This window comes from Paenibacillus sp. GM2FR, from assembly GCF_002803325.1.
Lineage (GTDB): Bacteria > Bacillota > Bacilli > Paenibacillales > Paenibacillaceae > Paenibacillus_AQ > Paenibacillus_AQ lautus.
Window position 1 is genome coordinate 57,672 of record NZ_MKZM01000012.1, and the last position, 57,671, is coordinate 115,342.

The following is a 57,671-nucleotide window of genomic DNA, read 5'->3' on the forward strand; positions in this document are numbered from 1 at the left end:
TATTGATTGGGGGACATGCCGACGTATTTTTTGAACACCTTGCTGAAATAAAACGGATCCTCCAGGCCGGTTAGATACCCGATCTCTCCGAAACTGAGGTGCGTGGCCTCGATTAATTCCTTCGCATGATTGATTCGTACCTGATTCACATATCGCATGATCGTATGTCCGGTAAGCTTGGCAAACACCCGATTGATGTAATCATAATTGCATTCGAAGCGCTGTTCGATATCCGAGCTGATGATTTTCTCGGCGTAATGTTCATGGATGTAGTCAAGGAGCGCATGCACCTTCATATAGGACTTGGTGTGCGGGCTGTTCTTCTCCAGCTCATCGAATAGGCTCTCGCGGGACAGTTCGATCAGCATTTCCATGAATTTGAGTGCGGTCAAACTGCGGTTAAAGTGCTTTCGTCTGTACAGCTGCAGCATTTCGCCAAGAGCATGGTACATATGATGAAGGCTTTTTTTCTGGGTTAGCGTGCAGGTCTTGGGGAAATATAGCTGTCTGTTGTCATCCTTGCCGGTCGTCTGGTTCTCGCCCATGATCCATTGTTTGGCCAGCAAGGATAAGGGGCGCTCGGGCGCATGATGAATATCGGGGTGTTCAAAATGAATATAGTAGTAGTCGCAGGGATGTTTCTGGGTTCCCTCGTGGTCCAGATGCGGTTCAAGCACCAGCAAGTCGCCTTTCTTGAGCACATGGGAAACGCCGTTCTCCCGCATATGAAGCTCGCCGCTCTTCACGAAATACAGAATATACTCGTGTGTGTTCCGCTTGAAATGAATCCAGGGGTTCTTGTAGGAGACAAATCCCATCAGTTTGATTCTTGGCACATAGTCCGCGTTCATCGATAGCACGAATTCCACCCTCTCCCCAAAAAAACGTGAAGTCGTTTTTGTACAAAAAGAGTAACTTTCACACATTCCCGTTCATTGTAACACAGCCTATACTTGGGATGAATGTATAAGAGGTCTTACGGACGTCTTTCCGCGGAGATCAGCTGCAGGCTTTTATCGATGTGGTTAACGGCAATGGTCATGCACTGGATACAACGTTACGGGGATGCAAACAAGAACCAGAGAACGACGGTTTCCAGCTGGACGGAAGAGCGTAGGATATTAATTAATATTAAAGGAGGCCATACTCTTGGCTACTATCAATGTAACGGTATGGAATGAATACCGGCACGAGAGACATAATGAACAGATCGCAAAGATTTACCCCGAAGGCATCCACCGGACGATTGCTGATTTTCTGGAGAAGGACACACAATTTGACGTACGCACGGCCGTGCTGGATGATCCGGAACACGGATTAACAGATGAAGTACTTGCTTCAACGGACGTCCTGATCTGGTGGGGGCATGTGGCTCACGGCGAAGTACGGGATGATATCGTGGAAAAAGTGCGCCAGCGCGTATTGGACGGCATGGGGATCATCGTGCTGCATTCCGGCCACGGCTCGAAGATTTTCCAGCGCCTTCTCGGCACCAACACAGGCGCACTGAAATGGCGCGATGACGGTGAGAAGGAACGGTTGTGGGTCATTGATCCCAGCCATCCGATCGTTAGCGGACTTGGAGAATATATCGAGGTTCCGCAGGAGGAAATGTACGGGGAGCGCTTTGAGATCCCGGCACCGGATGAACTGGTGTTTGTCTCCTGGTTCGAAGGCGGGGAGGTATTCCGCAGCGGCTGCTGCTACAAGCGCGGACGCGGGAAGCTGTTCTATTTTAGACCGGGTCATGAAGCATTCCCTACTTACCATCAACCTGAAATTCAACAGGTAATTACCAATGCCGTCGCCTGGGCGGCGCCGATCCAAGGCGCCAAGACCTCCTATGGCCGGGTATCTCCGCTCGAATACGTTCAGCCGGTATAGGCCGATCCCTTGCAAGCGTCCGTCGTCAACGTTGTATTGCCTGAGATGTCAGGAATACGACCGTTGATCGTGCGCTTGTTTATTTTGATCATAACGGCGGCTATCGAAATCCGCCTAAGAACAATGTATAATGTACCCAATTCGGTTACGACATAAATAAAAGTGGGTTGGATCATGGATCAGGATAAACAGCGCCTTAGCATCGAGGCAGCAAGATTGTATTATATGTCGGATTACAGCCAGCAGGATATCGCGACAAAGCTCGGCGTTTCACGTCCTACGGTCTCCAGGCTTCTTCAGCACGCCAAGGAGCAGGGCTACGTGCAGATCAGCATTGTGGACCCTCTCGAGGACCTGGACGCTTTGGGCGAAAGGGTGAAGAAGGAGTACGGATTGGAACAGGTGCTGGTGAGTTACTCTCCCATCAATGAATACCGCGAAATCCAGAAGCATATCAGCAAAAGGGCGGCCGATTACCTGCATGAAACGGTCCAGGATGCCGATATTATCGGCGTAACCTGGGGAACGACCATGCATGCCGTGGCGCTTCAGCTGCAGCAGAAGCCCGTTCGGGGCGTCGAGGTCGTGCAGTTGAAGGGCGGCGTCAGCCATTCGCATGTGAACACGTATGCCGCAGAGATCGTCAATCTTTTTGCCGAGGCATACCACACGATGGCGAGATATTTGCCGCTGCCCGTCATCTTTGACACTACCGAGCTGAAAGAAATGGTGGAGAGGGACCGGCATATCCAGCGGATTATCCAATTAGGCAAACAAGCCAACATCGCCATATTCACGGTGGGTACCGTTCATGAGGACGCGCTGCTGTTCAGGCTCGGCTATCTTAGCAAGGAAGAACAGAAACTGCTGCAGCGGATCGGCGCGGGCGATATTTGCTCCCGTTTTTTTGATGCGGAGGGCACGGTGTGCAGCGAGGATATTAACAATCGTACGGTAGGCATCGATTTGGATGATCTCAGGCACAAGGAGAAATCCATTCTCGTGGCAGGCGGGCAGCGAAAGGTAGATGCCATTCGAGCTGCGCTGATCGGCAAGTATGCAAACATCCTGGTGACGGACCAGTTTACGGCGCAAGCCTTGTTATCATGAAATGCTCAACTTGATTTGGATATTTTATAGACACCTCGTTTTAGGGAGATTAGAAGCCGTTACAGCTTCGCGCTCTCCTGGATGAGGTGTTTTTTAATGCGTTAAAAATAGCTGTCATAACAGGAAACGGGTCTTATTATCTGATTATGTTTACCCTGATCGGGTATAGAGCATAGTAAACGTAGTGAATTGTTAGATTATTCCTGAATGATCAATTGTCGTTTTAGTCAACAATGATAAATATCATTGCCATAAATCGGAATGAACATATTTTCAATATGTGTTTTACATATGTTCAAGGCTGTGATATGATGGTCCCGTCTAAAGGATTAAGCGTTATGATAGCGCTTTTACAAGATTATTAAAAAACAGTTTAAGGAGTGTTTTAACCAGATGAATATAGCAGGAATGATCGACCACACGCTCTTGAAGGCGGATGCAACCCAAGCCGAGATTACGAAAATTACAGAAGAGGCCAAAAAGTACGAGTTTGCTTCGGTTTGTGTGAACCCGACTTGGGTATCCTACTGTGCTGAGCAGCTGGCGGACACCAACGTCAAAGTATGCACGGTTATCGGTTTCCCTCTGGGAGCTGCAACATCCGCGGTAAAAGCTTATGAAGCGAAGGACGCTATTGCTAACGGGGCTACGGAGGTTGATATGGTCATCAACATTGGAGCGCTCAAAGATCGCAATGATGAGCTCGTGTTGAAAGATATCCAAGCTGTAGTGGATGCAGCTAAAGGCAAAGCCCTGGTTAAAGTCATCATTGAGACAAGCCTTCTGACGGAGGAAGAAAAGGTTCGTGCATGCAAGCTGTCCGTGCAAGCGGGAGCCGACTTCGTGAAGACGTCAACAGGGTTTTCGACTGGCGGGGCGACGCCGGAAGACGTAGCCTTGATGCGCAAAACCGTTGGCGAGAACATCGGCGTGAAGGCTTCCGGCGGCGTGCGCAGCAAGGAAGATATGGACCGCATGATCGAAGCGGGGGCAACGCGGATCGGTGCCAGCTCCGGCGTGAAAATTATGGAAGGCGGCCAATCCAGCTCTTCCTACTAAATGCTTTTGTGAATATCCGGTTTTCGATGATTCTATAGCCGTGTCATATCAAAAAAATCACCTATGGGGGAACAACGACGATGAAATATATAATCGCCATACTAGGTTTGCTGGTCGTATTCGGTCTTGCGTTCCTTATCAGCAATGATAAGCGTCACATCCGTTACCGTCCGCTGGCTGTCATGATTGTGCTGCAGCTGATCCTTGGATTTATACTGCTGAACACCAATGTCGGCGAGTATCTTGTTAAAGGGATAGCGAATACGTTTAAAGCGCTGCTTGACTACGCCGGAGCCGGGATCGAGTTTGTGTTTGGCGGCATTGCGAATGAAGGTGCGGGTCCGTTCTTCCTGAACGTCTTGCTGCCGATCGTGTTTATTTCCGCATTGATTGGTATACTTCAATATATTAAGGTACTGCCGTTTATCGTAAGATATATCGGTCTCGTCTTGAGTAAAGTCAACGGCATGGGTAAGCTGGAATCTTACAACGCGGTAGCTTCAGCGATCTTGGGGCAATCCGAAGTGTTTATTTCGGTAAAAAAACAGATCGCCTTAATTCCGAAGCACCGCATGTATACGCTCTGTGCTTCCGCGATGTCCACGGTATCGATGTCGATCGTCGGGGCTTACATGAGCATGATCGAGCCACGGTACGTGGTGACCGCGCTTGTACTGAACCTGTTTGGCGGATTTATCATTGCTTCCATCGTCAATCCTTACAAGGTGGATAAGGAAGAGGATATCCTGGAGGTGCAGGAAGAGGAGAAGCAATCCTTCTTCGAGATGCTGGGCGAGTACATCATGGACGGTTTCAAGGTAGCGATTACCGTTGCAGCAATGCTCCTTGGTTTCGTTGCTTTAATCGCGATGATCAACGGCATTTTTGATATGATTTTCGGAATCACCTTCCAGGAGCTGTTAGGATATATTTTTGCTCCATTTGCTTTTGTCATGGGCGTGCCTTGGAAAGAAGCAGTGGATGCAGGCAGCATCATGGCTACGAAGCTGGTATCGAATGAGTTCGTTGCGATGCTCGATCTGGCCAACTTCACGAATTTGTCCGAACGCACCGTGGGTATCGTATCGGTATTCCTGGTGTCCTTTGCGAACTTCTCCTCGATCGGCATCATTGCCGGCGCGGTCAAAGGCCTGAACGAGAAGCAGGGGAACGTGGTTGCGCGTTTCGGTCTCAAGCTGCTGTACGGCGCAACGCTGGTGAGCGTGCTGTCGGCCACGATTACCGGACTGTTCCTGTAAGCCAGGTTTGAAGGACTACTACAAGCGAGCCTTATGGATAGTTTGATTAAAAACTCATATATGAGGGGGAGCAATGGATATGGAACGTTTTGACCGAATTCACTTGATCGTATTGGACTCTGTAGGTATCGGTGAAGCACCGGATGCGGCTGATTTTGACGATATCGGATCCGACACGCTGGGTCATATCGCCCGCGAATGCGGCGGGCTCAGCATGCCGAATATGGCAGCGCTCGGGCTGTCCAACATTCGGGAGATCGAGGGAGTCCCGGCCTCGGATAAACCTCGGGCTTACTATACGAAGATGCAGGAAGCTTCGAATGGCAAAGACACCATGACGGGTCACTGGGAGATCATGGGCTTGTATATCGATACGCCATTCCGCGTGTTCCCGGACGGGTTCCCGGACGAGCTGATCCAGCGCATCGAAGAGAAGACCGGACGCAAGGTCATCGGCAACAAGCCCGCCAGCGGAACGGAGATTATCGAAGAGCTTGGCGAAGAGCATGTAAAAACGGGGGCTTTGATTATCTATACCTCGGCGGACTCCGTGCTTCAAATCGCTGCGCATGAGGATATCGTTCCACTGAAAGAGCTGTATGAAATCTGCGAGTTCTGCCGCGAAATTACGCTGGAAGATCCTTATATGCTCGGACGGATCATCGCGCGTCCATTCATTGGCGAGGTGGGGAGCTTCAAGCGTACGGCGAATCGGCATGACTATGCCTTGAAGCCTTTCGGACGTACCACGATGAACGAGATGAAGGATGCTGGTCTAGACGTCATTGCCCTCGGGAAAATCTCCGACATTTATGATGGCGAAGGCATTACGAAGGCAGTCAGAACCGTATCGAATATGGACGGCATGGATAAAATGGTGCAAACCCTGGGTGAATCCTTCAAGGGACTGAGCTTCCTGAACCTCGTGGATTTCGATGCGGTATACGGACACCGACGCGATCCGAAAGGATATGGCCAAGCGTTGGAGGATTACGATCAGCGCTTGCCCGAAGTGTTCGAGAAGATGACGGAAAAGGATCTGCTGATCATCACGGCCGACCACGGGAATGATCCGACCTACAAAGGAACGGACCACACGCGTGAATACGTGCCGCTGCTTGTTTATTCTCCACGTTTTGCGGAGGGTAAGGAACTGCCGCTTCGCAAGACCTTTGCCGACATCGGCGCCACGGTTGCGGACAACTTCGGCGTGAAGCTGCCGGAGCACGGAACAAGCTTTTTGAATGATTTGAAATAATCGAAAATGTGGAGGAATGGGACATGAGTACACATATTGGAGCGAAACCGGGAGACATTGCGGAGTCGATTCTGCTGCCAGGTGACCCGCTGCGCGCTAAATTTATTGCAGAGACGTATCTGGAGGATGTGACCTGCTATAACGAAGTTCGGGGCATGCTCGGATTTACGGGAACCTACAAAGGAAAACGCATCTCCGTGCAAGGTTCGGGCATGGGCGTGCCTTCTATCGGGATTTATGTCAATGAACTCATTCGGGATTATGGCGTAAAAAATTTGTTCCGTGTCGGAACGTGCGGCGCGATGCAGGAGCATGTTCGGGTGCGCGACGTCATTCTGGCCCAGGCGGCTTGCTCGGATTCCGGCATGAACCGTCACCACTTTAACGGTTATGATTTCTCCCCGATCGCCAGCTTCCCGCTGCTGCTCGGCGCGTACGAGCGCGGCAAGGAGAAAGGGCTTAAGATGCATGTCGGCAACGTGTTCACGTCCGATGTATTCTACCGTGAGGACAAGTCGGTGGTTGAGAAGCTGATGCAGCACGGCGTGCTGGGCGTAGAGATGGAGACAACGGCCCTCTACACGATTGCCGCACGCTTCGGTGTGAACGCCCTGACGATCCTGACCGTAAGTGACCACTTGCTGACAGGGGAAGAGACTTCTTCCGAGGAGCGCCAAACGACGTTTAACGAGATGATGGAAGTCGCGCTGGATACGGCGATTTCGTTGTAAGGAAACGGCCCCGAGCGAAGAAGGCGGAATTGTTTTGGAGAAGCGAAGCGGTCGCCTTTGCCCACGGATTCCAACAATATTAATGATATATAAGGAATCTGGGGGCAACAGCGATCGGAAGAACAATCCGCATTTGTAGTGATGCCCGTGGAAGGAATACAATCATCGCAAACAGTGAGGAGAATGTACGATGAGAATGGTTGATTTAATTGCGAAGAAACGAGACGGCAAGGAACTGACAACAGAAGAGATCAATTTCTTTATCGACGGATATACCAAAGGAGATATTCCCGACTATCAGGTGAGCGCCATGAACATGGCGATTTATTTCCAGGACATGACGGACCGGGAGCGGGCGGACCTGACGATGGCGATGGTAAACTCCGGAGAAACGATTGATCTGTCCGCAATTGAGGGAATCAAGGTTGATAAGCACTCCACCGGGGGCGTAGGCGACACCACGACGCTTGTGCTGGCTCCGCTTGTAGCGGCGCTGGATATTCCCGTAGCGAAGATGTCCGGACGCGGTCTGGGCCATACCGGAGGAACGATTGACAAGCTGGAGTCCATTGAAGGATTTCATGTGGAGATCAGCAAAGACGAATTTGTGAACCTTGTGAATCAACATAAAATCGCCGTCATCGGCCAAACCGGGAACCTCACCCCGGCGGACAAAAAACTGTATGCGCTTCGGGATGTGACGGCTACCGTCAATTCCATTCCGCTGATTGCCAGCTCCATTATGAGCAAGAAGATTGCCGCTGGCTCGGACGCCATCGTCCTGGATGTGAAAACCGGAGCAGGCGCGTTCATGAAAACCGTGGAGGATGCCAAGGAATTGGCGCATGCCATGGTTAGCATCGGCAACAATGTCGGCCGCAAAACGATGGCTGTCATCTCCGATATGAGCCAGCCGCTTGGGGCTGCGATCGGCAATTCGCTGGAGGTGCAGGAAGCGATCGATGCGCTTCGCGGCGAGGGTCCGAAGGATCTGGAGGAGCTGTGCCTGGCTCTGGGCCGGCAGATGGTTTACCTCGCTCAGAAGGCAGATTCGCTTGAAGATGCCGAAGAGAAGCTCAGAGAGGTTATCCGCAACGGCAAAGCATTGGAGAAATTCAAGGAATTCATCCAGAACCAGGGCGGAGATGCGTCCGTGGTGGATCACCCCGACCGACTGCCGAAGGCGAAGTACCTTATTGAGCTTCCTGCGCAGCAGGACGGTGTTGTCGCTGAGCTGGTAGCGGATGAGATCGGTACCGCAGCGATGCTGCTTGGAGCCGGCCGTGCAACGAAGGAATCCGAGATTGATCTGGCTGTAGGCCTGATGCTGAACAAGAAGGTCGGCGATGCCGTGAAGAAGGGTGATTCCCTTGTAACCATTCATGCTAACCGCGAGAACGTGGATGACGTGAAGCAGAAGCTGTATGAGAGCATTCGGATTGCAGATCATGCGGATGCGCCTGTATTGATTTATGACATCGTGACGGAGTAAGGGAAGCCTAATCCGAAGCGAGTCATAAACGCAACCCTGGGGAGCATCGGGGTGAGGGTCTACTTCTCCGTGAGAATAACACATCTCATCCCTATATCCGTGTTCATTTTCCAAGGTATGCCGATGCAACCTGCCTTTTTCGTGTTTTATGAACGGGGGCAGGTTTTTTGGCGGCCCCCGTCATAAAACGGATGGGAGCCCTCATAAGATGGTAGTGGGGAAAAACGTAAGGCATTTAACGGGAGAGGGAGATGTGTAGCCCGGGCAAGAGCCATCCAGCTTGAAGGAGGCTTTTGGCCATGACCATCGATCAGTTGATTGCTTTGCTGGCACTTATCGTTATGATCATCGGACTTGCGGTGAAGAAGGAGTCTTAACCTGTGAGTCCGGGAGGGCTGCTGCTAAGTAGAAATTCTACTGATGCTGCAGCCTTTTTCTTTTGATAGGTTGATAGAGTTCGATATAAGTCATATACTTAGAATGCAATGTTCTCCATTATTCATCATTTATTGGGAGGAAACCATGCTCTATTTTGCAGCGTTTGTCATATCCATGGTGCTGGTATTGGTACTGATTCCGCCATTTCGCAAACTTGCGATCAAGCTTGATTTTGTGGACAAGCCAAGACCGGACAGCGAGCGGAAAATACACCGCGAGCCGATACCGCTGACAGCGGGGGTCGCCATATTCATCGGATTTTTCATCACCTATTTTGCGCTTACCGGCGCCATTTCAAGGGAAGCGGTAGGCATCTTTATCGGTAGTGCACTTATTCTTGGCATTGGACTCGTGGATGATTGGTATAAGTCCCAAGGCAAGGAACTGGCTTCGCTGCCGAAGCTCATTGTACAGGTCAGCGCAGCCGTCGTTGTATACAGCTATGGCATCGCGTTTGAAGGATTCAACAATCCGTTTACGGGTCAGTATATTAACCTGCCGGAATGGCTGCAGCTCATCTTAACGATTCTGTGGATTTTCGGTGTAACGACAGTCATTAATTTCTCGGATGGCATCGACGGTCTTGCTGGAGGGCTCTCCGCCATATCCGGAGGCACGCTGTTTGTTGTGGCGATTACGCTGGGCAGAGGCGAATCCGCGCTGCTTGCCGTCATTCTTGTAGGTGCTGCGCTGGGATATTTACGATATAATAAGCCGCCTGCCCGCGTGTTTATGGGAGATGCCGGCGCCACCTTCCTCGGGTTCATACTCGGGATCATTGCCCTGGATGGTGCGTTTAAAGGTGCAACCCTGGCGTCCTTATTCGTTCCAATCTTCGCTCTGGGCGTGCCGATCTTCGATAATATCATTGTGGTCATCCGCAGAATGCTTCAGTCCAAGCCGATCTATCAGGCCGATGCATCCCAGGCGCATTATCGTTTGCTGGCAACGGGACTCAATCAGAAGCAGACATTAGTATTTCTGTGTTTGCTGAATCTATGTTTCGGTCTGGCTGCAATCATACTTGCGATGAATGGCGGCGCCTGAGGCGTGAAAGCCTGACATCAGCTTTTTCCAGTACGTTATTTAAGTCTCGTCTCCAAATCGATGTTGGTGGCGGGGCTTTTTTTTAGAGATAAGAAAGTATAAACTTCAGAGGCTTACCATCCTTATCTCGCAAGAAAAACTTCCGCTAAATGTGGTCTGTCTTCTGAGAAAGTGCGTCGATAGTCGTTTTTCTTATTACAATGGTGGAAGGATACGAACAGGAGGTCAGCGGGATGAATGACATGACTGGAAAGATCATCATCGTAACAGGAGCCAACTCCGGCATGGGCCTGGCTGCGACGGTGGAGCTGGCAAAAGGCGGAGCGCATGTAATCATGGCTTGCCGTAGTCAATCGAGGGGCGAAGCGGCTCTTCGGCAAGCGCTGCAGGAGAGCGGCAGCTCGAAAATCGAGCTGATGACGCTGGATTTGGGGTCTTTTGATAGCATTAGGGCATTCGCTTCCGATTATAAGGCCAAATACGAGCGGCTTGACGTTCTTGTGAATAATGCTGGCGTGGTCACTATCAAGCGGGAACTGACGCAGGACGGATATGAAGCCATGATGGGGGTCAATCATCTGGGGCATTTTTTGCTGACGAACGAGCTCCTGGAGCCCCTTCAGCACGCCCGGCAGGGGAGGGTCGTAAATGTATCCTCTGGCGCGCATAAAGTGGGCAGCATTCATTTTGATGACCCTCATCTCGGTAAGGGGTTCAATGTGGCCAAAGGTTACGCACAGTCCAAATTAGCCAATATTTTATTCACGAAAGAGCTTGCCCGCCGGCTGCAGCCGACGCGGGTAACGGTCAATGCGCTTCATCCCGGTGCCGTCAGCACCAGCATTGGCGTGAACCGGGACACAGGCTTTGGCAATGCGGTCCACAAGCTGCTTCGTCCGTTCTTCTTAACGCCGCTCGAAGGAGCTCGGACAGCGATTTATTTGGCTTCTAGTCCTGAAGTGGAGCATGTGACAGGGGAATACTACGTCAAATGCAAACCAGCGAAGACCACCGACAAGGCAAGGGATCCGAAGCTGGCCGCTCGTCTGTGGGAATGGAGTGAAGAACAGGTAGGTTGGAAGTCGGACAAGGGTCGATGAATTTACGCGTTCAAGAGGCCCGATTCCAAGAGCGGGTTTATGACTGAATGATCCGCTAAGAGCATGATCGGGCAACAATGAACGAGGGGATGAATCGGCCCATCAATATGATGACTACCAGTAAATGAAGGACCAAGACTGGCGAACGAATAAACGGGATATCCTCCAGATCAACATGATCTGAGGATATCCCGTTTCATTTCACGATAGAGGTTCATGATCCGTTATAGAAGCACACGTTATGTTACTTCGTCGTTTTCATATCGATTGCGCTGCGAACAAATCCGCTGGTACCGTCTAGAAGTTTGGAAGCTTCCGCGGCACTGACATTTGCAAGCAGCATCACGATGGCGGTTTTAACATGGGCGCCGGCTTCATGGTACGCCTTCTCCACATCCTCCTCAGATGCTCCCGTTGCAAGGGTTATGATGCGTTTGGCGCGATGCACAAGCTTATTATTGGACGGGTTGAGGTCGACCATCAGATTTTTGTACACCTTGCCGATCCGAATCATGGCGGTCGTTGTCAGCATGTTCAGAATCAGCTTTTGCGAAGTACCGGCTTTCATACGCGTGGAGCCCATGATCACTTCGGGTCCGACAACAGCCTCGATCACAAAATCCGCGTACTGATGCATCGGCGATTCGTAGTTATTACAGAGTCCGATGACAACAGCTCCACGCTCCTTGGCGCATCTCATCGCCCCAAGAACATAGGGCGTACGGCCGCTTGCAGCGATGCCGATGACAACATCCCTCTCATTGATACCGTTTTCATTGATATCCTGTTCACCTAACTCTTCGCTATCCTCGGCACCTTCGATAGCTTCCTTTACGGCTCTGAAACCACCTGCGATCAATCCCTGCACCATGGAAGGGTCAGTCCCGTAGGTAGGCGGACACTCGGATGCGTCCAGAATACCGATTCGGCCGCTGGTTCCGGCACCTATATAGAACAATCTGCCACCCTTCTGGAAAGCGTCCACGACGAGATCTGCCGCTCTGGCTATAAGAGGAATAAGCTCGCGGATCGCATCGGTGATCAGGCTATCCTCGCTATTGATGAGGATCATAATTTGTTCTGAGCTCAACTGATCAATGTTTTGCGTATTTTCATGAGGCTGTTCGGTTGTCAATTGACTTAGAATATTCGTCATGAGACAGGTCTCCTTTTTTGCCTTGGAATATGGACGGGCACTGATGTAAAGCTACAGCAAGTCAGAGACGCCGTCTGTAAATAGCTTGCAGGCTAACAGGGCCGCACCATGGGCGGGTGTACGTTCACGATTTCCTTCGGGGAACCGGAGGCGGGGATAACGCGTTAGCAGTACGCTGCCGTACGTGTCCCGAAACAAGGGTGAATGTTTGAATATCGAGCCGATCCGCACGAGTTCACTCTCTTCGAATTCAGCTTGCTGCCTGATGAGAGCGCTTGTTGTATCGGCCAGTTCTTCTGCCTGCTGCCGGATGATGCCGCATGCCGCTTCATCACCGGTTTCGGCTGCTTCTATGCAGCAGCGGGCGAAGGAAGCGATATCCTGTTTCGTTATAGCGGGCTGGTAAATGTAAGATTTGAGATCGGTAATATGCTGGAGAGGATAGGCTGCAACAATCAGGCTGCTCATGATGGTGGGTGGTAAAATGCCCTCGTGGCTCTTAATGACAGATTTCAGCGTCTGAAGTCCGATCTGATAGCCGCTGCCTTCGTCTCCAAGAAGATGTCCCCAGCCACCGACGCGGTGGATGTCTCCCGATTTGGTTATAGCGTAGGTATTGGATCCGGTTCCCGAGATCGCAAGTATTCCATACTGACGTTCCAGTACGGCCATTAATGAAATTTCGGCTTCCGAGCGCATGTAAATACGCATCGAGAGCTGCCGCTGCTGGAAATAGGAATGAAGGAAAGACTGAACACGACGTCGTTCTTCTGCAGAGCTTATACCTGACATTCCAAGACATATTGATGTGAATGATAATGACTTATTAAAAAGAGGTGCCAGAAGCCCATCCAACACCGTTTGGAGTTCCTCCATCGCTTTATCAAAGGTTACAATGTAAGGATTGGTGGAACCTCCGGTATACCGGGAAAACACTTCTCCAGCGCCATTGATAGCGGTTGCTTCGGTTTTGGTACCGCCACCATCAACACCGATAAAAATTTCCATATTGAACCACTTCGCTTTCTATATCCAGTATAGGAGAAAACGGAAGTGTTGTAAAATAAAATTTTAAATCATGAATTAAGTATTGAAATATAATTTCATACAATTTATAATGAACTCAATCCACTGATATTGAAAGCGATACCAGTCATGCTTTCATTCAAGTTGTGTAAAGTAATGTTACATAGAAGTGATCGTCAGAGGATTATTTGTAAAGGGGGGCAAGAAATGAACGGCGGATTGGTTCGATTGCGTGAGGTGTATGATTCATTAAATCCGTCCGAGCGCAAAGTTGCAGCCTTCATTTTGCAGGAACCGGCAGAGATGATACAGATGTCGGTCGCGGATCTTGCAGTCCGAAGCGGTTCCAGTCAGGCTGCCATTGTACGCCTGTGCAAAACGATGGGTTTCAAAGGCTATCAGGATCTGAAGCTGAAGGTAGCCGGAGACTTGCAGGAGCCATTAGCCACCGGGTATCAGGATATCCGGCCCAATGACAGCATTTCTGCAATTATACAGAACGTCTCGAACAACAACATTCAATCGATTCGGGATACGATGAAGATTATGGAGGAAGGGAAGGTGGAAGAGGCCGTTCTGGCCCTCGATCAGTCGAAGCGCATTTTTATGTTCGGGGTAGGGGCTTCCAATCTGATCGGGATGGATGCCCAGCAGAAATTTTTGCGGATTAACAAGGTATGCATATCGTTTCCGGACCCTCATGTTCAGCTCACCTCGGCGGTGCTGTTGACTCCAGATGATGCGGCCGTATGCATTTCCTACTCCGGTGAAACGGATGAAGTGATCCGCGCAGCAGCGATTGCGAAGGAGAAGGGATGCAAGACGATTGGCATTACCAAATACGGTGATTCTACCTTGAGCCGATCGGTGGACATTCCCTTGTACACTTCCTCTACGGAGAACGAGATTCGCAGTGGCGCGATGTCCTCTCGTATTACGCAGCTTAATCTTATCGATATTTTATATCTTGGCGTCGCCAGCCGGAATTACGAGAATTCAGTGAAATACCTGGATGAGAGCCGGCAAGCGATCAAGCGGTTGTAGTTCATAGCGAAAACCACAAATATATAAATGATAAGGGGAGTAGTACATGAAGAAAAAAGGTTGGCTTACATTGTTGGCTTCTTTAATGCTCGTGTTTACCGCAGCTTGCGGCGGTTCCGGCGGGGCGAAGACTCCGGAAGGCGGAACAGGAACCACTTCGGAAGGAAACGGTGAAGCCGCACCGAAGCAGGATACGGTTGTCGTCTGGACTTATCCGGTTCATGGTAAATACGAAGATGAGTTGAAAGAGCATGTAGCGGATCTGAAAGAAAAGTATCCGCACATTACAGTCCAAACCGAAGTGCTCTCCTGGGCTGAGGGTCCGAAGAAGTTCGATGTGGCCTTGAATGCCGGTAACCCGCCTGACCTCTATTTCCACGCGGTGGATGGAGCTTATGTGGATACGGGCCTTGCACTGGAGCTTACCCCTTATATTACGGACGAGATCAAAAACGACTACCTGCCGGGAACGCTTGAGCTGGGCCAAATCCAGGGTAAACAATATGGACTTCCGCTGTACCAATCCCTCTGGGCGTGGGGCGGCAACAAGAAGATTCTTGAGGAAGCCGGCATCGACTGGAAGGCTATTCAAGAGAACGGCTGGACTTGGACTGAATTCAAGGCAGCTGCCGAGAAGTTGACCAAGAAACTTCCGAACGGCAATACGCAGTATGCGCTGGTGACCGACGGTACTTCCCTGGACTTCATGGAAATGCTGACGCGCAGCAACGGCATGCCGGACGTTCTGAATGATAAAGGCGAGTTCCAATGGAACGACGAGCGGATTCTGGATACGATGACATTCGTGTCCGATCTGATGAAAGCCGGGCATTTGCCTGCCGAGACCGCAGCGATTACGCCGGCCAAACGGATGGATCTGTTCTATGCAGAGGAAGCCGCTATCGTGTCCAAGGCGATTCCTTACTATGACGTAATGCTCCAGAACCGCGCGAAGGATATTGACAGCGGTACTGTACAGGGCGCGAAAATCGATTTCGTCCTGCTGCCGGTTCCGCATAACGACGGGGCTGAGCGGAAGACCTCCATGTTTGGTGAAGGCTACGTAGCGTTCAAACAGAAGAAGGATAAAGGCGAAGAGCATGCAAAGAACACGTTCCTCATCATGGAAGGACTGAGCGGCGCGAAAGCAGGTAATTCCGCGAATGAACTGGTGCTGCCTTTCGTTCGTAAATCCCAAGCGGAGTTTTATGAAGGCAAAGGACTTGGTACGGAATCCACCATAAAAGCAGCGGAAATTTTTGCGAACTTCAAAGAAATTCCGGTGACCCTGAACCTCGATGCAGAGGCTTCAGGCAACCAGAAGAAATTCAAGGAGCAAGTGGTGAAGCCGAACATTCAGGCGCTGTTCTCGGGTGAGAAGACACCGGAGCAGATCGCGCAGGACTTCAAGGATAAAGGCAAACAGATTTTAGGACAGTAATTGAAGTTATAAGGGGGTGTCCCGTTGTCCTTAGCAGGAACGATCGGGCCACTCCCTTTTTAAACCAATTGATTCAGGCTTCAAAAGGCTTCATGAAAATACTTCACCTGTGCGCAAAGGAGGAAATCAAATGCAGACTGCCCCGGCGCAAACCCGGCCTTCGCGTCCCCCAATGAAGGGTTATCTACGCGAATATGGATGGGCGTATTTATTCATTCTGGCTCCCGTACTGTTGTTCTTGATATTTACGCTTTACCCGGTCGCCTCCGCTTTTCTGATGAGCTTTCAGGAATACAGCGTGATGGGCTCTGAATGGATTGGAACGGACAACTACACACGGATGGTACAGGATGAAGTGTTCTGGAAATCCATGAGGAATACGGTTTTATTCACGATCGGTACCGTTCCGGTGAACATTGTCATCACGTATGCTTTATCCTTTTTTATATTTCAGATGAAGAATAAATGGCAAACGTTCTTCAAGGCTACGATGTATTTGCCGGCCGTTGCTTCCGGCGTCACCATCTCGGTGGTATGGCTCGCCATTTACGATCCGACCCATGCCGGGCTGTTGAATCGCTTCATTGGATTATTCGGATTTGACCCGGTCATATGGCTCGGCAAATCGAACACCGCGCTCTTTTCGCTTATCTTGATGAACTGGCTCGGTTCGCATGGTGCGGGCATTATTCTTTATTTGGCCGCCATGGGCGGGATTCCCAAATCGCTCTATGAAGCCGCGGATATTGACCATGCCAGCGGTTGGTCCAAATTCTGGAGCATTACGTGGCCGCTGATGAAACCAACCACATTGTACCTGCTGGTGACGGGCGTCATTACGTCCTTCCAGGTGTTTATCTCGGTGTATCTGATGACGCAGGGCGGTCCGAACTTCGCGACGACAACCATCGCCTACCTGATTTACAGCACCGCATTCAACTTCTATGAATTTGGACTCGCGGCAGCGCAATCTTTTGTATTGGCCGCATTGATTATTGTCATTTCCGTCATTCAGTTCAAATACTTCTCGTCCGACGTGGAGTATTAATGCATATTTCTGAAGCTAAAAGGGGGTGCACCTATGAAATCAAGATCAAAAGTGATCATGCTGATTGTGGCTTCGGTCATCCTGGTGGTATGGAGCGTTCTGACGATCATTCCGATGTACTGGATGTTGATTGGCTCTGTGCAGGACACCAAGTCAGCGGCTTCGTTTATCCCGAAAATGATTCCGGACGTATTTTCCGTGGCCCCGTACGAGCGTTTTTTTGGCAAAACCAACGTCATGAGGTGGCTCTTTAACTCCTTATTGATCTCATCCATCCTGACGGTGACCAACGTGTTCCTGGCCTCGCTCGCAGGTTATGCCTTTGCGAAGCTGAAGTTCCCGGGGAACAAAGCGGTATTCTGGGTTTTGCTCAGCACGATGATGATCCCGGCGCAAGTGACACTGATTCCGCTCTATATTTTGATGATTGACGTATTTGATCTCGGGAATACATACACGGCTATTCTTCTTCCCGGCATTGTAAGCGTGGGCAACATTTTCTTGATGAAGCAGTACATGTCATCACTGCCTACCTCTCTGATTCATGCAGCGCGTATCGACGCTTGCGGCGAATTCGGCATCTTCTGGAAGGTCATTCTCCCGATGGCCAAACCGGGTCTTGCCGTGCTGGCGATTTTCACGTTCGTTGCATCCTGGAACGATTTCTTCTGGCCCTTCCTCGTGACCAATTCGACGGAAATGAGGACCATTCAAGTCGGTCTTGCTTCCTTCGTTTATGCGGACACGACCGATTTCGGCGCACTTATGGCTGGAGCAACCGTCGCGGCGCTGCCGATGATGATCTTGTTCTTCTCGCTTCAGCGCTATTTCCTGCAAGGCATCACCATTGGAGCCGTTAAAGGCTAGAAGGAGGCAAAGTTATGGCACGCGTAGAATTCCGTAATATACGCAAAGAATTTGTAGACGACAACAAAGGGACGTTTACCGCTGTAGCGGGGTCGGACTTTGTGATCAATGATAAAGAGTTCGTGGTATTTGTCGGTCCTTCCGGCTGCGGCAAAACCACCTCGCTGCGCATGATTGCCGGGCTGGAACGTCAAACCTCCGGCGACATCATCATCGGGGACAGAGTAGTAAATAATCTTCACCCGAAAGATCGGGATATCGCGATGGTGTTCCAGGATTATGCGCTGTATCCTCATATGACCATTCGCGAGAATCTCTCCTTCGGCTTGAAGAACCTGAAGAAGCCCAAGGCTTATATTGAGCAAAAGGTATCGCAGGCAGCCTCCATTCTCGGCCTGGAGTCGATGATTGACCGGAAGCCGCGCGAGCTGTCCGGCGGACAGCGTCAGCGTGTTGCGGTAGGGCGGGCCATCGTGCGCGATCCGCAGGTGTTTCTGTTTGACGAGCCGCTGTCGAACCTGGATGCGAAGCTTCGCGTGCAGATGCGGGTAGAGCTGTCCGAGCTGCACAAACGTCTGGAAGCCACCATTGTATACGTAACGCATGATCAGGTTGAGGCGATGACGCTCGGAGAGCGGATCGTCGTGATGAACAACGGCATTATCCAGCAGATCGCTTCGCCGACGGAGCTGTATGCGAATCCGCAGAACATGTTCGTAGCCGGCTTTATCGGCTCCCCGCCGATGAACTTTATCGATGTGCATAAGGAAGGGAACGTCCTCCGTATGGAAGGCGGGGCATTTACTATTCCGGATACGATGGCGGGTGCGCTGAGCAAATACGAGAACAGGCATCTTATCCTGGGCGTCCGTCCCGAGCACATTACGGGTGAGGATCTGCCAGGAACAACCAATCTGGATTACAAGTACTTCACCAAGGTTCAGGTTGTTGAACATCTCGGTTCAGAGAACCTGGTGTACTTCCGCGTTGGAAACCGGACGGTTACCGCGAAGGTTCACCCGGAAACGACGGGTTATCCGGGCATGGACAAAACCTTCATTTTCAATTTCGATAAGGTGCATTTCTTCGATCCTGAGACGGAACAGCGTATCGATTGGTAAACAACGACGAAGAGGAGAGGAAAGCTATGCGCAAGCTGAATGATGTGTTGAAGAAGACAGGGGTTGAGATTTACCGTGAGATTACGGCGGTGGCCTTATACAGCATGATTACCTCGCTAGTGCTCGTGACGGTGGTCATGTTTGTGCCGCTGTGGGCAGCGCTGGTGCTGCTGCCGATTCTGTATATGCCGCTCTTTTATGGTGTTTGTTATGCGTATCACCGCAGAACGGAGCGGGGCAAGTCAAGACTTAAGGATGTGTTCCAAGGCGCGATCAAGGGACTCGGACCTGCCGTAATCATGGGCTTCTTCTTTGTGGTGATGGCCCTCATTTTGTGGTCCACCTGGTGGTATTACGGGGGCAAAGAGGGAATCGGCTATCTTGCGATTGGCGTGTTCCAGACCTATTTCGTCATCATGGCGCTCATATCCCAATTCTACACCTTTCAGCTTGTCATTCAGGAAGGGATGGGCATCTTCAAGGCTATGGCCCACAGTGTCAAGCTGTTCCTGAAATATCCGGCCTATACGCTGGGCGCATGCTTTCAAGCCTTCTGCGTTGCGATCCCGCTGCTGGTAACGGTCGTTGGCTTTGGATTTTTGTTTAACGGCATGTGGGCCATATACCAGCATAAGGTTACGTATAATGTACTGAATCCGGAAGAGGCCAAACCGGCGGAAGACGGTGTGGTAGCCTCGGAAGCGAGAGGTGTGAGCATATGAGAATCAATGTGCGGAGCGGAATTGATATGCTGCCGAGCTTAAAGCACGAGAAAATCACGGGTCGTCGCCTTGGCGTCATCACGAATCCGACGGGGCTCACGTCGGATTTTCGTTCATCTATCGAGGTGATTGCAGGCTTGCCCGAGTCGGAATTGACGGCTTTGTTTGCTTGCGAGCATGGGCTGCGAGGTCAACTGCAGGCAGGGAAGCACGTGGATGATGAAGTGGACCCTGTATTCGGCGTGCCGGTTTACAGTCTGTATGGTTCGCGGCGCAAACCGGACGCCGACATGCTGAAGAACGTGGACACGGTCATCTTTGATATTCAAGACCTTGGCGTGCGTTTTTATACGTATATGACGACGCTGCTGTATGTCATGGAGGCATGCGCCGAGCATGGCAAGAGCCTGCTTGTTCTGGACCGGCCGAATCCGCTGGGAGGCGAGCGCTGCGAAGGCGGCTTGCTACAGCCGGGATTTGAATCTATGGTGGGCGGATGGCACATTCCGATTTGCACCGGCATGACCATCGGCGAATTCGCGCGCATGGCCAACGACTTGCGGGGAACGGGCTGTGATCTGGATGTGATTCAGCTCGAAGGCTGGACGCGCGACATGGTTTATACCGACACGGGTCTTCCGTGGGTGCTGCCTTCGCCGAACATTCCCACGATGGATACGGTTCAGCTGTACAGTGGGACCTGTTTCTTCGAAGGGACCAACCTTTCGGAAGGCAGGGGTACGACCCGGCCGTTCGAATGGATCGGGGCCCCATGGGTCAATGGCGAAGAGCTGGCGAAGGCATTCAACGCGTACGGACTGCCGGGCGTGCATGCCCATTCCATGTACATGACGCCTACCTTCTCGAAGCACCAGGGCGAAGGCTGTGGCGGGGTGATGCTGTTTGTAACGAATCCGGCAGAAGTGGAAGCTGTGCGCACAGGACTTGTGCTGCTGCACCTGGTCAGCCGGATGTACCCGGATCAGTTCCAGTGGCTTAGCCCACCGGAGGGACGTAACCGGTATTTTATTGATTTGCTTACGGGCAGCGAGGATGTCCGCCGGCACATCCACGAAGAAGCCGGACTTCAGCGCATTGTTGCCGAGTGGGGCAAGGATGCGGAGCAGTGGAGAACGATGCGGGCTCCTTATCTGCTGTATGGGGAGGCGTAAAGGATGTTCTCATCATGGAAGGGTGGAGGGCCGACCGTTGTGGTCGGCCTGATGTCGGGTACTTCGCTTGACGGCATCGATGCAGCCGTCGTCCGCATACACGGAAGCGGCCTCGAGGCATCGGTTGAACTGCTGCATTACTATAGCAAGCCATACGAACCGGAGCTCCGTCAGCGGCTGCGCGATCTGTGCAGTGAAGAGAATTCCAATAGCGCTGCTGTTTGCAGCATGAATGCATACCTGGGGTATCAGTTTGGAGCGGCAGTCCTGGAAGCGGTTGCCGATGCCGGCATGCAAATCGATGAGGTGGATTTGGTTAGCTCCCATGGACAGACGATTTGGCATCAGCCTGTACCCGGACAAGGTGATCCCTATGCTGTCGCTTCGACTCTACAGATCGGCGATATTTCCGTTATCGCCAAGCATACCGGCAAACTTACGGTAGGGGACTTCCGGCCTGCAGATATGGCGGTTGGGGGGCAAGGGGCCCCGTTTGCTCCTTACGGAGATTTGATCCTGTTTCGGCACCCGCAGCGGGGAAGGCTGCTGCAGAACATCGGCGGGATCGGCAATTGCTCGGCGCTGCCCGCAGGGGCGGATCCTGCGGATGTGCTGGCTTTTGATACCGGGCCCGGCAATATGATCATGGATGCCATAGCCCATATGCTATCCGGAGGGCAGCTTTCATATGACGACAGCGGAAAATGGGCTGTCCGAGGCAACCCGGATCAGGTCTTGTTAGGCGAGATGATGGAGCATCCTTATTTTCACATGGAGCCGCCCAAATCAACAGGAAGAGAAGTGTTTGGTCACAATTACGCGGTTTCATTTCTGGAACAAGCCAGGCTCAGGAAGCTTTCGGATGAGGACGTGATGGCAACGGCTACGGCGTTTACCGCCCGTACCATTGCGGATAGCTATGTGAGATATGTGTTTCCCCGTTACAAGATCGATGAAGTGATCGTGACCGGCGGAGGAGCGCACAACAAGACACTGCTCTCCATGTTAAGCGAGCTGCTGCCGGAACAGAAAGTCATGAGCTCCAAGGCGCTGGGCTTTGATGACGATGCGAAGGAAGCCGTGATTTTTGCACTGTTAGGCAATGACTTCATGCTCGGTGTTCCTAACAATTTGCCTGCGGCTACGGGAGCCGACCGCCCAACCGTTATGGGGAAGCTGGCCCTGCCATAGCGGAGGAGGCATAAACAGCAAAACCACCGTGATCAGTACCTTGCCGGCAAAAATGTTCGCATCAAGCCGGATTGCCAGAGCGATAGGTTTTGCCAGGTTCTCCATGCATAAACCCATGCATAAACCCATGTATAAACCGTTCATTAAAGCCCGCGGAACGGAAGTACCGAGCGATGGTGTACAGGTAATGTTAGGCAGCGATCTTGGAAAGAAACGTGATTATCTATATTGTAGTCAAACCCGTATAGGGGAGGGGGAAACAACACGTGCTGGAATCTGTTATTCGCGAGCAGCTGGCCGCCGTGGTTGGCGGGAAGTGGTTCAAGGACGATCCGGAAAGTCTCGTCGCTTACAGTTATGATGCTACGCCGCTATATCAAGCAATGCCCGACGGGGTTATCTTTCCTGGAAGCACGCAGGAAGTATCCGACATCGTCAAAATTTGCTCAAAACACCGCATACCCGTTATTACGCGGGGCGCAGGCAGCAATCTGTGCGGCGGGACCATTCCGCTTCAGGGCGGTCTGATCGTGGTTATGACCCGAATGAATAAGCTGCTGGAGATCGATTCGGATAACCTGACCGCCACCTTCCAGACCGGTCTGAATACGAAGCAGTTTCATCTGGCGGTTGAACGGACAGGACTGTTCTATCCTCCGGATCCAAGCAGCATGATCATCTGCACGATGGGCGGCAATATCGCCCTGGGGGCTGGTGGCCTGCGGGGCTTGAAGTATGGAACGACCAAGGATTATGTCCTTGGCCTGGAAGCCGTATTGCCGGATGGCAGCATCCTGCGCACGGGCGGCAAGCTGGTGAAGGACGCGGCAGGGTACGATTTGACCCGGCTGTTGGTAGGATCGGGCGGTACGCTGGCCATTCTGACCGAGGCCACGGTCAAGCTGATTCCGAAGCCTTCTTACAGGAAGGCCATGGTTGCCGTCTATGACGATCTCAACGCGGCGGCCCGAACGGTGTCGAATATTATAGCCAATCATATTTTCCCGTGCACCTTGGAATTCATGGATCAGCCGACCCTCCAGGTGGTTGAGGATTTTGCCAAAATCGGCCTGCCGGTTCACGCCAAAGCGATGCTGGCGATTGAGCAGGACGGCAGCGTGGATGATGTGGAGCGGGACTTGAAGAAGCTGGAAGAGATATGTCTCGCCTCCGGCGCGGTTCAGCTCAATATTGCCAAGACACCGGAAGAAGGGGCGAAGGTAATGGAAGCGAGACGGAGCGCGCTTGCCGCGCTATCCCGATTGCGGCCGACCACGATCCTGGAGGACGCGACGGTTCCGCGTTCGAAGATTGCGGACATGGTCCTTGAAGTTCAGCGTATCGCACAGAAATACGATGTGCAGATCTGCACATTTGGCCATGCCGGGGACGGCAATCTGCATCCGACCGCGATGACGGATGCCCGCGACCCGGAAGAGATTCACCGTGTGGAACAGGCATTCGCCGAAATCTTTGAGGCGGCGATTGCCATGGGGGGCACCATTACCGGTGAGCATGGCGTCGGTATCGTGAAGGCCCCTTACCTGGAATGGAAGGTGGGCGCAGCGGGCATCCAAATGATGAAATCCATTAAGGATGCGATCGATCCGCACCAAATCATGAATCCCGGCAAGCTGTTTGCGGAAACCCGGAAGCGGATTGTCTTCCAGGATCGGACGGAGCAGGCAGAGCGGGACTCGATTTCGGATCAGGATCAGAAGATCCAAACATCGTGAGAGGAGGCGAGAGCGCATGAATTCAACCCATGAGAAGCTTGCACAATCGCTGAAGCTGACGCTGGATGAGGATCAATTGACGAACTGTATGCGCTGCGGGTTTTGTCAGACCGCCTGTCCAACATTCCTCGAGACAGGGCTCGAAGCTGCCTCCCCGCGCGGGCGGATTGCGCTTATGAAAGCGGTTGTGGATGGTTTGATGGAGCCGGATGAGAGCTTTCGGAGCCAGATGGATCTTTGCCTGGGCTGCAGAGCCTGTGAGCCTGCTTGTCCTTCCGATGTGAAATACGGCCAGCTGATCGAGCAGACCCGGGCAGCCATTGCTGCCGAGAAGCCGTATTCGCTGCCGGTGCGGATCGTTCGCAAAACGTTCCTGCAAGGGCTATTCCCGCATCGCGGAAGGTTGAAGCTGATCGGCAAGACGCTTTCCTTTTATCAGAAATCCGGCCTTCAAAAGTTTGCGCGGAGTTCCGGAGCCATGAAGCTGTTTCCCGACCATCTTCAGCAGCTGGAGAAGGCGCTGCCTCCCGTAACGGGCGACGGCCTGGAAGAGCTGTGGAGCAAGGCTGGCTTGCCCTACCGCCGCGAGACGACAGACAGCGGTTCAAGGCTTATGGTGATCCCTGCGGCCGGGGCGAAGGTCGGCCGGGTCGGCATGTTCCGTGGCTGCATCATGGATGTCATGTTTGCATCCACGAACGTGAACACCGTACGGCTGCTGCGTCAGGCCGGGTTCGAAATTGTCATTCCGGAGGAGCAGGTATGCTGCGGAGCGCTGCATGCGCATGCCGGTGAGATGGGCGATGCCAAGCAGCTGGCCGGTCAGAACATATGGGCTTTCGGGGAAGCGAACGTGGATTACATCGCAAGCAATGCTGGAGGCTGTGGCGCACTGCTGAAGGAATACGATCATCTGATGCATGCAGAGCCGGATGAGCGGCTTCAGCAAGCGGCGGTTCGTTTTGCAGATCAGGTGAAGGACATCTCCGAGCTTCTGCACAGCTTCGGTCGGCCGCTTACGCCGATTCATGCGGAGAGCGCAGAAAACGAGGCCATAACGGTCACCTATCAGGACTCGTGTCACTTGCGCAATGTGATGAGGGTACAAGGCGAGCCGCGCCAGCTGGTGGAGCACCTTCCTGGTGTACAGATGTGCGAGCTACAGGGGGCCGAGATATGCTGCGGTTCCGCCGGCATTTATAATCTGACCCAGACGGAAATGTCGACCACGCTTTTGGATCGCAAAATGGAACATGTGGAGGCTACCGGAGCCAAGGTCATCGTGACTTCGAACCCGGGATGTCTGCTGCAGATGAAGTGGGGGATCGAGCGTGCCGGTAAACAAAATGGCGTAGAGGCCGTTCATCTCGCGGATTTTCTGGCAGGGCAGGTGCTGATTGAGGATAGGCGTGACTAATGGTACAAATGGGCAACCTCATGGTCATTATGATCGTGGGGAAGCCCTTTTTAGTCTGGTTTATCATAAATCAGCGTGTTCATTGCGATCATTTATTATATATAATGGTTCCGATACAGCATTAATCGTATCGATACAGTGATAGAAGGATAGATACAGTGTTATTAGGCAACGAACCGGTTTACATCGTTCCCTATCAACGGTATGGTAGACCGACAGGGGGAGTTCTCTCCCTCACTGGGTTCATATAGTAAATATAAGCAAAGTGCAATCATGCGAGGAGGAGAGCGATACCATGAAAGAGAGCTTTGATCCGTCACTCATAGACCGATTGGAAAGTCCGGAAAGGAAGAAGGAGTTACCGGCCTCTTCACTGCTAGAGAAGCTCCAAGTGAATGGCGAGGTGGATGTCCTTGACATCGGGGCAGGTACCGGCTATTTTTCCATACCGGCAGCCTCGTTAACGACAGGCACGGTTTACGCGCTGGATACCGAGCCAGCCATGCTGGAGATGATGCGGGGGCGTGCACAGGAACAGGGGCTCACGAATATGAAGGTGATGGAAGGCATGGTGGAAAAGCTTCCTTTCCAGCACGAAGCTGTGGATCGGGTCATTGCCTCCTTGATCCTTCATATTACCGATCAGCTGGAGGAGTCCATCCGTCAGATGGCAAGGGTGCTGCGGCCAGGAGGACGATGCTTGTGTCTGGAGTGGCAGGAGGATCCAGCCGAGAAGCGGGTTCCCCGTCCGAACCGGGTCGATCCGCATGTGATGAAGGCTTTGTTGGAGCAAGCAGGGCTGCATGTGGAAGGAATCGAGTATCCGACAGAGCGTCATTATCTGATCATCGCCAGTAAATAGCCAATGCCGATGGAGCCTCTTGCTGAATCTCCTCTCTCTTTAGATAACCGAGATAACCACCCGGTCCAGTGCCTGCCTCACCGTGTTCTGTGGAGGTAGATCCCAGATTCTGTGCATGTATTGATACTGCTGGAACATTTTGGGGATTGCGGCCGTCTAAGGAATGAGGTGATTCATTTATGAGGCAATCCGTGGTTAGGATTATGCTTAGCTGCTTGCTGCTCCTCGTGAGCCTGTACACGGTCAAACCAACGGACGTATTTGCTTGTTCCTGTGCGGGACCGCCTACAGTTGAGGAGAGCTTGGAACGGAGTGCAGCGATATTTGCAGGCAAAGTGACCAAGCTGGTTGGCCCGAAGCCGAAGCTGATGATGTCATCCGCAGATCCGGTCCAGGTTACGTTAGAGGTATCGGAAGTATGGAAGGGCGAATTAGCCGGAATGACGGAGCTTACAACGGCTGTGTCATCAGCCAGCTGCGGTTATGATCAGTTTGCCGTAGGAAGCGAATTTTTGGTGTTCGCGTCTGCAGAATCGGGTCAGCTGAGAACTGGGATGTGTGATGGTACGAAGCTCCTCTCCACCGCAGGCAAAGAGCTAACCGAGCTTGGAGCTGGATATCCCCCAGACGATGCATCGGCTCAGGGTGAATCAGGGCCCGATACGCTTGCGGAGGGCGTGCCTCCAGGTGAAGGTCAGAATGCTGGTCAATCTCAATTCTCACTGAAACCCGTACTGTGGGGGGCTGTCGTAGTGCTGCTGGGAGCGGGGCTATGGCTCTATTTTTGGAGGAAGAGAAAGAGAAATGTAAAGCCGATGTAAAATTTTTGAAGATCTATTGGCGGTAGTAAACGGCCATGCTATAATTCTTGTATTCAAGTAAAGGGGAGTAGCAGTCGCAGCAAAGTCGTCAATTCGTGACACGAACGTGTCTCCGGCTTTGTTGGCAACGAAAGTTGTTTGCGAGACCTTTGCCGATTCGGTAAAGGTGCTTATTCCTACAGCCTATTTCTGGGTAGATACCTTTATCGCCGATTTTCGGGATAAAGGTTTTTTTGTTTCCTTCCACCTTTTGAAACGAAAAATCGGATCATTCTATTCATGAAGGGGAGATTGCGTTTGGAAATGGGAATGTTGCTCGAATATGGGTGGGTGCTGCTGGTGTTGATTGGACTCGAAGGGATTCTCGCAGCCGATAATGCCCTGGTGATGTCCATCATGGTTAAACATTTGCCCGAGGACAAGAGGAAGAAGGCGTTATTTTACGGATTAGCCGGTGCGTTCGTGTTCCGTTTTGCATCCCTCTTCATTATCTCCTTTCTGGCGGATGTTTGGTACGTACAAGCGATTGGAGCCTTCTACCTGCTGTATATCAGTATCAATCATATGGTTAAGCAGTTCTTTGTGAAGAAGAAGAAACATCTGAAGGAAGCCGAAATGAAGCAAGAAAAATTCTGGGTTACCGTGTTAAAGGTAGAGCTTGCGGATATTGCGTTTGCGGTCGATGCCATTTTGGCTGCCGTAGCCCTTGCCTTGACACTGCCGGAAACCGGCCTTCCGAATATCGGGGGCATGGACGGCGGACAATTCCTGGTTATCCTGACAGGCGGAATTATCGGCTTGGTGATCATGCGGTTCGCCGCATCGTATTTCGGAAAGCTGCTCGTTAGAAGACCCGGCTTGGAAACGGCTGCATTCCTGATCGTGGGATGGGTAGGCATTAAGCTGGCCGTCTATACGCTCGCACACCCGGATATCGCTGTATTGGAAAAGACGTTTCCGAAAAGCACAGGCTGGAAGCTTATATTCTGGGGCGTATTAATCCTAATCGCGGTCCTCGGCTGGTTCTTGTCCAAGGAGAAGAGTGATATGACCCAGAAGGAGCGGAAACAAGTGGAAAGCTAACAAACGGCCCCTTTTGATATAATGAACATAGGAAAAAAGAAAGGAATTGTGATCTCGCGTGTAAAATTATCGTTTCTGCGCAACCTTAAATTATACTTTATGATATGAGGAGAAACGATTGTCATTGGATAAATGAAGTTCGAAGTTAGATAAAATACTGCCTGCCCTGATTCTATTCATGGTCATTGAGAGTCATATGACGTTCTGGGTTACAGCCGAGTTGAAGCTGCCCCCAAGGATGCAACAAGCACACGCCTCGGCTCCCGTGCCTGCCCGAGTGTAAACCGAAAGGCAGACCTTCATCATGGAAATCATTGAGGTTCCTTTGGCTTAGGAGTAGAATAAGATGATGTAGGGCGCTTTTAGCTTTTCTTTTTCTGGATACAAGACAAGAAGAAAGCAGATACACCTTGTGATTGTGAATCAGCCTTATTGGCCGGGGAGTGAGGAGAGGCGGGTGCCTGTCCTCAACAATCTTCGGTCAGCTAAGGCTTTTTGATTTGAATAGCAGATAACAGCCCATGAAGAAGGAGTGAGCAGGATTGATAATCCTCAAAACACAAGAACAAATCGCCAAGATGAACAAGGCCGGGGACATTCTCGCCGAATGCCACCGGCAGATTGCCAAGATGATTAAACCGGGCGTGACAACACTGGAAATTGATCAATTTGTCGAGCGGTTTCTGGCAGAGCGCGGCGCGACACCGGAGCAGAAGGGATATCACGGATATCCATTTGCCACCTGCGCGTCGGTGAATGACGTGATTTGCCATGGTTTTCCGAGTCATGAGCCATTGAAGGACGGAGATATCGTTACCATTGATATGGTGGTGAAGTATGATGGCTGGCTCGCCGATTCCGCTTGGTCCTATCCGGTCGGAAACGTGTCCGAGGAAGCGCAGCATCTGCTGGACGTAACGAAGAAATCCCTGTATCTCGGCATTGAGCAAGCGGTGATCGGCAATCGAATCGGAGACATCTCCCATGCGATTCAAACCTATGCGGAATCTCAAAATTTATCGGTCGTCCGCCACTTCGTGGGGCATGCCATCGGCGAAAATATGCATGAGGAGCCGCAAGTGCCGCATTACGGCCCACCCAACCGCGGGACACGGCTTAAAGAGGGCATGGTCATCACCATTGAACCGATGCTGAATCTTGGCACATATCAATGCAAGATCGACTCAGACGGATGGACCGCGAGAACAGTGGACGGCAAATGGTCCGCGCAGTATGAGCATACCCTCGCCATCACAAAGGATGGCCCGGTGATCTTAACGGAACAATAAGATGCAGGATGTGACTCCAAGGGGGCTTACGCTCCCTATGGGGCGGGACGGTACAAGCTATAAAACTCATACATGCGTAGTGATGCAGTCACATCCGAGAGTAAGCCTATCTGACATCGTAAATAGACGCAAAAGTGAATTTTTTTCAGGGGTTAAAAGAAAAACTCCAACGGAGCAGGCGGAATTGTTCTGTAGAAGCGAAGCGTGCGCCTTTGCCCCCGGATTTCAACGATATATATCGTGATTCAAAGGAAATCTGGGGGCAACAGCGATCGGAAGAACAATCCGCATGCGGAGTGATGTATAACTCTCAGAATTCGTCTTTGAATAGACGCATACGAATTCGACGCCATCAATGAATAGACGCCAATGGCAGTTTTTCTTATAATAGAGTAATCATTTTACAAGCGAAGGGAACATGGAACATGACGATACGAAAAGCACTAACCGTAGCGGGCTCGGATACGAGCGGCGGCGCTGGCATCCAGGCTGATCTGAAGACGTTTCAGGAATTTGACGTATACGGTATGACCGCACTGACCACGATTGTCTGCATGGAACCGAAAACATGGGATCATCAGGTTTTCCCGGTGGCGCTCGATATTGTAGAAACGCAGTTGAAAACCGTGCTCGAGGGCATTGGCATCGACGCGATGAAGACCGGCATGCTCGGATCCGTAGAGATTATCGAGCTCGTGTCCCAGTATATCGACCGCTATAACCTGGAACGGATCGTCATCGATCCGGTGATGGTCTGCAAAGGCACCGATGAAGTGCTGCAGCCGGAAAATACGGAAGCGATGCTGGAGTTCCTTCTCCCGCGCGCCGATTTGGTAACGCCAAACCTGTTCGAGGCGTCCCAGCTGGCCAAGTCCGGTCCGATCACGACCCTGGATCAAATGCAGGAGGCTGCGGCCATCATTCATGAGCGCGGCGCGAAGAACGTGCTGATTAAAGACAGAGGCAAGATCCGAGAAGGCAAAGCGATGGACCTGCTCTATGACGGAAACAGCTTTGAATGGTTCGAAGCCGATACGATTGTAACGAAGTATACTCATGGTGCGGGCTGCACGTCATCCGCTTCCATTACAGCTAATCTTGCCAAAGGCTTGACCGTTCGCGAGTCGGTACAGCAAGCGAAGGCATTCATTACACAAGCCATCTCCAATGGCTTCCCGCTGAATGAATTCGTAGGTCCGACAAGACATTCCGCGCACCGCAGTTTATCTGCAAATTAAACAAAATACATTTTTTTGCAAGCTTATTCAAGCGTGGTATTCGGCTTTCAGAAAGTGACAAAAAAACCTTTCTTCCAAGAAGAAAGGTTTTTTTTGTTGTTAGTCGAACTCGCTGCATATAGTGTATAGGAGCAAAGGCATGCTTCGTTCTACGCGTTTTTTCCGAAAGGGATACGGCGGCTTAGGTCCTTTCCAGTATAATTATGTGCTATACTTTATAAAGGGTCTGATAGAAAAGGAAGAAAATGTTTAGGGGTTGAGACATGTTTCAGGACATTTTGGAATTTTTAAAAAATTTTGGTCCATGGGGATTGTTTATTCATTCGTTTGCTGATGCTGTAATTTTTCCGGTTCCCGCCTTTTTTCTGCAGGTTTCGCTTAGCATCATGCATCCGCAGGATGCGCTGTGGCTCGCAACGTATGGCTTTATCGGGTGCTTGCTGGGGACGCCGCTGGGTTATTTAATCGGAAAGCTGCTTGGGAAGTCGGTACTATACAAGATTTTGAAAAAAGAGTGGATTGACGCTGCTACGAACATGTTTCAGAAAAACGGCGAGGCCGCTATATTGATTGGTTCTTTTACGCCGGTACCCTTTAAGGTGTTCACGATTCTATCGGGGTGTTTGAACTTCCCGTTATGGAGACTTCTTGCATATGCCGCTATAGGCAGAGCTACCAAATTTTATGTTGTAGGTACCTTGTTTTATCTGTACGGTAACGCGGCAGAAGGCATGGTTAAGGATGTATCGTTATATATTGCGCTGATTGCCGTTCCGCTTCTGTTGATCGGTGTGTACTTTAACCGCAAACGCAAGCGTAAGAAAATGGAGCAGGAAAAGCTGGCTGAATCTACGAGTGAATCTAGCCCCGTTGTGGTCGAAAAGACGGTACTGGAGCAGACGTCGGACCAGACTCCATCGGCTTAACGCTAAACCTGACGTGGGGGTTACCCCCGCGACGATCATATAAAAAAGCAGCCGGGTGAGAGCCCGGCTGCTTTTTTCCAAGGTATCAGAGAAACATATTTATATGATAGCTACATATTTCAGGATTAACCCGTTTTTCCGAATCTGAAAAACTTGCCTCGGCCTTTCGTTGTCACAGGAGTAAACGTCGGTGATGGGGATAGCGGGGATGTCATGTCTTGTGCAAGATACCCGTGGAGAGGTCCACGGTAGACTTCATTCAACTGCGATGAATGGGAGAAATCCTCCGGCGTTACAAGATGACAAGGCTTGTTCACAGGCCGCAGGCCTGCTTGCTCCAGCACCGTAGCAACAAAGTGGGAGCAGAAAAAAGCATCGTCACGATCAATATGAATCCGAAACAATATACCCAGCAGCCCTAGCAGATTATATTTGTAGCGGTCCTGATCACGCATCATCTCTTTGACAAGGTTGTGCATGCGTTGATAGTCTTCATTACTAACGCGGAAGCGATATACCGCGCATTCCGAAGTGTAGAAGAAGGGGTCGCGGAGATTCTCGCGAACCAAACCGCCGTCAAACGGATTGTTCGCCTTCTTTCGCCCAAAGCTGTACACTTCGCGTAATTCGGAATCAAACGCGATGGATGCATGGTTGAGTGGGGCCTTCGTGAAATATTGGATCATTCTGCTGAACCAGGTGCCCGTGCCTGTAAGCACAATCCAAATATCTTGTTCCGTGTACATACTCGCAAACTCCTTTGTTAACGGTCCTAACGACTAGCAATTGTAAATGACTTGCTTTCTTTCACAATAAACGAAAAAGCCATAGCGTTCAAGTCAAAAAAAACCATTTTCTCTCAGTTTCACTAGAATAGCTCTGGGATTGTCACCAAAAATTAGAAACCTCATCACAATATATTCGCCCTATGTCCAAATTATCCTTTGGTTTGCTGTATTTATATTTTTCAATAGGCGAGAGGAAAGGAGAAGCAATCCGATATCTCGAAATAGGTAAAACGATTGAACAATGAAAGACAGGAGGATCTCCAAATGATGATGAATAGTGAAAGTCTCAGCTATGATTTTATGGTCCAAGCGATTGAAGTAGCGCCGATTGGAACGGTATTCATCGATTCAGAGGGGAGTATTATCAAAATTAATCCCGCTGCTTGCGTCATGCTGGGGTATGAGGCGGAAGAGTGTCTGCACCATCCCTATTACGATTGGATTTATCCGGAAGATGTGAATAAGGACAAAGATTGGTTAAAGAAGCTAAAGTCGGGTAAGGCCGCTTCCTTGCAATTGGAGAAAAGACTGATACATAAACAAGGCGATATCAGGTGGGTATCTTGTTTGCTAAGCACAGCTCGCAGCAGGGAAGGAAGAACACTCGGCTATGTGGCGCATTTTACGGATATTACCGACATGAAAAAGGCGGCCCATCAAGAAGAGGAGCGGCTGATCCAGTCCGATAAGCTGTCCATGGCCGGTCAGCTCGCGGCAGGGATCGCCCATGAAATCCGTAACCCCATGACCTCCATCAAAGGGTTCGTGCAGCTCATTCGCTCCGGCGCCGGCCGAAAGGATGAATATTTCGATATTATCTCCTCGGAGATCGAAAGGATCGAGCTGATCGTAAGTGAGCTTTTGTTTTTGGCGAAGCCGCAAAGCGTGAAATTCGAGCGTGCCGATATCCGGCAGCTCCTGGACCAAGTAATTACTCTATTAAATACCCAGGCCATCATACATAACGTCGAGATTATAACGGATTTCGGAGAGCGAGAGGCGAATGTAGAAGGGGATGTGAATCATCTGAAGCAGGTGTTCATCAACTTTATTAAAAATGCCGTGGAATCCATGCCGGGCGGCGGGGAGTTGACCATTCGGCTGGAGAGAGGCGATGACCCTACCGTGGCCATCTATTTCACAGATAATGGCTGCGGGATTCCGGAAGCGATTCTCTCCCGTCTCGGGGAACCGTTCTTTACCACGAAGGAGAAAGGGAACGGCCTGGGATTCATGATCAGCAAAAAAATGATCGAGGACCACAAGGGGCAGGTTCACGTGTCCAGCAAGCTTCAGGAGGGAACGACCATAAAGGTAATCCTGCCGCTCAGCATAATCTAGCTTGACCGGACGTATGGTTCGCTCTACATTATAGAAAGATATAGGAGAGGGGGCGGCCAATATGGGCAATATGCAATTGTTAAAAGAGCCGAAGCGGCGCAAGCTGCTGTTCAGTGCGGGTGCCAGCTGGATGTTCGATGCGATGGATGTCGGGATGATTTCGTTTGTTGTTGCGGCACTGGCAGCGGAATGGTCGTTGAGCTCGCAGCAGGTAGGTATTCTGACAAGTACCACCTCGATCGGAATGGTATTCGGCGCGGCCATGGCTGGATTCCTGGCCGATAAATATGGACGGAAAAACATTCTGCTGTGGACGCTGCTCATATTCTCGATCGCCAGTGGTCTTTCCGCGCTGGCTACCGGTTTCATCATGCTGTGTTTGATGCGCTTTATTGCCGGCTTCGGACTTGGCGGAGAGCTTCCGGTTGCATCCACGCTGGTATCGGAAAGCATGCCGGTTCATGAACGGGGAAGAGCGGTTGTGCTGCTGGAAAGCTTCTGGGCGGCAGGCTGGATACTATCCGCGCTTATAGCCTATTTTGTAATCCCGGATTACGGCTGGCGGGCAGCCTTTGTTATTGGGGCTCTGCCTGCTTTTTATGCGCTCTATCTGCGGCGTGCCATCGAGGATTCGCCAAGGTATATCGAGCAGAAAGCCAAGGCTGCCCGCAAGCTGACCTTCGGGGAGCGAGTGGCTTCGGTCTGGTCGGTGGAACATCGGCGTACGAGCATCATGCTGTGGGTGCTCTGGTTCACGGTCGTATTTTCGTATTACGGCATGTTCCTGTGGCTTCCGACCGTCATGGTCGATAAAGGATTCAGTTTGGTCAGGAGCTTTCAGTATGTGCTGATTATGACGCTTGCCCAGTTGCCGGGCTATTTTACGGCCGCGTACTTTATAGAAAAGTTCGGGCGGAAATTCGTTCTCGTAACCTATTTGGTGCTTACGGCCTTCAGCGCAATCTGGTTTGGTTACGCCAATACGGAAGGTTCGCTGCTCGCAGCAGGCATTTCCTTGTCATTCTTCAATCTGGGAGCATGGGGAGGTTTATATGCCTACAGTCCGGAACTTTATCCGACGAAGGTTCGTTCAACGGGGGTAGGGCTTGCTACGTCGTTCGGACGGATCGGCGGCGTTATTGCACCGCTGCTCGTCGGTGTGCTGAAGCAAAATGGCACCCGTATCGAATTTATTTTCGTGATGTTTTTCGTGACTATCCTGATCGGTGCGCTTGGCGTACTGGTGCTTGGCAAGGAAACGAAAGGGCAGGAGCTTGCGGACTAAGGCTGGTGACCGCGTGCAAATGACGTTTTTTTTGCGAACCAGGAGGATATGCTCTGAAGTGTATACTTTCTGATATCTGAAGAAAGGGTGGATCCGAAGGTTCAAATTACCTTGGATCCACCCTTTTTATGTTGAGATACAGTTAAGGCTCAAGTGACCGAAGCCTTATACTTCCATGATGGAAGGCATAATGTACGGGCTTCGGCCCAGTTCCCTTTTAAAATAACGGTTGAGTGTGTTGTTTGTCATCTGTTCCCAGGCAGCGCGGTTGTATTCACGCTGTTCACCGGCTTTGTTCAGCTGTTTGCGCAGCATCGCTTCAGCTCGGCGTAGAAGAGGCTTGGAGTCCTGCATATATACAAATCCGCGGGTAATCAGCTCCGGCCCTGAGAGCAACTTGCGCGTCTCGCGATTAATGGTAATGGCAACGATGACAACGCCATCGTGAGCGAGCTGTACTCGTTCCTCGAGTAATTCCTTCTCATGGGTGCGCAGCTCTCCATTGTTGATGTAGACGTCTCCGGAGGGGATATTCCGCCCTTTACGCGCATAGTTGCGGAATAGGGACAGCGTATTCCCAATGTTCATCAAATAAACGTTGCTGTCGGAAACCCCAACCTGCACGGCGAGGTGACGATGATTAAGCATCATTCGGTATTCCCCGTGGATCGGCACAAAATATTTGGGACGCAAACTGCTGATCATAAGCTTCAAATCTTCGCGGCAGCCGTGTCCCGACGTATGGATATCGAGAATGGAACCGTATTTAACTTCAGCTCCTGCCCGCATCAAGAGATCGATGCTGCGATTAACGTTCTGGGTATTCCCAGGAATCGGCGAAGACGAGAAAATAACGGTGTCCTCCGGATGAATCTGGATCGAACGATGGGCACCCGAAGCGATGCGTGTCAGCGCTGCATTGGGTTCGCCCTGGCTGCCTGTACAAATAATCAGAACCTGGTCGTCGCGATAACGGTTAACGGCTTTCACATCAATCATCATGCCGTCCGGTACGCGAATATAACCAAGCTCCTGACCGATCACAAACACCTTCTCCATGCTGCGGCCGACGATGGCGATTTTGCGGCCTGTTCGAATGGCAGCTTCAACAACCTGCTGCAGACGATGAACATTCGATGCAAAGGTGGCAAACAGGATCCGTCCGGGACATTCCCGGAACAGACGCAGGATGGAATCGCCGACGGTGCGTTCCGAAGGGGTAAACCCGTCCCGCTCGCTATTGGTGCTGTCAGCCATCAAGGCCAGGACGCCACGCGCGCCGATATGCAGAATTTTATGCAAATTGGCGGGCTTGTCCTCCGGCGTAAAATCAAATTTAAAGTCTCCGGTATGTACGATCGGCCCGTACGGGGTTTCCACAACGACCCCGAAGGCATCCGGAATGCTGTGGGTGGTTCTGAAGAAATGAACGGAAAGATGACGGAATGAAATCGTTTCGTCTTCATGGAATACGCGCAGATCACTCTGATCCAGCAGCCGGTGCTCTTCCAGCTTCGCACGAACCAGACCGATGGTCAGCGCCCCGCCATAGATCGGCATCTGGATTTGACGAAGCACATAGGGAATAGCCCCAATATGATCTTCATGACCATGGGTCAGGAACATACCTTTTACTTTATGTTTGTTATCCAGTAAATAACGAATGTCCGGAATAATGTAATCGACGCCACTCATTTCGGCATCCGGGAATTTCAGCCCGGCATCGATGATAATGATCTCATTTTTGAATTCCACGCCGTACATGTTCTTGCCGATCTCGCCAAGCCCCCCAAGCGCAAAAATGCGCACGGGTGGAGCGGAAGGCCTCGGTTTTTTGGCGGGTTTGGCCGTTTGAATCTGATCTGTTAGCAGGGGTTTAGACATAATGTGAAAGAATCCTCTCTATGGTAATTAAGGCATAAGCCTGGTCATTTTAATTTCTTCTCTACTTAAGATATCAGAAAGTTCAAGCTTTTGGGAAACGCTTTTCGAAATTCATGTGCATTTCGCCCGTGACAGTCACCTATTTTTACCCACTATTATATGCTGTAGAAGAGGAGGACTGGTAATGAGCGGTTTATTAAGGTTGGACGATATGGATGCTGTCCATGGATTGCAGGCGGAATGGCAGCGGAAAGCGATAACCAAGCTGACCGAGAAAATGACGGACCGTGACGCCAAATTCCCCTGTATTCCGGCAGTGCAAGGACATGCACTGAATCATTTTAGATACGGCTTTATCCATCAAGGCGAATCACAGGCCGCGGCAGAACAGCTGGCTGCTCTGCTGCGCGAGTTCGGACTCGGCTCCAGGAACTTCGGGCCCTATACTTCACTTGTCGTCATGATCTATACGGAGCCGAGCAGAGATAACCTGGCAGGCGTTGAGTATTATGAGCGTTTGTTCTGGCAGCTGTTAAGCCGGACAACCGAATACGATACGGAGCCTTGGCCGGCGGATCTGCCGGAGGAGCCGACGGATCATCTGTGGGAATTTTGTTTTGCAGGCGAGCCTTATTTTGTTTATTGCGGCACACCGGCACATGAGCTTCGCCAGAGCAGATACTTTCCCTACATGATGCTTGCTTTTACGCCTCGTTGGGTTCTGAAGCAGTTCAATGCCCGAACAAGGCAAGCAGAACACACCAAGGGATTGATTCGTCAGCGGTTGGCCCAATATGATCCCGTACCACCGCACCCTGACTTGAAGTTCTACGGGGCGGAGGATAACTATGAATGGAAGCAATATTTTTTGCGGGATAACACGGAGTCACTATCGAAATGTCCGTTTGCAAGGCGGCACAAAGAGATCAATCCATCATAAGAAATAACACGTTGCTATCATCATACCCTAAATCGGAGTCAGGGTTAAACATGCTTTCTATTAAAGAGCTGTCTCAAATGCGGTAATCCGCAGTGTGGCAGCCTTTTTTGCGTGGAAGCGTGGATAGGCCAGGGTATAGGATTTTGCCCCTGAATTAGTAAATCTTATCCTTGTTGTACAAAAAATTACCAAGTTACACTTAAAGTACGTCATATCATTTCATCTGTATGCGTTAGGAGGTGTGTAAGGTAAGGAGCTTTCACCAGCTTTGAAACCGCTTTAATAAACGAAATTAATTGGCGAAGGAGTTGTTTGATGAATGACAAGGTTGTCCAGAACGATGAGAGGATGGATTCTCGGATTCATCGCCGTGCTGGTGCTTAGTATGTTCCCTGTGTACAAGGCTCAAGCCGCTGAGGTTTGTGCGGAACCCGTTTGGAGCAGTTCCGCCGTATATGGCGGGGGCAATATGGTATCCCATAACGGTCATGCCTGGAAAGCGAAATGGTGGACGCAGGGCGAGGAGCCTGGAACGACAGGACAATGGGGGGTATGGGAGGACCTTGGAGCATGCAATCCCGGGACACCGCCCGTCGATCCCCCGGTGGATCCACCAGTAGACCCTCCTGTGGACCCTCCTGTGGACCCTCCGCTGCCTGGTGACCGTATGTATGTCGCTTACGCGAGTTCTTGGAACACCAGTATTTACGATCTGACTACCGCCAACATTCCCAATTACATCACCCATCTCAATCTTGCATTCGTAAGGCCGGACACCACCTATACCCAAGGGTCCTATGCGTTTGATCAAGCCGTTGCGGGCTTGGAATTTGTGGAAGGGGCCACGACACCGAACGGGCAGCGTACATTTACAGCTCAGCAGTCTCAGGATCTGCGTAACCACATCGCATCTCTCAGAGCCCGCGGAACGAAAGCGTTCCTATCGGTAGGAGGCTGGTCATACAGTCAAGGTTCACAGTGGTCCAGATTCAATGCCAAGAACATTGTGGATTTGGCTCTTGATCTAGGCGCTGCCGGAGTCGACATTGACTGGGAATCCAGCGGAAGCAGCTGCAACAAAGGGACAGCCGCCCAGTTCAGCTGCACCAAGGATGGAGAGATCGCCGGGATTATTACGAGTCTCTATAATGAAATCCATGCAAGAAACGCGAATCTGCAGATTTCCATCGCCGGCTGGTCCACGGGTGCTTATTACGTGAAAGGAACGCCGTTTGAGGAGGGCAAGGTCCAATGGGGATCACCTTTTGGAGGTACCATGTACCGCGTAGTCAAGGACCATGGCAGCAAGATCAACTTCATCAATCTGATGTCCTACGATGGCGGTATTTATTACGATCCGCGTGAAGGCTATGAATCGTATAAGGCGATATACAACGGACCTATCAACATGGGCATGCAGATTGCGCCGGAGGGATCGGGCGGTGCGGTCCTGCAGCTGAATGCCGCACCGGGCACGGTCTACGATGCCGACATGATGAACGGTCAGAATAATATCGCAACGCCCTATTATAATGTAGAAACGATGGTGAACTATATTAAGAATAAGGGAAGGGCGAAGGATGGATTCATGCTGTGGCAGCTCTGGAAACAACGGGTTCATCAGCCGGCCCCGTCAGGTGCAGCGAATGAGAACAGCGCGGGCCAGTACGTATGCCGAAATCTGCCGCTTCCTGGAGATTGCAATCAGACCATACCAAGTCTGCCGAAATTATAATTTTTTCCGATATTCCGAAGGCGTGCAGTCCATGATCTTACGGAAGACCCGAACAAAATAACTGATGTGCCCAAATCCGACATCGAGTGCGATGTCGGATATTTTATTGTCCGGCTGACGAAGGAGCTCAGCCGCCTGGCGAACGCGATAGGAATTTATATAGTCCACGGGCGTTTGCCCGGTCATCGATTTGAAGAAGCGGCAGAACTGGCCTTCGCTCATCGGGATCAGATCAGCCAGCTCACTCAGCCGGATGGGATGGTGATAATGATTCTGAATGTAGAGAATGACTTTCTTCAAACGCTCCGTTTTCACCATATCCGCTGCTTCGCTCCGGCTCCGGTTGACCAGTCGGCCAGAGGATGCGGCCTGAAACAACATAAGGAACAGATGTCCCTTAATGGCGACCTCATAACCGGCAGGTTTGTGCTTCGACAGCAGCGTCATTTCCTTTATATGCTGAAGCAGCTGCTCATCGGTCTCGAACGTCATCCATCTTGGAAAGGTGGCTCTCCGCTCCTGAAAGGGAACAATCATTCCTTCCTGTACAAGATCATAGCTGCTGCTTGCAAGCATGCCGAAATCGAACACCATCGCACAGAAACTGCAGCCTTGATCGCCCCGGGCGTGACCGGTGTGAAGATCTCCTCCATCGATAAATATGGCTTCACCCGCCCGGACAGGGATATATTCCGAGTCGATCTGAAACAGAACCTCGCCTTCCATCACATAGAAAATTTCCGCTTCCTTATGCCAATGGGAGTCTACCACATGGGCACCGGGGGCAAATTGATACCAGTAGGCACCAAACGGGAAGCGTTCATTCCCGTGGACGGTGCTTTCTTTTAACGACTGGCGAAAGGATTGATCCATGATGTACCTCCTGGGAAATGAATAACCGCTTGAATGATGTCGTCTTATATCAAAATTGTGCTATAAAACAATGGAATACTGTTAGATCAGCTTAAAACAGATCAGTATAATGATATTATAACGCTTACATCTTAAAGTTCAATTTTCATAATATAGAAAGGCGGATTAAAAAATGAAATTTACAGACGGCAACTGGCTTATCCGGGAAGGATATTCCGTTTCGGGAGCGGTTCAGGCTTATGATTTTGCGGTAAAAGGAGATACGTTGACAGCTTACGCCTCCACAGCCCCGATTCCGGGCAGAGGAGCAACCATTAATGCACAGCTGATCACCGTGCAATTTCATTCTCCGGCACCCGGCGTCATCGGCGTAAAGCTGGTTCACTATGCGGGCGTAAGAGATCGCGGACCTGCATTCGAGTTGTACAAACAGGAAGGCGACCATACGGTCATTGAAGAGAATGATCAGGAAGCGGTTCTTCGCAGCGGCAATTTGAGCGTTGTGATCAAGAAAGGTCCGGAATGGTCGGTTCACTTCTATAGAGGAGAAGAACGCATTACCGGCAGCCGAGCCAAATCCATGGCGCATATCGTGGAAGATGGCGGACAGACCTACATGCGCGAAGAGCTGGATCTGGGCGTAGGCGAGTGGGTATACGGTCTTGGCGAGCGATTCACTTCGTTTGTGAAGAATGGCCAGGTCGTGGATATTTGGAACCAGGATGGCGGTACAAGCTCCGAGCAAGCCTATAAAAATATTCCGTTCTATCTGACGAACAAGGGCTATGGCGTGTTTGTCAACCAGCCGGACCTCGTATCCTTTGAAGTGGCTTCGGAGAAAGTGAAGAAGGTGCAGTTCAGCGTGCCAGGCGAGTCACTGGAGTACTTTGTTATTGATGGGCCTGATCCGAAAGGCGTGCTGGACAAATACACGAATCTGACAGGCAAACCGGCATTACCGCCGGCTTGGACCTTCGGATTGTGGCTTTCGACCTCTTTTACAACCCAGTATGACGAAGCAACCGTAAACTCCTTTGTTGACGGCATGCTGGAACGCGATATCCCGCTGGAAGTGTTCCACTTTGACTGCTTCTGGATGAAGGGTCTCAACTGGACGGACTTCCAATGGGATGAAGAGGTGTTCCCGGATCCTGAAGGCATGCTGAAGCGTTTGAAAGAAAAAGGCTTGAAAATCTGCGTGTGGATCAACCCGTATATCGCGCAGCGCTCGCGTCTCTTTGAGGAAGGCCGTGAGAAGGGCTATCTGGTGAAAAAAGCGAATGGCGATGTGTGGCAGTGGAATCTGTGGCAGCCGGGCATGGCGCTGGTGGACTTCACGAATCCGGACGCGTGCGAATGGTATGCAGGGTACCTGCGCGAGCTGGCAGATATGGGCGTCGACAGCTTCAAGACGGATTTCGGCGAACGCATTCCGACGGATGTTGTTTATTTTGACGGCTCCGATCCGCATAAAATGCACAATTATTACACTCAGCTCTATAACAAAGTGGTCTTTGATGTGCTGGTGGAGAAATTCGGCAAGAATCAGGCGGCAGTATTTGCACGCTCTGCAACCGTAGGCGGGCAGCAGTTCCCTGTTCACTGGGGCGGCGATTGCTATGCGGATTATGAATCGATGGCGGAGAGCCTGCGCGGCGGCTTGTCCCTCGGTCTCGGCGGCTTCGGCTTCTGGAGCCATGACATCGGCGGCTTCGAAAATACGGCTCCGGCGCATGTATTCAAACGCTGGCTGGCATTTGGCTTGCTGTCCAGCCACAGCCGTCTGCACGGCAGCAGCTCTTACCGGGTGCCGTGGTCCTATGACGAGGAGGCTGTAGACGTTACGCGCTTCTTCACGAAGCTGAAGAGCCGTCTGATGCCATATCTGTTCCATACCGCTGTACAGGCATCGGAGCAAGGGGTGCCAAGCATGCGCGCCATGTTCCTGGAATTCCCGGAAGACCCGGCCGTCGAAATGCTGGATCGTCAGTACATGCTGGGAGATTCCCTGCTTGTGGCACCGGTGTTCAGCGAGAACGGCGACGTGAAGTACTATCTGCCGAAGGGCCGCTGGACGCATCTGTTAACCGGAGAAACGGTGGATGGCGGAACCTGGCGCAAGGAAACGTACGATTTCCTCGGGCTGCCGTTGTTTGTACGCAGCAACTCGTTCCTCGCCTTGGGCGCAAACGACACCCGTCCGGAATATGACTATGCCGACGGGGTTGAGCTTGGCTTGTATGCATTGGAAGACGGCAGCGCGGCTACGGCCACCGTTCGCAACATGAACGGGGAGAGCGAGCTGGTTGTGCGGGCTGTACGTGCAGGCAGCCGGATCGACTTTACGGTGGAAGGCAGCGGCAAGCCATTCTCCGTGAAGCTCTATGACACGGGAGTCATTTCATCTGTGGAGGGCTCGGGAGCGAGCCTGCAAGAAGGCAGCGTTCAAGTGGAGGCCGGACAACAAGCGGTGACCTTCACGGCAACTTTGGAAGGGTAAGCCCGGGAAATGCCTGTTGGATAAAAGGAAAAAGCATAGCGAAGATGAGCCCGGACCAGCCTTATGCTGGAATCGGGCTTCTTCCATATTTTAGCTGGCCTTGAACAAACGGCAATGCTGATATAATAGGCCTGCGGCAGGTTTATTCACGAATGGTTGTAACCGTTTTCTTTTAAAGACTGCCGAAGATTAAAGGACAGGAGCGAAGACGGTCCGATGTTATCGTATTTCATTCAACTTGTGAATGACATGAAAATCCGCAACAAATTGATATTGTCTTTTGTGGTCGTGGTCTTTGTGCCGGTAGCCATCGTGGGGATATTCCTTACGGGCGAGCTCCGCAAATTTGCTTTCAACAATGCGTTGGAGCAGGCTTACCAGAACGTGGACCGGGTCAAGAAAAGGTCAACCGAAGTCATCAACGTGGCAGACGATTTATCCTACCGGCTATCCTACGACGAGCGTCTGAGAAATCTTGCTAGCCAGCAATATGAAAGCGTATACGACGTGTTTGTGGCTTACAGGGAGTACCCCGACTTACAGCAGGCGATACGGATGTATAAGGAAATATCGAATATCCGTTTCTACAGCGATAACCCCACCATGCTGAACAATTGGGAGTTCCTTTATCCCGAGGATGAGATTAAGAAAACGGAATGGTATCAGCGAGCCGAGGATGATATCGGCGTCATCTACTGGGACTATATTACGGATGAACGTGATCAGAAGGTGTACCTCAGCTTAATCAAGGGGGTTGATCTTGGAAGCAAGGACAACCGCGGCGTACTTGTCATCAATGTCAATACGGGCATGCTGAACACGATTCTCAGCCAAGAAATGTTCGACACCATTATTGTGGACAGCAATAACAATATTGTTGCCGCTAACCGTCCGGAGTTGTACGGGAAAACGCTAGCCGAGATTCAAGATACCAGCGGGGTTGTATACCATGCGAGCGGAAGTTATGAATCGGTCATCCATGATGAAGCCTCCAAGGTGCTGATTGAACCGTTGAATACGGAATCCGGGGTTAACGGCCTGCGCATTATTTCCATATTTTCGATTGATAGCATCGTGGCGGACGCCAACCGGATCAGCAAACTGGCGATGACAGTCATCATCATTAGTCTGCTGCTGGCCGTTCTTCTGATCTACAGCTTTTCTTCATTGATTTCGAACCGGCTGCTGCGCCTTAGCAAGCATATTACGAAGGTTGGTACAGGCAACCTCGGGGTTGCCATGGAAATTGACGGCAAGGATGAGATCGGGCAGCTATCCCGCCAATTTAACTCCATGGTGGGTAATATTAACGACCTAATGAACGAAGTGCAGGAGTCCAATGAACAGAAACGGTTAATGGAGCAGAAGCAGAATGAAATTAAATTCAAAATGATGGCCAGTCAGATCAATCCGCACTTTTTATTTAATGCCTTAGAGTCTATTCGTATGGAGGCGCATCTCAAGGGTGAGGATGAAATTGCCCGGATTGTACGGCTGCTCGGTAAAATGATGCGAAGCAATCTCGAGATAGGCAGCGGAAAAACAACGATAAAAGACGAGATCGAGATGGTGCAGTGTTATCTGGATATTCAAAAGTTCCGCTATGAGGATCGTCTGAAATATGAGCTTCTGGTCGAGCCCGAAGCCAATCGGGTAAGAATCCCGCCGCTGATCATACAGCCGCTTGTGGAGAATGCGGTCATACATGGGATGGATCACAAGGAAGGGGGAACTTTCATCAGGGTGAGGGTCACGGCCAGCGAAGGGAAACTGCACGTCATAACCGAGGATAATGGAGCGGGCATAACCTTGGAGCGGCTGCGGATGATCTATGGTTATTTGAACGATACCGACGAGAAGGACGGAGGACGGATCGGGCTCCGGAATGTTCATGTCCGTCTGCAGCTTACCTACGGCCCTGAAGCGGGTCTGATCATTTATAGCGAACCGGGGATTGGAACGCGCATTGAATTCAGTATTCCGACAGGAGGAGAGAGCGATGATGAAAGTGTTAATCGTGGATGACGAACCCAAGCTGCGCGAAGGACTGAAGAGCATCGTGCCATGGACTGAGCTTGGGTTTCAGGTTGTAGGCACCGCAGCCAACGGGAGCGAAGCGTTGGAGAAGCACGGGATGTACGCCCCTGACTTGATGCTGATTGATATTCGGATGCCAGGAATGGACGGATTGCAGCTGATCGAAGCCATTCGGAACCTGGATTCTGAGATTCATCTGCTGATCCTGAGTGGATATGCCGATTTTGATTATGCCAAGCGGGCGATTTCGCATCGCGTGGACGGATACCTTTTGAAACCGGTGGATGAGGACGAGCTGAGCAAGTATTTGCTTCAGATTAAAGATGCCATCGAGCAGGAACAGGAAAGGAAGGCATTGAATAGGGCAGCTTCCGATATGAGCCGCGAGCAGTTCATTCAGACATGGTTCAATCCGGAGAGTAAGCTCGATCCAGCGGCTTTACGGCATATCGCCGAGCGGTCAGGACTGTTATGGAACCATTACCAAGTGCTGATTATTCATAATAACGGCTACGATGAATCCGGTGAAGGAGCCAACGACCGGTTGAAAAACCAGCTGATCGAAGCTTTTGAAGAGAACGGGCGCGGCACGGTCTTTTCCATGCATGGACTACTCGGCGTTCTAATGCCGACGCCGGTATTGACGGCAGGAGGACGAAAGGAATTGCTGCAGACGGTGGAGGAAGCCGCAAGTCAGGCTGGCACGGCAATTACGGCCTCATTGGGACGTCAGGTTCACCGTCTGGAGGATGTAGCCGATTCGTACCGTTGTGCGAAGGAACGGATTCGCGAACGCTTCTTCTATGCTCCCGGCGAGTTGTTATTCCCTGAATCCAAGCGGTTTGCCGGTGACATCGCGGATGAAGATCGGCAGCCTTATGATCCGGAGCAGCTGATGGAGCAGCTCTATTACGCCGTGGATGTAGGTAATGTCGAGGTGCAGCGGAAGCTGCTGCATGCTGCTGCGTATGCCATGGTGAATGAGGAGTATACGGAGGAGAGAATGAAGGGTGCGTTCGTGGAACTTCTCACTGGCGTGCACAACAAGCTGATACAACATCAACCGGAGCTGCAGTCCCGCACGAAGGAATATTCGGATCGGATTGCCGCGATATTTCGCCAGCGCACGGCCCATGATCTGTGCCGCCATTCGTCCCAATTCCTGGAGGAGCTCATCTGGCAGGCGGGCAATAGCGGACGGGATCAGGAGATGAAGCGGATCATGGATCTGATTCAGCGCAATTACAATGAGAATCTTAAACTGGAAACACTGGCCTCCGTATTTAATTACAACAGTGCCTACCTGGGGAAGATGTTCAAGAATACAACCGGAGAATACTTCAATACGTACCTCGACAAGGTCCGGATCAACAAAGCCAAGGATTTTCTGAAGCAGGGCATGAAGGTGTATCAGGTCGCGGAGAAGGTCGGTTATACGAACGTCGACTATTTTCATAGCAAATTCAAAAAGTACGTCGGTACCTCACCATCCAATTTCCGCAAGGAGCTGGACCTGTAACAGGCCATACCGTAACGCTGAATCGCACAACGAGACCGAGCCCGGATGCGGCACCGAGGTTATACAGCCTTGTGACCAGAGCATTGCATGAGGAACCGCGGGAGATGGCGCACGACAAATAGGCTTCAAGCAGCTCCGCGCCGTCTGATGCCGTATTCTAAATGGTTAATATTTGCACGCCTCATCACTCTCACCTACAACCAGACTAAGCATAAGTACTTTCATATCGTGCCCTTTCAGACGCGACTAAGGTACGCGTCTTTTTGTTTTCCCCTTTCCTTTCCTTTCCCAAGGCATTAGCGGGGAATCCAAATGCTGCGAAGCTCCGAGCGGAGGGGCCGGAATCGTATCGGAGAAGCGACAGCGGTGGCCTTTAAAGCCGGGAAACCACCTCACCCTATCATCCGAGGTTTCCCGGGTTTAACAGCGATCGGAGATACGATCCGGACACGGAGCGGCATAAAGGTCTTCTGCATTTTCTCTCCCGCAGTTAATGTCTAATTTTTATATGATTTTTAAGCCAATCCTTCGGGTACTTCCCCGCCGCAGCTTGGTTTATCATCAGGATATACAAGAGAGGAGGGGTTGGTTTGAAAGCGGTAACAAAGACGGAAAGCAGCATCCAACCTGCCGCAAAGAAAAAGAAAGGCTTTTGGACCACTTTCAAAGAGCAGAAAGTACTGTACGGAATGTCGCTACCATTCATCGTCATTGTATTCATCTTCAGTTATTTGCCGGTGTGGGGCTGGCTGATGGCATTCCAGAATTACAAGCCGGGCAAAGAGATATTCGAGCAAAAATGGGTGGGCCTGGACCATTTCGCAGCACTTTTCGCGGACGATAAGTTTTATCTGGTGTTGCGAAATACACTCGCCATGAGTTTCATGGGATTGATCGTTGGATTCACGATTCCGATCCTATTCGCAGTCTTGTTGAATGAGCTTCGTGGAAGCGTATTCAAGAGGACCGTACAGACGATATCTTATCTGCCGCATTTTGTGTCCTGGGTCGTGGTTGCCGGTATTGTGACCAAAATGCTGTCTACAGATGGAGGCGCTGTCAATCAGCTGCTGATGTGGCTGGGGTTGATTGATCAGCCGATACAGTTTATGGCTCAGGGGAACCTGTTCTGGTACATCGTAACGGGCTCCGATATATGGAAGGAAATGGGCTGGAGCGCGATCATTTATTTGGCAGCGATCTCAGGGATTGATCAGGAGCAATTCGAAGCGGCCAAGGTTGACGGCGCAAGCCGGATTCGCCAAATATGGCATATTACGCTGCCGAGCATCGCCCCTACGATTGCTATCCTGCTGATCATGTCCATCGGTCATCTGATCAGCATCGGTTTCGAGAAGCAGTTCCTGCTGGGGAATCCGCTGGTGGTGGATTATTCCGAGGTGCTGGACCTGTATGCACTGAATTATGGTCTTGGCATGGGACGTTTCTCATTCGGTACGGCCATCGGAATGTTCAACTCCGTCGTGAGCATCATCCTGCTGCTGCTTGCCAACGGTTTGTTCAAAAAATTCACGAAGCAATCGATTATGTAAGGGGAGGGAAACAGCATGGCACGAACCAAAGCAGCATTCAAGCCCTCGCTCTCCGATCGGGTGTTTGATATCGCGAATTTTACCATCATGGCACTGGTCATGATTGTCACACTCTACCCGTTCCTGAACGTTCTGGCGATATCGCTGAACGATTCCGTCGATACGGTGCGCGGGGGAATCTACATCTGGCCGCGGGAGTTCACGCTGGAGAACTATGTGCAGATTTTTAAATACGACGGCTTGGTCACCGGGGCCAAAAACACGATTCTCCGTACGCTTGCAGGGACCTTTCTGGGCTTGCTAAGCGGCACGATGCTGGGCTACGTCCTCAGCAGGGTAGACTTTCAGGGAAGAAAGTTCATGTCGACCTTTCTTGCGCTGACGATGTATTTCTCCGGCGGAATGATTCCGGTGTTCATCCTGATCCGCGACCTGAACATGATGAATTCGTTTCTGGTCTACATCATTCCGGGCATGGTGAGCGCGTTTAACGTATTCGTCATCCGGTCTTTCATCGACGGCCTGCCGTACTCGCTGCAGGAATCGGCAAAGCTTGACGGGGCCAACGATTTTACGATCTATTACAAAATCATTCTTCCGCTCTGTAAGCCCGTCTTGGCTACCATCGCCTTGTTCCTGGCCGTCGGGCAGTGGAACTCTTGGCTTGATACGTATCTCTACAACGGTAACGCCCCCCATCTCACCACGCTCCAATTCGAGCTGATGAAGGTGCTGCAGAGCACCCAGGGACAAACCAGCGGCATGATGTCCGGCCAGAATATGGCCGAGATCGTGAAGCAGGTGTCGCCGGAGTCGATCAAAATGGCAATCACGATTGTGGTAACGGTTCCAATATTGCTCGTCTATCCGTTCCTGCAGCGGTATTTCGTGAAGGGCATGACGCTTGGAGCGGTAAAAAGCTAAGCATATGTACGGTATCAGCAGGCATTGCGTCCTGTTATACGATAAATGATTAAAAATCGATTTAGGGGGTATAGCAATGAAACATAAGAAGAGATTGTCGCTGCTGCTCGCGATCATGATGATGGCTACATTCGTTCTTGCAGCGTGCGGCAACAGCGACAGCAACAATAGCGCAAATGGCGGTGAAGAAGGCAACGGCGGCAGCGATACGCAGCAGGAAGAGAAGCTGGAGCCGATGACCATGACGTATTATAGCGCGGATTCCAATGCCAACTGGGCCAACATGCAGGATGCGGTCGGCAAGAAGCTGACTGAGAAAACCGGCATTACGATCCAAGCCGAATACGCGGTGGACGGCTCCAATCAGAAGCTCCCGCTGATGGTGGCGAGCGGGGAATATCCGGACTTGGTATTTGCCAAGGGTGACGCCAATCTGTTTGTGGATTCCGGAGCGTTTATTGATCTGACGGATCTGATTGAAGAGCATGCACCGAACATTAAGAAGGTGTATGGAGATTATATGAGCCGCCTGAAATGGAGCAACGATGATGAGGCCATCTATGTCCTCCCGACACTTGCAGCGGTGGACCATCAGGCACTCGATGCCGGCGGCACGTTCCAGATCCAGCATGAAGTGCTGAAAGAACTCGGATACCCTGAACTGAAAACGGTGAAGGACTATGAGAAAGCGCTGAAAGACTATGCCGAGAAAAACCCGACGATTGACGGCCAGCCGACGATTCCGCTGACGCTGAATGCGGACGGATGGAGAATCATGATCTCGGTAACGAACCCGGCGTTTATCGCGACAGGCGTATCGGATGACGGCGAGTACTATATCGACCCGGAAACAACCGAGGCGAAGCTTCATTACAAGCGGCCGGAAGAGAAGGAATACTTCCGCTGGCTGAATCATATGAACGCCGAGGGCTTGTTGGATAAAGAAACGTTTGTGCAGAAGACGGACCAATACGAAGCCAAAATTTCCTCCGGCCGCGTCCTTGGCGTCATTGATCAGGAGTGGGGCTTCGGCAATGCAACGAACGCGCTGAGAACTTCCGGCAAGGAAAACCGCACCTATGCAAGATTCCCGATCCAGCTGGATGAGTCGACGAAGGATGCAACGTTCCAAGACACGGGTTACGTCGCCGGATGGGGCGTAGGCATTACAACATCCGCCAAGGATCCGGTTCGAATCATCAAATTCCTGGATTATCTGGCTTCCGAAGAAGGGCAAATTTTGATGAATTGGGGAATCGAGGGCGAGCATTACAACGTTGTGGACGGCAAGCGTGTCATTCCGGAAGACGTTCAAGAGCGCAAAACCTATGACAACGCCAACTTCACAAAGGAGACAGGAATCGGCTTGTACAATGCGATGTTCCCTCGTTACGGCGACGGCGTGAAGGATTCGACGGACAACTATTACACAACGAACTTCCCGGAGACGATCATAGAGAACTATACGCCATCCGCAAAGGAGACGCTGAAAGCATACGGCGTCGAAATGTGGAAAGACCTGTGGCCGAAGCAAGAGGAATTTGAAGTGAAGCCGTGGGGCGTTGCTTACAACATTCCGGTACCGAGCGACTCCAATATCAATATCACGTACAAAAAGGTGGAAGAGATTACTCGGAAGCGGATTCCGGAAATCATTCTTGCCGATCCGGCGAAATTTGATGCGCTGTATGATCAGTTCCTCAAAGAACTGAATGATGCCGGCGCCGAGAAAATGGAGCAGGAATACACCCAATTGGTACGCGACCGTGTGGAGCTCTGGAATAATTAAGGTATAGGTAAATAGAAGGGGCCGGCTATATGCGGCCCCTTTTGCCGCTATTCAAGGTTGTTACTGCTATAGCGGCGGTACTTATTTTACTTACAAGAAATACAACAATAGATGAAGGATTTAAGGTGTTCTTCGAGAAGACCTTTATCAACTGGAATAAGGGGGGATTACACTGAATTCAGCAAAGCAGCAGGTCTCAACATTGTGGTATCGGGAGCCCGCGGCCAAGTGGGAAGAAGCGCTACCGCTCGGAAACGGCCGTCTTGGCGCCATGGTGTTCGGAGGCGTACAGGAAGAACGCATTCAATGGAATGAAGATACGCTTTGGTCCGGATTTCCCCGGGATACGAATAATTACGAGGCTCGCCGGCATTTGGCAGCGGCAAGAGAGCTGATTGCGTCCGGAAAGTATGCCGAAGCCGAACAGTTGATTGAGGGCAAGATGGTCGGCAGAAGCACGGAGTCCTTTTTGCCTTTAGGTGATCTGGTCATCAGACAGTCGGGAATAGCGGATCATTGGACGGACTATAGGCGCGAACTGGATTTGGATACAGGGATTGCATCCACTCGCTTTCGAGCGGGCGGCTCCGATGATATTTTCAGCAGGGACATGTTCATCAGTGCGGTTGACCAGGTCGCGGTTATCGGTTATGCGAGCACGGGCGGCGCACCCATCCAATTGGAGATTGGGTTAAATTCACCGCTGCAGCATCGTACACGCGCAGAGGAAGACGGAACCCTGGTATTGTATGGACATGCTCCAACCCATATTGCCGATAATTACAGAGGCGATCACCCCGGGTCGGTACTCTATGAAGACGGGCTTGGCATACAGTATGAAATGAGGCTGCTGGCCCTGACGGATAGCGGGCAGGTAACGGTGGATGACAGCGGCATACGCATCAACGGCGCAGGTTCGGTCACGCTGCTGATTGCGGCAGCCACGAATTTTGAAGGCTTCGATCGTTCTCCAGGTTCTGGAGGAACCGATCCGTCCGGGATATGCAGGGGGAGACTTCAGGACGCGATGCGGCATGGTTTTGCAGAATTGCGCTCACGGCATGTCAAGGACCATCAAGCCTTGTTCAGACGGGTCGAGCTTCAGCTTGGCCGTCCAGAGGCTGAGGGTTCTACACAAGCATTGGCCACCGACGAGCGGATGCAAGCGTACCGGGAGGGACGGGAGGATGCTGCTCTTGAGGCACTGATGTTTCAATTCGGAAGATATTTGCTCATCGCCAGCTCCCGGCCAGGTACACAGCCCGCCCATCTGCAGGGCATATGGAATCCGCATGTACAGCCGCCATGGAACAGTGATTATACAACGAATATCAATACCGAGATGAACTACTGGCCCGCAGAGACGACCCATCTGAGCGAGTGCCATGAGCCGCTATTCCAGATGATCCGGGAGCTTAGCGTAAGCGGTGCCCGGACGGCGAAGATTCATTACGGCGCCCGTGGATGGGTCGCCCATCATAACGTGGATCTATGGCGAATGGCCAGCCCGAGCGATGGCAGAGCCATGTGGGCTTTCTGGCCAATGGGTGGCGCATGGCTGTGCCGGCATCTATGGGAGCGTTATCAATTCCACCCGGACCTCGAATATTTGCAGGAAACGGCTTACCCGCTGATGAGGGATGCGGCATTGTTTTGCCTGGATTGGCTTATTGAAGACGGGAAAGGGCATCTGGTGACCAGCCCGTCGACATCGCCGGAGAATCAGTTCCTTACCGAAGCAGGCTTGCCTTGCAGCGTGTCGGCAGGCTCCACCATGGATATGGCCATCATTCGGGATATATTTCATCACTGTATCGAAGCATCACAGCTGCTGGAGCAGGATGAAGAACTGCGGGAGGAATGGAGGGCGGCGGTCGCGCGCTTGCTGCCTTACGCCATCGATGACGAGGGCAGGCTCATGGAATGGAGCGAGCCTTATCCGGAAGCGGAGCCCGGACATCGGCACGTATCCCATTTGTACGGATTGTACCCCGGCTCCGATATTACCCTGCAGGATACGCCGCAGCTTGCGGAAGCCGCTTATCGTACGCTGATGTCGCGCATCGACCATGGTGGGGGGCACACGGGATGGAGCTGCGTATGGCTGATCAACCTGTTTGCCCGACTGCAGCAGCCGGACAAGGCGTATGATTATGTCCGGACGCTGATTTCCCGTTCCATGCATCCTAATCTGCTCGGAGACCATCCTCCGTTCCAGATCGATGCGAATTTTGGAGGCACCGCCGGACTTGCGGAAATGCTGCTTCAGAGTCATTTGGGTGCCATTCAGCTGCTGCCGGCGCTGCCGAAAGCGTGGGCAGAAGGCTCCGTAAGAGGATTAAAGGCTCGCGGCGGGTTTATTGTGGACATGGAATGGAGGGAAGGCCTCTTAACGTCTGCGAGCGTAACCTCTACGCATGGCCGAACCTGTAGAATTAGCTATTCCGTGCCTTTCGCCGTTAGAAGGGAAGACGGAAGTGTAGTGACGACGGATGACCATGGCTCGTTTGAAACGGTGAACGGAGCGACGTATCGGATCACGCCAGCCACCGATGAAGACAGCGTGAACACGAATGGATTGAACAAGGCTTTCTTGAAGTGAACGAGATTTGAACTAAACCAGATATGGAATTTATGAAGCTAAAGGAGCTGAACCCTAGATGATTAACGAAAAGTTACCCAAAATGTGGTATGGCGGCGACTATAATCCCGAGCAATGGGGTGCGGAAGCGTGGAAGGAAGATGACCGCATGTTTAAACTGGCGGGTATCGATGTTGCCACCATTAATGTATTCTCTTGGGCATTGAGCCAGCCGAACGAGGACACGTACGATTTTGCATGGCTGGACGAGACGATCGATCGGCTGTACCGGAACGGGGTATATATCTGTCTGGCAACCAGCACAGGGGCACATCCGGCTTGGATGGCGCGTAAATACCCGGATGTGCTGCGCGTTGACTACGAGGGCCGCAAACGCAAATTCGGCGGCCGCCATAACTCCTGCCCGAACAGTCCCACCTACCGTAAATACGCCACAATGATGGCCGGCAAGCTGGCGGAACGCTACAAGGATCATCCGGCCGTCCTGATCTGGCACGTATCGAACGAATATGGCGGGTACTGTTACTGCGATCATTGCGCCGCGGCATTCCGGACTTGGCTGAAGCAGCGCTACGGCACACTGGATGCCGTGAACAAAGCATGGAATACCCGCTTCTGGGGCCATACCTTCTATGACTGGGAGGACATCGTTGTACCTAACGCTTTAAGCGAAGAATGGTCCGGCAACCGGACCAATTTTCAAGGCATATCCCTGGATTACCGCCGTTTCCAATCGGACAGCCTGCTGGACTGCTACAAGCTGGAGCGGGATGAATTGAAGCGGATCACGCCGGATATTCCGGTGACCACGAATCTGATGGGGTTTTACCCGGAGCTGGACTATTTCAAATGGGCCAAGGAGATGGATGTCGTCTCCTGGGACAACTATCCGTCGCTGGATACCCCGTACAGCTATACCGCCATGGCACATGCCCTGATGCGGGGGCTTAAGGGCGGTCAGCCCTTTATGCTGATGGAGCAGACGCCGAGCGTTCAGAACTGGCAGCCGTACAACTCGGCCAAGCGTCCGGGGGTTATGCGATTGTGGAGCTACCAAGCGGTCGCCCATGGTGCGGATACGGTGATGTTCTTCCAGCTGCGCCGTTCGATCGGAGCCTGCGAGAAATATCATGGTGCGGTCATCGAACATGTGGGACATGAACATACTCGCGTATTCCGCGAGTGCGCCGAGCTGGGCAAGGAGCTGCAGCAGCTGGGGGACCGAATCCTGGATGCCCGTTCCGACGCCAAAGTCGCGATCATCTACGACTGGGAGAACCGGTGGGGCATTGACCTGTCGAGCGGTCCGACCGTTGCCCTCAATTACGTGAATGAGGTCCATAAATATTACGATGCCCTGCACCAGCTGCATATTCAGACCGATATGGTCAGCGTGGAAGAGGACTTCCGGAAGTATGACGTTGTCATTGCGCCGGTGATGTATATGGTAAAGCCGGGATTCGCGGAGCGCGTGGAGGCCTTTGTATCGCAAGGCGGCACCTTTGTGACGACCTTCTTCAGCGGTATCGTCAATGAATATGATCTTGTGACGCTGGGCGGTTATCCGGGCGAGCTGCGCAAGGTCATGGGAATTTGGGCCGAGGAGATTGATGCGCTGCTTCCGGGTCAGCAGAATCAGGTGGTGATGCGAGGCCGGAAGGGACAACTGGAGGGCACCTACGACTGCGGAATTCTGTGCGACGTGATCCATGCAGAAGGCGCGGAAGTCGTTGCCGAATATGGCTCCGATTATTATCAAGGCACGCCATCGTTAACCGTGAATTCCTTCGGGCAAGGGAAGGCATGGTATGTGGCCACAAGTCCGGAACCTAAATTCCTGAAGGACCTGATGCAAACCATATGCAACGACCATGGCATTAAGCCCGTTTTGAAGGCTCCGGAAGGCGTTGAGGTGACAAGGCGCGTGAAGGAGGGCGCGGAGTTCATCTTTGTACTTAATCACATGCCGGAGAGCAAACCCGTGCCATTGGAAGGGGAAACCTATGTTGACCTGCTGACGGGTGAGGAGCATCGGGATTCCTGCGAGGTGCCGGCCCGCGGAGTCATGATATTGGAGAAACGGCAGAAATAGAGGATCGCGTGAGGTTTTTTGCGAAGGCATCCATCACGTAAAGGGTTTGCATAAAAAAGCAGAGAAAGCAGGGGATCCCATGCTCTCTCTGCTTTATTTTATATGCCCAAACCCAACATAGGCTTCATGCCTAAAAGAGGTTAATCGCTGCCCAGTCTACACTTCCTTCTCATGCAGCTTACGGAATTCCTTGGGCGAAATGCCCTCTTGCTTCTTAAAGACAAGACTGAAATACTTCTCGTTCTTGAAGCCGACCATTTCGGAAATCGCTGCCATTTTCAGGCCCGGATTTTGCAGCAGGATTTTAGCCTTGGAGATGCGGATCCGGTTCAGATGTTCCGGGATGTTAATGCCGTGCTTTTGCTTGAATTTGCGGGAAATGTACTCACGGCTTACATGAAATCGGTTTGCAATATCATACAGCGACACGTCGTTCTGATAATTTTGCTCGATAAACGCCGTAATGTCATGGATCAGGTCCTGTCCCGTTTGCTTCTGGGACTGCAGCGCCGAGGCCAGCAGGCTCATTACATCCATCCAATACTGCTGCCATTCTGCCAGGGAGCATACATATTTGTCCGGGCTTGGCCGCTCGATGGCGGCGCTTTCCTCTTTGTACAATTTCAACAAAGGTTCAGACGACGGGTTAGCGGTTTCATGAATGACGTGATTGGCAAATCTTTCGATATCGCGGTCCCAACGCTCGAGAAGCTCCGGCGTGAGAACGCCGCTTTTTCGAATAGCCGCAATGAATGATTCAACAGCTTCGGTTATGGGAGCGGGTTGGCCGCTAAGTATGGCGAGCTTCCAGGTATCCTCAAACCCGCTGAACTGTACGCCTTTATGATGGTCAACGCCGGATCGGCGCTGTTCCTCCGTATCATGGATAAAGTGATTTAGGACCGTTAAATCGCGCTGATGCAGGGCGGACGAGCTCCGGGCATACAAATCCGGTATGTCTGCCGGGTATTGGCCGTCAGGACTAACGCCAAAATGCATGTGGCGCGACAAGGTGCGATGCATCCCGTTATTGATCTCTTGAAGCAGCGTTGCAAGCGTTGCAAGCTGATCCCACAGCAATATAACCAGTTGGTGAGGTGAACCGAAGTGACGGAAGGCAATCCCGATCCGGTCCTTTTGCAGAAATTCATTGCAAATATTAAGCAGGGCAAACATGAGCAAATCCTGATGATGGCCAAAGCGGCTATAAAGCGCGTGATCTGACTTGTCCATTTGCATGACGGCCAGGCGTATCGTCTGCGTTTGCTCCGGTACGATGCCTTCATCCTTGAGGCGATTGACCACCTGGATATGGGCGCTTTTGTCATCAATAAGACTGGATAACAGCTTCTCCGAGTAGACCGGCCGGTACTCGTTCACCTGAACATGCTGCTGCCGCGCCGCAAGGCGCTCCCGTTCCTCGGCTTTCCAGGCGGCAGTCGCCTTGGCGACTGCTTGGTTGATGACGTCTTCCTCAATGGGCTTCAGGATATAATCCGTGCCGCTGTACCAGATGGTGTTGCGAACGAATTCGAAGTCGTCATGCCCGCTGATGACAATGAATTTGATATCCGGGTAATTTTTGTGAATCCATTCCATGAGATCTACGCCGTTTTTGAGCGGCATCAGCATGTCCATCAGCACGAGGTTGGGCCGGAATTCCGGAATCAACTTCATCGCCTCAAGACCATTGGCGGCTTCCTCAATATCGATAATCCCGTGCGTCTCCCACTGGACGAGCAGTCGGATGGCTTTACGCACGCGAGACTCGTCATCCACGATCAATGCCTTCATCCGTTTCACCTTCCACATTTATAGTCAGTACAACACGAAAGCCATGCGGCTGGTTGTTTTCGATGCTGAACTTGGATTTTCCGCGATAATACAGCCTCAGCCTTGTCATGATGTTGATGAGTCCGATCCCGCTGCTGTCTTCCGTTTCCATTTCGGAAAGAACCTGAAGCTGTTCCAGATCCATTTCTTCCATCCGAAGCAAGTGCTCCTGAAGGGTTTGGAACGGCTCATCCTGCATTCCGTTACCGTTATCCTCGACCGTGATCTGCACGATGGAGGCCGACAGGCGCTTACTTTTTAACGCGATGTAATTGTTTTCCGCCAAGGGGTTCATGCCATGCTTGAAAAAGTTCTCGATCAGCGGCTGAACCAGCATTTTCGGGATCAACACCTGCAAAGTCGACTCATCCACATCGTAACGGAAGTCGAACTGATTCTCAAATCGTTCCTTCTGCAGCTCCACGTAATCCTTGATAT

Annotated in this window: 46 protein-coding genes and 1 pseudogene (2 of these 47 cut by a window edge); 37 read left to right on the forward strand and 10 right to left on the reverse strand. The window is 51.5% G+C overall.

Going from position 1 to position 57,671, the window contains the following annotated elements; translation table 11 throughout:
- Positions 1 to 851, reverse strand: the 5' portion of a protein-coding gene (locus PAEVO_RS31590; protein WP_100541529.1) for an AraC family transcriptional regulator. It extends 28 nt beyond the left edge of the window; 851 of the gene's 879 nt are visible here — the first part of the coding sequence; its start codon is at positions 849 to 851; its stop codon lies off the left edge, out of view.
- 298 nt (positions 852 to 1,149) lie between these two features.
- Here PAEVO_RS31590 and PAEVO_RS31595 point away from each other — a divergent pair, with 298 nt between their 5' ends.
- A complete protein-coding gene (locus tag PAEVO_RS31595; protein ID WP_100541414.1) occupies positions 1,150 to 1,884 on the forward strand; it encodes a ThuA domain-containing protein in 735 nt (244 codons plus the stop codon).
- Here PAEVO_RS31595 and PAEVO_RS33595 read toward each other — a convergent pair.
- On the reverse strand, positions 1,872 to 2,060 hold the full coding sequence (locus tag PAEVO_RS33595; protein ID WP_133120364.1) for a hypothetical protein: 189 nt from the start codon (positions 2,058 to 2,060) through the stop codon (positions 1,872 to 1,874). The genes PAEVO_RS31595 and PAEVO_RS33595 overlap by 13 nt on opposite strands.
- On the opposite strand from PAEVO_RS33595, the gene PAEVO_RS31600 reads away from it, so the two are divergent.
- The 8 genes from PAEVO_RS31600 (at position 2,059) to PAEVO_RS31635 (ending at position 11,378) form a co-directional block, all read left to right on the forward strand.
- Positions 2,059 to 2,994 (forward strand): sugar-binding transcriptional regulator, encoded by a 936-nt coding sequence (locus tag PAEVO_RS31600; RefSeq protein WP_100541415.1) that lies wholly within the window; start codon positions 2,059 to 2,061, stop codon positions 2,992 to 2,994. The genes PAEVO_RS33595 and PAEVO_RS31600 overlap by 2 nt on opposite strands.
- Positions 2,995 to 3,387: 393 nt before the next feature.
- Positions 3,388 to 4,053, forward strand: a complete 666-nt coding sequence (gene deoC / locus PAEVO_RS31605) for a deoxyribose-phosphate aldolase (RefSeq protein ID WP_100541416.1) — start codon at positions 3,388 to 3,390, stop codon at positions 4,051 to 4,053.
- A gap of 80 nt (positions 4,054 to 4,133) precedes the next feature.
- Positions 4,134 to 5,312 (forward strand): NupC/NupG family nucleoside CNT transporter, encoded by a 1,179-nt coding sequence (locus PAEVO_RS31610; RefSeq protein ID WP_100541417.1) that lies wholly within the window; start codon positions 4,134 to 4,136, stop codon positions 5,310 to 5,312.
- Between the two features lie 79 nt (positions 5,313 to 5,391).
- Positions 5,392 to 6,570 carry a phosphopentomutase gene (gene deoB / locus PAEVO_RS31615; protein WP_100541418.1) on the forward strand — a complete coding sequence of 393 codons (1,179 nt, stop codon included), beginning with the start codon at positions 5,392 to 5,394 and terminating at the stop codon, positions 6,568 to 6,570.
- A gap of 23 nt (positions 6,571 to 6,593) precedes the next feature.
- Positions 6,594 to 7,301, forward strand: coding sequence for a purine-nucleoside phosphorylase (deoD, locus tag PAEVO_RS31620; RefSeq protein WP_076325327.1), 708 nt, complete (start codon positions 6,594 to 6,596; stop codon positions 7,299 to 7,301).
- 190 nt (positions 7,302 to 7,491) lie between these two features.
- Positions 7,492 to 8,793 carry a pyrimidine-nucleoside phosphorylase gene (locus PAEVO_RS31625; protein ID WP_100541419.1) on the forward strand — a complete coding sequence of 434 codons (1,302 nt, stop codon included), beginning with the start codon at positions 7,492 to 7,494 and terminating at the stop codon, positions 8,791 to 8,793.
- Between the two features lie 522 nt (positions 8,794 to 9,315).
- Positions 9,316 to 10,278, forward strand: a complete 963-nt coding sequence (locus tag PAEVO_RS31630; protein ID WP_100541420.1) for an MraY family glycosyltransferase — start codon at positions 9,316 to 9,318, stop codon at positions 10,276 to 10,278.
- Positions 10,279 to 10,511: 233 nt separating this feature from the next.
- On the forward strand, positions 10,512 to 11,378 hold the full coding sequence (locus tag PAEVO_RS31635; protein WP_207797557.1) for an SDR family oxidoreductase: 867 nt from the start codon (positions 10,512 to 10,514) through the stop codon (positions 11,376 to 11,378).
- 244 nt (positions 11,379 to 11,622) lie between these two features.
- Here PAEVO_RS31635 and murQ read toward each other — a convergent pair whose 3' ends face one another.
- Both murQ and PAEVO_RS31645 read right to left on the reverse strand, forming a co-directional pair.
- The gene (murQ, locus tag PAEVO_RS31640) at positions 11,623 to 12,534 is read right to left on the reverse strand and encodes an N-acetylmuramic acid 6-phosphate etherase (RefSeq protein ID WP_100541421.1); all 912 of its coding nucleotides are present in this window, start codon (positions 12,532 to 12,534) and stop codon (positions 11,623 to 11,625) included.
- A 51-nt stretch (positions 12,535 to 12,585) separates the two neighbouring features.
- On the reverse strand, positions 12,586 to 13,542 hold the full coding sequence (locus PAEVO_RS31645) for a BadF/BadG/BcrA/BcrD ATPase family protein (protein WP_100541422.1): 957 nt from the start codon (positions 13,540 to 13,542) through the stop codon (positions 12,586 to 12,588).
- 225 nt (positions 13,543 to 13,767) lie between these two features.
- On the opposite strand from PAEVO_RS31645, the gene PAEVO_RS31650 reads away from it, so the two are divergent.
- The 8 genes from PAEVO_RS31650 (at position 13,768) to PAEVO_RS31685 (ending at position 22,166) form a co-directional block, all read left to right on the forward strand.
- On the forward strand, positions 13,768 to 14,604 hold the full coding sequence (locus PAEVO_RS31650) for a MurR/RpiR family transcriptional regulator (protein WP_036643553.1): 837 nt from the start codon (positions 13,768 to 13,770) through the stop codon (positions 14,602 to 14,604).
- Between the two features lie 46 nt (positions 14,605 to 14,650).
- Positions 14,651 to 16,045 carry an ABC transporter substrate-binding protein gene (locus tag PAEVO_RS31655; protein ID WP_100541423.1) on the forward strand — a complete coding sequence of 465 codons (1,395 nt, stop codon included), beginning with the start codon at positions 14,651 to 14,653 and terminating at the stop codon, positions 16,043 to 16,045.
- A gap of 130 nt (positions 16,046 to 16,175) precedes the next feature.
- Positions 16,176 to 17,093 carry a carbohydrate ABC transporter permease gene (locus PAEVO_RS31660; RefSeq protein ID WP_100541424.1) on the forward strand — a complete coding sequence of 306 codons (918 nt, stop codon included), beginning with the start codon at positions 16,176 to 16,178 and terminating at the stop codon, positions 17,091 to 17,093.
- Positions 17,094 to 17,126: 33 nt separating this feature from the next.
- Entirely contained in the window at positions 17,127 to 17,960 is an 834-nt protein-coding gene (locus tag PAEVO_RS31665) for a carbohydrate ABC transporter permease (RefSeq protein WP_100541425.1), read from the forward strand.
- 14 nt (positions 17,961 to 17,974) lie between these two features.
- Positions 17,975 to 19,081 (forward strand): ABC transporter ATP-binding protein, encoded by a 1,107-nt coding sequence (locus tag PAEVO_RS31670; protein WP_100541426.1) that lies wholly within the window; start codon positions 17,975 to 17,977, stop codon positions 19,079 to 19,081.
- Between the two features lie 26 nt (positions 19,082 to 19,107).
- The gene (locus tag PAEVO_RS31675; protein ID WP_100541427.1) at positions 19,108 to 19,803 is read left to right on the forward strand and encodes a hypothetical protein; all 696 of its coding nucleotides are present in this window, start codon (positions 19,108 to 19,110) and stop codon (positions 19,801 to 19,803) included.
- Positions 19,800 to 20,975, forward strand: a complete 1,176-nt coding sequence (locus tag PAEVO_RS31680) for a DUF1343 domain-containing protein (RefSeq protein WP_100541428.1) — start codon at positions 19,800 to 19,802, stop codon at positions 20,973 to 20,975. Before PAEVO_RS31675 ends, PAEVO_RS31680 begins: the two co-directional genes overlap by 4 nt.
- A gap of 3 nt (positions 20,976 to 20,978) precedes the next feature.
- The gene (locus PAEVO_RS31685; protein WP_100541429.1) at positions 20,979 to 22,166 is read left to right on the forward strand and encodes an anhydro-N-acetylmuramic acid kinase; all 1,188 of its coding nucleotides are present in this window, start codon (positions 20,979 to 20,981) and stop codon (positions 22,164 to 22,166) included.
- Here PAEVO_RS31685 and PAEVO_RS34970 read toward each other — a convergent pair.
- Positions 22,071 to 22,271 (reverse strand): annotated as a pseudogene (locus PAEVO_RS34970) (hypothetical protein); the annotation flags it as partial. The gene PAEVO_RS31685 and the pseudogene PAEVO_RS34970 overlap by 96 nt on opposite strands.
- Positions 22,272 to 22,432: 161 nt before the next feature.
- Here PAEVO_RS34970 and PAEVO_RS31695 point away from each other — a divergent pair.
- From PAEVO_RS31695 to PAEVO_RS31730, 8 genes are all read left to right on the forward strand, one after another.
- A complete protein-coding gene (locus PAEVO_RS31695; protein ID WP_100541430.1) occupies positions 22,433 to 23,902 on the forward strand; it encodes an FAD-linked oxidase C-terminal domain-containing protein in 1,470 nt (489 codons plus the stop codon).
- A gap of 16 nt (positions 23,903 to 23,918) precedes the next feature.
- Positions 23,919 to 25,319, forward strand: a complete 1,401-nt coding sequence (locus PAEVO_RS31700) for a (Fe-S)-binding protein (protein WP_100541431.1) — start codon at positions 23,919 to 23,921, stop codon at positions 25,317 to 25,319.
- 295 nt (positions 25,320 to 25,614) lie between these two features.
- Positions 25,615 to 26,181, forward strand: coding sequence for a class I SAM-dependent methyltransferase (locus tag PAEVO_RS31705; protein ID WP_100541432.1), 567 nt, complete (start codon positions 25,615 to 25,617; stop codon positions 26,179 to 26,181).
- Positions 26,182 to 26,360: 179 nt separating this feature from the next.
- Positions 26,361 to 27,002, forward strand: coding sequence for a hypothetical protein (locus PAEVO_RS31710; protein WP_100541433.1), 642 nt, complete (start codon positions 26,361 to 26,363; stop codon positions 27,000 to 27,002).
- A gap of 279 nt (positions 27,003 to 27,281) precedes the next feature.
- The gene (locus tag PAEVO_RS31715) at positions 27,282 to 28,085 is read left to right on the forward strand and encodes a TerC family protein (RefSeq protein WP_481856512.1); all 804 of its coding nucleotides are present in this window, start codon (positions 27,282 to 27,284) and stop codon (positions 28,083 to 28,085) included.
- Between the two features lie 542 nt (positions 28,086 to 28,627).
- Positions 28,628 to 29,374: a type I methionyl aminopeptidase gene (map, locus tag PAEVO_RS31720; RefSeq protein WP_076325344.1), complete on the forward strand. Its 747-nt coding sequence runs from the start codon at positions 28,628 to 28,630 to the stop codon at positions 29,372 to 29,374.
- Positions 29,375 to 29,799: 425 nt separating this feature from the next.
- Entirely contained in the window at positions 29,800 to 30,612 is an 813-nt protein-coding gene (pdxK, locus tag PAEVO_RS31725; RefSeq protein ID WP_076325345.1) for a pyridoxine/pyridoxal/pyridoxamine kinase, read from the forward strand.
- A gap of 263 nt (positions 30,613 to 30,875) precedes the next feature.
- Positions 30,876 to 31,538 (forward strand): YqaA family protein, encoded by a 663-nt coding sequence (locus PAEVO_RS31730; RefSeq protein WP_100541435.1) that lies wholly within the window; start codon positions 30,876 to 30,878, stop codon positions 31,536 to 31,538.
- Positions 31,539 to 31,663: 125 nt separating this feature from the next.
- Here the strand turns inward: PAEVO_RS31730 and PAEVO_RS31735 are convergent, their stop codons facing one another.
- Positions 31,664 to 32,284 (reverse strand): hypothetical protein, encoded by a 621-nt coding sequence (locus PAEVO_RS31735; protein ID WP_098749017.1) that lies wholly within the window; start codon positions 32,282 to 32,284, stop codon positions 31,664 to 31,666.
- 306 nt (positions 32,285 to 32,590) lie between these two features.
- Here PAEVO_RS31735 and PAEVO_RS31740 point away from each other — a divergent pair, with 306 nt between their 5' ends.
- Positions 32,591 to 33,667 (forward strand): ATP-binding protein, encoded by a 1,077-nt coding sequence (locus tag PAEVO_RS31740; RefSeq protein WP_243391009.1) that lies wholly within the window; start codon positions 32,591 to 32,593, stop codon positions 33,665 to 33,667.
- A 61-nt stretch (positions 33,668 to 33,728) separates the two neighbouring features.
- The gene (locus PAEVO_RS31745) at positions 33,729 to 34,952 is read left to right on the forward strand and encodes an MFS transporter (protein ID WP_100541436.1); all 1,224 of its coding nucleotides are present in this window, start codon (positions 33,729 to 33,731) and stop codon (positions 34,950 to 34,952) included.
- Between the two features lie 165 nt (positions 34,953 to 35,117).
- Here PAEVO_RS31745 and rnjA read toward each other — a convergent pair whose 3' ends face one another.
- Positions 35,118 to 36,836, reverse strand: coding sequence for a ribonuclease J1 (gene rnjA / locus PAEVO_RS31750; RefSeq protein ID WP_100541437.1), 1,719 nt, complete (start codon positions 36,834 to 36,836; stop codon positions 35,118 to 35,120).
- Between the two features lie 184 nt (positions 36,837 to 37,020).
- On the opposite strand from rnjA, the gene PAEVO_RS31755 reads away from it, so the two are divergent.
- Together PAEVO_RS31755 and PAEVO_RS31760 are read left to right on the forward strand one after the other, a co-directional pair.
- The gene (locus PAEVO_RS31755) at positions 37,021 to 37,776 is read left to right on the forward strand and encodes a YqcI/YcgG family protein (protein WP_100541438.1); all 756 of its coding nucleotides are present in this window, start codon (positions 37,021 to 37,023) and stop codon (positions 37,774 to 37,776) included.
- A 340-nt stretch (positions 37,777 to 38,116) separates the two neighbouring features.
- The gene (locus tag PAEVO_RS31760) at positions 38,117 to 39,511 is read left to right on the forward strand and encodes a glycosyl hydrolase family 18 protein (protein ID WP_243391010.1); all 1,395 of its coding nucleotides are present in this window, start codon (positions 38,117 to 38,119) and stop codon (positions 39,509 to 39,511) included.
- Here the strand turns inward: PAEVO_RS31760 and PAEVO_RS31765 are convergent.
- The gene (locus tag PAEVO_RS31765) at positions 39,506 to 40,384 is read right to left on the reverse strand and encodes a helix-turn-helix transcriptional regulator (protein ID WP_100541440.1); all 879 of its coding nucleotides are present in this window, start codon (positions 40,382 to 40,384) and stop codon (positions 39,506 to 39,508) included. The two genes, PAEVO_RS31760 and PAEVO_RS31765, sit on opposite strands and share 6 nt — an antisense overlap.
- A gap of 172 nt (positions 40,385 to 40,556) precedes the next feature.
- Between PAEVO_RS31765 and yicI the strand changes: the two genes are divergently transcribed.
- From yicI to PAEVO_RS31805, 8 genes are all read left to right on the forward strand, one after another.
- Entirely contained in the window at positions 40,557 to 42,884 is a 2,328-nt protein-coding gene (yicI, locus tag PAEVO_RS31770) for an alpha-xylosidase (protein WP_100541441.1), read from the forward strand.
- Between the two features lie 216 nt (positions 42,885 to 43,100).
- Entirely contained in the window at positions 43,101 to 44,909 is a 1,809-nt protein-coding gene (locus PAEVO_RS31775; protein WP_100541442.1) for a cache domain-containing sensor histidine kinase, read from the forward strand.
- A complete protein-coding gene (locus PAEVO_RS31780; RefSeq protein WP_100541443.1) occupies positions 44,884 to 46,440 on the forward strand; it encodes a response regulator transcription factor in 1,557 nt (518 codons plus the stop codon). Before PAEVO_RS31775 ends, PAEVO_RS31780 begins: the two co-directional genes overlap by 26 nt.
- Before the next feature lie 590 nt (positions 46,441 to 47,030).
- Complete coding sequence (locus tag PAEVO_RS31785; protein WP_100541444.1) at positions 47,031 to 47,993, forward strand: ABC transporter permease; 963 nt, start codon at positions 47,031 to 47,033, stop codon at positions 47,991 to 47,993.
- Positions 47,994 to 48,008: 15 nt separating this feature from the next.
- Positions 48,009 to 48,917, forward strand: a complete 909-nt coding sequence (locus tag PAEVO_RS31790) for a carbohydrate ABC transporter permease (protein ID WP_100541445.1) — start codon at positions 48,009 to 48,011, stop codon at positions 48,915 to 48,917.
- A 76-nt stretch (positions 48,918 to 48,993) separates the two neighbouring features.
- On the forward strand, positions 48,994 to 50,706 hold the full coding sequence (locus tag PAEVO_RS31795) for an ABC transporter substrate-binding protein (protein WP_100541446.1): 1,713 nt from the start codon (positions 48,994 to 48,996) through the stop codon (positions 50,704 to 50,706).
- 202 nt (positions 50,707 to 50,908) lie between these two features.
- The gene (locus PAEVO_RS31800) at positions 50,909 to 53,308 is read left to right on the forward strand and encodes a glycoside hydrolase family 95 protein (RefSeq protein WP_243391011.1); all 2,400 of its coding nucleotides are present in this window, start codon (positions 50,909 to 50,911) and stop codon (positions 53,306 to 53,308) included.
- Positions 53,309 to 53,366: 58 nt separating this feature from the next.
- Complete coding sequence (locus PAEVO_RS31805) at positions 53,367 to 55,400, forward strand: beta-galactosidase (protein ID WP_100541448.1); 2,034 nt, start codon at positions 53,367 to 53,369, stop codon at positions 55,398 to 55,400.
- A 156-nt stretch (positions 55,401 to 55,556) separates the two neighbouring features.
- Here the strand turns inward: PAEVO_RS31805 and PAEVO_RS31810 are convergent, their stop codons facing one another.
- Both PAEVO_RS31810 and PAEVO_RS31815 read right to left on the reverse strand, forming a co-directional pair.
- On the reverse strand, positions 55,557 to 57,194 hold the full coding sequence (locus PAEVO_RS31810) for a response regulator transcription factor (RefSeq protein WP_100541449.1): 1,638 nt from the start codon (positions 57,192 to 57,194) through the stop codon (positions 55,557 to 55,559).
- A protein-coding gene (locus PAEVO_RS31815; RefSeq protein WP_243391012.1) for a cache domain-containing sensor histidine kinase crosses the window boundary here: on the reverse strand, positions 57,172 to 57,671 show its 3' portion. It continues 1,345 nt past the right edge of the window; 500 of the gene's 1,845 nt are visible here — the last part of the coding sequence; the start codon falls outside the window, past its right edge — the gene reads right to left on this strand; its stop codon occupies positions 57,172 to 57,174. The genes PAEVO_RS31810 and PAEVO_RS31815 overlap by 23 nt, the downstream gene beginning before the upstream one ends.

Bases quoted from the DNA above. Each gene is read 5' to 3' on its own strand.
- PAEVO_RS31630 (WP_100541420.1), top strand. From the start codon at position 9,316: ATGCTCTATTTTGCAGCGTTTGTCATATCCATGGTGCTGGTATTGGTA.
- PAEVO_RS31740 (WP_243391009.1), top strand. From the start codon at position 32,591: ATGATGATGAATAGTGAAAGTCTCAGCTATGATTTTATGGTCCAAGCG.
- PAEVO_RS31705 (WP_100541432.1), top strand. From the start codon at position 25,615: ATGAAAGAGAGCTTTGATCCGTCACTCATAGACCGATTGGAAAGTCCG.
- PAEVO_RS31765 (WP_100541440.1), bottom strand. From the start codon at position 40,384: ATGGATCAATCCTTTCGCCAGTCGTTAAAAGAAAGCACCGTCCACGGG.
- PAEVO_RS31775 (WP_100541442.1), top strand. From the start codon at position 43,101: ATGTTATCGTATTTCATTCAACTTGTGAATGACATGAAAATCCGCAAC.
- PAEVO_RS31805 (WP_100541448.1), top strand. From the start codon at position 53,367: ATGATTAACGAAAAGTTACCCAAAATGTGGTATGGCGGCGACTATAAT.
- rnjA (WP_100541437.1), bottom strand. From the start codon at position 36,836: ATGTCTAAACCCCTGCTAACAGATCAGATTCAAACGGCCAAACCCGCC.
- PAEVO_RS31730 (WP_100541435.1), top strand. From the start codon at position 30,876: ATGTTTCAGGACATTTTGGAATTTTTAAAAAATTTTGGTCCATGGGGA.
- PAEVO_RS31795 (WP_100541446.1), top strand. From the start codon at position 48,994: ATGAAACATAAGAAGAGATTGTCGCTGCTGCTCGCGATCATGATGATG.
- PAEVO_RS31685 (WP_100541429.1), top strand. From the start codon at position 20,979: ATGTTCTCATCATGGAAGGGTGGAGGGCCGACCGTTGTGGTCGGCCTG.
- PAEVO_RS31645 (WP_100541422.1), bottom strand. From the start codon at position 13,542: ATGGAAATTTTTATCGGTGTTGATGGTGGCGGTACCAAAACCGAAGCA.
- PAEVO_RS31715 (WP_481856512.1), top strand. From the start codon at position 27,282: ATGAAGGGGAGATTGCGTTTGGAAATGGGAATGTTGCTCGAATATGGG.
- PAEVO_RS31735 (WP_098749017.1), bottom strand. From the start codon at position 32,284: ATGTACACGGAACAAGATATTTGGATTGTGCTTACAGGCACGGGCACC.
- PAEVO_RS31760 (WP_243391010.1), top strand. From the start codon at position 38,117: ATGAGAGGATGGATTCTCGGATTCATCGCCGTGCTGGTGCTTAGTATG.
- murQ (WP_100541421.1), bottom strand. From the start codon at position 12,534: ATGACGAATATTCTAAGTCAATTGACAACCGAACAGCCTCATGAAAAT.
- pdxK (WP_076325345.1), top strand. From the start codon at position 29,800: ATGACGATACGAAAAGCACTAACCGTAGCGGGCTCGGATACGAGCGGC.
- PAEVO_RS31655 (WP_100541423.1), top strand. From the start codon at position 14,651: ATGAAGAAAAAAGGTTGGCTTACATTGTTGGCTTCTTTAATGCTCGTG.
- PAEVO_RS31790 (WP_100541445.1), top strand. From the start codon at position 48,009: ATGGCACGAACCAAAGCAGCATTCAAGCCCTCGCTCTCCGATCGGGTG.
- PAEVO_RS31780 (WP_100541443.1), top strand. From the start codon at position 44,884: ATGATGAAAGTGTTAATCGTGGATGACGAACCCAAGCTGCGCGAAGGA.
- PAEVO_RS31670 (WP_100541426.1), top strand. From the start codon at position 17,975: ATGGCACGCGTAGAATTCCGTAATATACGCAAAGAATTTGTAGACGAC.
- PAEVO_RS31680 (WP_100541428.1), top strand. From the start codon at position 19,800: ATGAGAATCAATGTGCGGAGCGGAATTGATATGCTGCCGAGCTTAAAG.
- PAEVO_RS31675 (WP_100541427.1), top strand. From the start codon at position 19,108: ATGCGCAAGCTGAATGATGTGTTGAAGAAGACAGGGGTTGAGATTTAC.
- PAEVO_RS31710 (WP_100541433.1), top strand. From the start codon at position 26,361: ATGAGGCAATCCGTGGTTAGGATTATGCTTAGCTGCTTGCTGCTCCTC.
- PAEVO_RS31665 (WP_100541425.1), top strand. From the start codon at position 17,127: ATGAAATCAAGATCAAAAGTGATCATGCTGATTGTGGCTTCGGTCATC.
- PAEVO_RS31650 (WP_036643553.1), top strand. From the start codon at position 13,768: ATGAACGGCGGATTGGTTCGATTGCGTGAGGTGTATGATTCATTAAAT.
- deoD (WP_076325327.1), top strand. From the start codon at position 6,594: ATGAGTACACATATTGGAGCGAAACCGGGAGACATTGCGGAGTCGATT.
- PAEVO_RS31600 (WP_100541415.1), top strand. From the start codon at position 2,059: ATGGATCAGGATAAACAGCGCCTTAGCATCGAGGCAGCAAGATTGTAT.
- PAEVO_RS31610 (WP_100541417.1), top strand. From the start codon at position 4,134: ATGAAATATATAATCGCCATACTAGGTTTGCTGGTCGTATTCGGTCTT.
- PAEVO_RS31660 (WP_100541424.1), top strand. From the start codon at position 16,176: ATGCAGACTGCCCCGGCGCAAACCCGGCCTTCGCGTCCCCCAATGAAG.
- PAEVO_RS31810 (WP_100541449.1), bottom strand. From the start codon at position 57,194: ATGAAGGCATTGATCGTGGATGACGAGTCTCGCGTGCGTAAAGCCATC.
- PAEVO_RS31700 (WP_100541431.1), top strand. From the start codon at position 23,919: ATGAATTCAACCCATGAGAAGCTTGCACAATCGCTGAAGCTGACGCTG.
- yicI (WP_100541441.1), top strand. From the start codon at position 40,557: ATGAAATTTACAGACGGCAACTGGCTTATCCGGGAAGGATATTCCGTT.
- PAEVO_RS33595 (WP_133120364.1), bottom strand. From the start codon at position 2,060: ATGATCCAACCCACTTTTATTTATGTCGTAACCGAATTGGGTACATTA.
- PAEVO_RS31625 (WP_100541419.1), top strand. From the start codon at position 7,492: ATGAGAATGGTTGATTTAATTGCGAAGAAACGAGACGGCAAGGAACTG.
- PAEVO_RS31745 (WP_100541436.1), top strand. From the start codon at position 33,729: ATGGGCAATATGCAATTGTTAAAAGAGCCGAAGCGGCGCAAGCTGCTG.
- deoC (WP_100541416.1), top strand. From the start codon at position 3,388: ATGAATATAGCAGGAATGATCGACCACACGCTCTTGAAGGCGGATGCA.
- PAEVO_RS31755 (WP_100541438.1), top strand. From the start codon at position 37,021: ATGAGCGGTTTATTAAGGTTGGACGATATGGATGCTGTCCATGGATTG.
- PAEVO_RS31635 (WP_207797557.1), top strand. From the start codon at position 10,512: ATGAATGACATGACTGGAAAGATCATCATCGTAACAGGAGCCAACTCC.
- deoB (WP_100541418.1), top strand. From the start codon at position 5,392: ATGGAACGTTTTGACCGAATTCACTTGATCGTATTGGACTCTGTAGGT.